This window comes from Amycolatopsis dongchuanensis, assembly GCF_039542405.1.
In the GTDB taxonomy this organism is placed as follows: domain Bacteria; phylum Actinomycetota; class Actinomycetes; order Mycobacteriales; family Pseudonocardiaceae; genus Amycolatopsis_E; species Amycolatopsis_E sacchari.
On the sequence record NZ_BAABIB010000085.1, the window covers coordinates 1 to 41,768 of the forward strand.

Annotated in this window: 46 protein-coding genes; 16 read left to right on the forward strand and 30 right to left on the reverse strand. The window is 71.3% G+C overall.

Features of this window, described 5'->3' with window-relative positions; translation table 11 throughout:
* Window positions 1–3: 3 nt before the first annotated feature.
* The 5 genes from ABFX51_RS22860 to ABFX51_RS22880 form a co-directional block, all read right to left on the reverse strand.
* Complete coding sequence (locus tag ABFX51_RS22860; protein ID WP_346054864.1) at window positions 4–879, reverse strand: amidase; 876 nt, start codon at window positions 877–879, stop codon at window positions 4–6.
* Window positions 876–1,403: an MFS transporter gene (locus ABFX51_RS22865; RefSeq protein WP_091514167.1), complete on the reverse strand. Its 528-nt coding sequence runs from the start codon at window positions 1,401–1,403 to the stop codon at window positions 876–878. The genes ABFX51_RS22860 and ABFX51_RS22865 overlap by 4 nt, the downstream gene beginning before the upstream one ends.
* Window positions 1,404–1,688: 285 nt before the next feature.
* Complete coding sequence (locus ABFX51_RS22870; RefSeq protein WP_346054865.1) at window positions 1,689–2,096, reverse strand: hypothetical protein; 408 nt, start codon at window positions 2,094–2,096, stop codon at window positions 1,689–1,691.
* Between the two features lie 197 nt (window positions 2,097–2,293).
* On the reverse strand, window positions 2,294–3,676 hold the full coding sequence (locus ABFX51_RS22875) for an MmgE/PrpD family protein (protein ID WP_091514165.1): 1,383 nt from the start codon (window positions 3,674–3,676) through the stop codon (window positions 2,294–2,296).
* An 86-nt stretch (window positions 3,677–3,762) separates the two neighbouring features.
* On the reverse strand, window positions 3,763–4,527 hold the full coding sequence (locus tag ABFX51_RS22880) for a FadR/GntR family transcriptional regulator (protein WP_030534550.1): 765 nt from the start codon (window positions 4,525–4,527) through the stop codon (window positions 3,763–3,765).
* Window positions 4,528–4,735: 208 nt separating this feature from the next.
* On the opposite strand from ABFX51_RS22880, the gene ABFX51_RS22885 reads away from it, so the two are divergent.
* The 7 genes from ABFX51_RS22885 to ABFX51_RS22915 all read left to right on the forward strand — a co-directional run bounded on the left by ABFX51_RS22885 (window position 4,736) and on the right by ABFX51_RS22915 (window position 13,814).
* Window positions 4,736–5,278 carry a MaoC family dehydratase gene (locus ABFX51_RS22885; protein WP_030534551.1) on the forward strand — a complete coding sequence of 181 codons (543 nt, stop codon included), beginning with the start codon at window positions 4,736–4,738 and terminating at the stop codon, window positions 5,276–5,278.
* Window positions 5,271–6,482, forward strand: a complete 1,212-nt coding sequence (locus tag ABFX51_RS22890; RefSeq protein ID WP_030534552.1) for a CaiB/BaiF CoA transferase family protein — start codon at window positions 5,271–5,273, stop codon at window positions 6,480–6,482. Before ABFX51_RS22885 ends, ABFX51_RS22890 begins: the two co-directional genes overlap by 8 nt.
* A gap of 5 nt (window positions 6,483–6,487) precedes the next feature.
* On the forward strand, window positions 6,488–7,654 hold the full coding sequence (locus tag ABFX51_RS22895) for an acyl-CoA dehydrogenase family protein (protein ID WP_091514161.1): 1,167 nt from the start codon (window positions 6,488–6,490) through the stop codon (window positions 7,652–7,654).
* Entirely contained in the window at window positions 7,651–8,487 is an 837-nt protein-coding gene (locus tag ABFX51_RS22900; protein ID WP_177228922.1) for an HpcH/HpaI aldolase/citrate lyase family protein, read from the forward strand. The genes ABFX51_RS22895 and ABFX51_RS22900 overlap by 4 nt, the downstream gene beginning before the upstream one ends.
* A 25-nt stretch (window positions 8,488–8,512) precedes the next feature.
* On the forward strand, window positions 8,513–10,609 hold the full coding sequence (locus tag ABFX51_RS22905) for a hydantoinase/oxoprolinase family protein (protein WP_091514158.1): 2,097 nt from the start codon (window positions 8,513–8,515) through the stop codon (window positions 10,607–10,609).
* Entirely contained in the window at window positions 10,606–12,420 is a 1,815-nt protein-coding gene (locus ABFX51_RS22910) for a hydantoinase B/oxoprolinase family protein (protein WP_091514156.1), read from the forward strand. The genes ABFX51_RS22905 and ABFX51_RS22910 overlap by 4 nt, the downstream gene beginning before the upstream one ends.
* A 74-nt stretch (window positions 12,421–12,494) precedes the next feature.
* Window positions 12,495–13,814, forward strand: a complete 1,320-nt coding sequence (locus ABFX51_RS22915) for an amidase (protein ID WP_346054866.1) — start codon at window positions 12,495–12,497, stop codon at window positions 13,812–13,814.
* On the opposite strand, the gene ABFX51_RS22920 is transcribed toward ABFX51_RS22915, so the two are convergent.
* The 6 genes from ABFX51_RS22920 to ABFX51_RS22945 all read right to left on the reverse strand — a co-directional run bounded on the left by ABFX51_RS22920 (window position 13,806) and on the right by ABFX51_RS22945 (window position 18,099).
* Window positions 13,806–14,324 carry a hypothetical protein gene (locus ABFX51_RS22920; RefSeq protein WP_218153569.1) on the reverse strand — a complete coding sequence of 173 codons (519 nt, stop codon included), beginning with the start codon at window positions 14,322–14,324 and terminating at the stop codon, window positions 13,806–13,808. The two genes, ABFX51_RS22915 and ABFX51_RS22920, sit on opposite strands and share 9 nt — an antisense overlap.
* 666 nt (window positions 14,325–14,990) lie before the next feature.
* Window positions 14,991–15,359: a hypothetical protein gene (locus tag ABFX51_RS22925; protein ID WP_168213846.1), complete on the reverse strand. Its 369-nt coding sequence runs from the start codon at window positions 15,357–15,359 to the stop codon at window positions 14,991–14,993.
* A 105-nt stretch (window positions 15,360–15,464) separates the two neighbouring features.
* A complete protein-coding gene (locus tag ABFX51_RS22930; RefSeq protein WP_091514150.1) occupies window positions 15,465–15,995 on the reverse strand; it encodes a class IV adenylate cyclase in 531 nt (176 codons plus the stop codon).
* 35 nt (window positions 15,996–16,030) lie between these two features.
* Window positions 16,031–17,113, reverse strand: a complete 1,083-nt coding sequence (locus ABFX51_RS22935) for a radical SAM protein (protein ID WP_091514147.1) — start codon at window positions 17,111–17,113, stop codon at window positions 16,031–16,033.
* Window positions 17,114–17,301: 188 nt separating this feature from the next.
* The gene (locus ABFX51_RS22940; protein WP_143249976.1) at window positions 17,302–17,529 is read right to left on the reverse strand and encodes a hypothetical protein; all 228 of its coding nucleotides are present in this window, start codon (window positions 17,527–17,529) and stop codon (window positions 17,302–17,304) included.
* 69 nt (window positions 17,530–17,598) lie between these two features.
* Window positions 17,599–18,099, reverse strand: a complete 501-nt coding sequence (locus tag ABFX51_RS22945) for a hypothetical protein (RefSeq protein WP_091514143.1) — start codon at window positions 18,097–18,099, stop codon at window positions 17,599–17,601.
* A gap of 221 nt (window positions 18,100–18,320) precedes the next feature.
* On the opposite strand from ABFX51_RS22945, the gene ABFX51_RS22950 reads away from it, so the two are divergent.
* From ABFX51_RS22950 to ABFX51_RS22970, 5 genes are all read left to right on the forward strand, one after another.
* The gene (locus tag ABFX51_RS22950) at window positions 18,321–19,499 is read left to right on the forward strand and encodes an NsdA family TPR-like regulatory protein (RefSeq protein WP_346054867.1); all 1,179 of its coding nucleotides are present in this window, start codon (window positions 18,321–18,323) and stop codon (window positions 19,497–19,499) included.
* A gap of 21 nt (window positions 19,500–19,520) precedes the next feature.
* Complete coding sequence (locus ABFX51_RS22955) at window positions 19,521–19,769, forward strand: hypothetical protein (RefSeq protein WP_346054868.1); 249 nt, start codon at window positions 19,521–19,523, stop codon at window positions 19,767–19,769.
* Window positions 19,769–20,761: an o-succinylbenzoate synthase gene (locus ABFX51_RS22960; RefSeq protein WP_091514139.1), complete on the forward strand. Its 993-nt coding sequence runs from the start codon at window positions 19,769–19,771 to the stop codon at window positions 20,759–20,761. The genes ABFX51_RS22955 and ABFX51_RS22960 overlap by 1 nt, the downstream gene beginning before the upstream one ends.
* A gap of 167 nt (window positions 20,762–20,928) precedes the next feature.
* A complete protein-coding gene (locus tag ABFX51_RS22965) occupies window positions 20,929–21,486 on the forward strand; it encodes a DUF5994 family protein (RefSeq protein WP_177228920.1) in 558 nt (185 codons plus the stop codon).
* A 99-nt stretch (window positions 21,487–21,585) separates the two neighbouring features.
* Window positions 21,586–21,963 carry a lipopolysaccharide assembly protein LapA domain-containing protein gene (locus ABFX51_RS22970; protein WP_091514137.1) on the forward strand — a complete coding sequence of 126 codons (378 nt, stop codon included), beginning with the start codon at window positions 21,586–21,588 and terminating at the stop codon, window positions 21,961–21,963.
* Here the strand turns inward: ABFX51_RS22970 and ABFX51_RS22975 are convergent.
* Both ABFX51_RS22975 and ABFX51_RS22980 read right to left on the reverse strand, forming a co-directional pair.
* On the reverse strand, window positions 21,928–22,689 hold the full coding sequence (locus tag ABFX51_RS22975; RefSeq protein ID WP_091514135.1) for a DUF2637 domain-containing protein: 762 nt from the start codon (window positions 22,687–22,689) through the stop codon (window positions 21,928–21,930). The genes ABFX51_RS22970 and ABFX51_RS22975 overlap by 36 nt on opposite strands.
* Before the next feature lie 228 nt (window positions 22,690–22,917).
* Window positions 22,918–23,187 (reverse strand): winged helix-turn-helix domain-containing protein, encoded by a 270-nt coding sequence (locus tag ABFX51_RS22980; RefSeq protein WP_091514132.1) that lies wholly within the window; start codon window positions 23,185–23,187, stop codon window positions 22,918–22,920.
* A 274-nt stretch (window positions 23,188–23,461) separates the two neighbouring features.
* On the opposite strand from ABFX51_RS22980, the gene ABFX51_RS22985 reads away from it, so the two are divergent.
* Window positions 23,462–24,319, forward strand: a complete 858-nt coding sequence (locus tag ABFX51_RS22985; protein ID WP_143249975.1) for a helix-turn-helix domain-containing protein — start codon at window positions 23,462–23,464, stop codon at window positions 24,317–24,319.
* Between the two features lie 12 nt (window positions 24,320–24,331).
* On the opposite strand, the gene ABFX51_RS22990 is transcribed toward ABFX51_RS22985, so the two are convergent.
* The 4 genes from ABFX51_RS22990 to ABFX51_RS23005 are packed head-to-tail and all read right to left on the reverse strand — an operon-like array spanning window position 24,332 to window position 26,358.
* Complete coding sequence (locus ABFX51_RS22990) at window positions 24,332–24,643, reverse strand: hypothetical protein (RefSeq protein ID WP_091514128.1); 312 nt, start codon at window positions 24,641–24,643, stop codon at window positions 24,332–24,334.
* 11 nt (window positions 24,644–24,654) lie between these two features.
* Window positions 24,655–24,972, reverse strand: coding sequence for a hypothetical protein (locus ABFX51_RS22995; protein ID WP_143249974.1), 318 nt, complete (start codon window positions 24,970–24,972; stop codon window positions 24,655–24,657).
* Window positions 24,947–25,891, reverse strand: a complete 945-nt coding sequence (locus ABFX51_RS23000) for a phosphotransferase (protein WP_091514125.1) — start codon at window positions 25,889–25,891, stop codon at window positions 24,947–24,949. Before ABFX51_RS23000 ends, ABFX51_RS22995 begins: the two co-directional genes overlap by 26 nt.
* Before the next feature lie 14 nt (window positions 25,892–25,905).
* Window positions 25,906–26,358, reverse strand: coding sequence for a glycine-rich domain-containing protein (locus ABFX51_RS23005; RefSeq protein ID WP_346054870.1), 453 nt, complete (start codon window positions 26,356–26,358; stop codon window positions 25,906–25,908).
* 190 nt (window positions 26,359–26,548) lie between these two features.
* Here ABFX51_RS23005 and ABFX51_RS23010 point away from each other — a divergent pair, with 190 nt between their 5' ends.
* Both ABFX51_RS23010 and ABFX51_RS23015 read left to right on the forward strand, forming a co-directional pair.
* Complete coding sequence (locus ABFX51_RS23010) at window positions 26,549–27,613, forward strand: helix-turn-helix domain-containing protein (protein ID WP_346054871.1); 1,065 nt, start codon at window positions 26,549–26,551, stop codon at window positions 27,611–27,613.
* An 11-nt stretch (window positions 27,614–27,624) separates the two neighbouring features.
* Window positions 27,625–28,182 carry an HD domain-containing protein gene (locus tag ABFX51_RS23015; RefSeq protein WP_346054872.1) on the forward strand — a complete coding sequence of 186 codons (558 nt, stop codon included), beginning with the start codon at window positions 27,625–27,627 and terminating at the stop codon, window positions 28,180–28,182.
* Window positions 28,183–28,294: 112 nt separating this feature from the next.
* Here ABFX51_RS23015 and ABFX51_RS23020 read toward each other — a convergent pair whose 3' ends face one another.
* Complete coding sequence (locus ABFX51_RS23020) at window positions 28,295–28,906, reverse strand: prepilin peptidase (protein WP_346054873.1); 612 nt, start codon at window positions 28,904–28,906, stop codon at window positions 28,295–28,297.
* A 78-nt stretch (window positions 28,907–28,984) separates the two neighbouring features.
* Here ABFX51_RS23020 and ABFX51_RS23025 point away from each other — a divergent pair, with 78 nt between their 5' ends.
* A complete protein-coding gene (locus tag ABFX51_RS23025) occupies window positions 28,985–29,299 on the forward strand; it encodes a hypothetical protein (protein ID WP_346054874.1) in 315 nt (104 codons plus the stop codon).
* Window positions 29,300–29,354: 55 nt separating this feature from the next.
* Here ABFX51_RS23025 and ABFX51_RS23030 read toward each other — a convergent pair whose 3' ends face one another.
* The 12 genes from ABFX51_RS23030 to ABFX51_RS23085 all read right to left on the reverse strand — a co-directional run.
* The gene (locus ABFX51_RS23030) at window positions 29,355–30,170 is read right to left on the reverse strand and encodes a nitroreductase family protein (RefSeq protein ID WP_346054875.1); all 816 of its coding nucleotides are present in this window, start codon (window positions 30,168–30,170) and stop codon (window positions 29,355–29,357) included.
* On the reverse strand, window positions 30,167–31,234 hold the full coding sequence (locus tag ABFX51_RS23035) for an LLM class flavin-dependent oxidoreductase (protein WP_346054876.1): 1,068 nt from the start codon (window positions 31,232–31,234) through the stop codon (window positions 30,167–30,169). Before ABFX51_RS23035 ends, ABFX51_RS23030 begins: the two co-directional genes overlap by 4 nt.
* Complete coding sequence (locus tag ABFX51_RS23040) at window positions 31,231–32,547, reverse strand: NtaA/DmoA family FMN-dependent monooxygenase (RefSeq protein ID WP_346054877.1); 1,317 nt, start codon at window positions 32,545–32,547, stop codon at window positions 31,231–31,233. The genes ABFX51_RS23035 and ABFX51_RS23040 overlap by 4 nt, the downstream gene beginning before the upstream one ends.
* A complete protein-coding gene (locus tag ABFX51_RS23045) occupies window positions 32,544–33,593 on the reverse strand; it encodes an LLM class flavin-dependent oxidoreductase (RefSeq protein WP_346054878.1) in 1,050 nt (349 codons plus the stop codon). Before ABFX51_RS23045 ends, ABFX51_RS23040 begins: the two co-directional genes overlap by 4 nt.
* Window positions 33,590–34,603: an aldo/keto reductase gene (locus ABFX51_RS23050; RefSeq protein ID WP_346054879.1), complete on the reverse strand. Its 1,014-nt coding sequence runs from the start codon at window positions 34,601–34,603 to the stop codon at window positions 33,590–33,592. Before ABFX51_RS23050 ends, ABFX51_RS23045 begins: the two co-directional genes overlap by 4 nt.
* Window positions 34,600–35,619, reverse strand: coding sequence for an aldo/keto reductase (locus ABFX51_RS23055; RefSeq protein WP_346054880.1), 1,020 nt, complete (start codon window positions 35,617–35,619; stop codon window positions 34,600–34,602). The genes ABFX51_RS23050 and ABFX51_RS23055 overlap by 4 nt, the downstream gene beginning before the upstream one ends.
* 10 nt (window positions 35,620–35,629) lie before the next feature.
* Window positions 35,630–36,823: an acyl-CoA dehydrogenase family protein gene (locus ABFX51_RS23060; protein WP_346054881.1), complete on the reverse strand. Its 1,194-nt coding sequence runs from the start codon at window positions 36,821–36,823 to the stop codon at window positions 35,630–35,632.
* Window positions 36,820–37,701 (reverse strand): LLM class oxidoreductase, encoded by an 882-nt coding sequence (locus ABFX51_RS23065; protein ID WP_346054882.1) that lies wholly within the window; start codon window positions 37,699–37,701, stop codon window positions 36,820–36,822. The genes ABFX51_RS23060 and ABFX51_RS23065 overlap by 4 nt, the downstream gene beginning before the upstream one ends.
* Complete coding sequence (locus tag ABFX51_RS23070) at window positions 37,701–38,906, reverse strand: LLM class flavin-dependent oxidoreductase (RefSeq protein WP_346054883.1); 1,206 nt, start codon at window positions 38,904–38,906, stop codon at window positions 37,701–37,703. The genes ABFX51_RS23065 and ABFX51_RS23070 overlap by 1 nt, the downstream gene beginning before the upstream one ends.
* A 10-nt stretch (window positions 38,907–38,916) precedes the next feature.
* A complete protein-coding gene (locus tag ABFX51_RS23075) occupies window positions 38,917–40,554 on the reverse strand; it encodes a dipeptide ABC transporter ATP-binding protein (RefSeq protein WP_346054884.1) in 1,638 nt (545 codons plus the stop codon).
* Complete coding sequence (locus ABFX51_RS23080; protein ID WP_346054885.1) at window positions 40,551–41,402, reverse strand: ABC transporter permease; 852 nt, start codon at window positions 41,400–41,402, stop codon at window positions 40,551–40,553. The genes ABFX51_RS23075 and ABFX51_RS23080 overlap by 4 nt, the downstream gene beginning before the upstream one ends.
* Window positions 41,399–41,768 (reverse strand): ABC transporter permease subunit (locus ABFX51_RS23085; RefSeq protein WP_346054886.1); only part of this gene is annotated, 370 nt, incomplete at its 5' end. The genes ABFX51_RS23085 and ABFX51_RS23080, both read right to left, overlap by 4 nt.

A 41,768-nucleotide genomic window follows, 5' to 3' on the forward strand; every position in this document is an offset into this window, starting at 1 on the left:
CCATCACGCCACGATCTTGCCCACACCTCCCTCAAGATCCAAGTGAGACACGCTCTTAGTGTCCAATGCCCGCAGGCACGCGGCGCCGACCGCCGGTTGCACGTCGTCGAAGTAGAACGCGTCCGGGACCCCGATCCGGTAGCCGTCGAGCCGTTCCCGCGCCGCCGTGTCCCGTGGGGTGGTCCGGCCCGCCAGGACGGCGAACAACGCCGCGCAGTCCCGAACGGTGCGGGTCAGCAGCCCGACGCAGTCGAGAGTGGGCCCGAGCGGCACCACTCCCCCGGTGCCGACCGCGCCCCGGGTCGGCTTGAGCCCGACGACGCCGCACAGTGCCGCGGGCACCCGGACCGACCCACCGGTGTCGGTACCCAAGGCCGCGGCGCACAGCCCGGCCGCGACCGCGGCCGCCGATCCGCCGCTCGAGCCGCCCGCCATCCTGGCCGGATCGTGCGGGTTGCGCACCGGCCCGAACGCCGACACGTCACCGGTGGCGCCGTAGGCGAGCTGGTGCAGGTTGGTCTTGCCCAGCACGACGGCTCCGGCCCGTTCCAGCAGGCGGACCGCCTCCGCGCTGCGCACCGGTTCCGCCACGGCGGGCGGGTACACCCCCAGGGATGTGGGCGCACCGGCCACGTGCAGGTTGTCCTTCACCGCGACCGGCAGTCCCGGCAACGGTCGCGGCGTCGTGCCCGTGGTCCGGCCGATCGCGTGCGCCCGGGCGAGTGCACGTCCGCGAAGCAGAGTGGTGTAGGAGTTCAGGACGGGGTCGATCCGCTCGACCCGCTCGAGGACCGCCTCGACGAGCTCGACCGGCGAGATCGTCCCGGCCGTCACGGCGGCCGCGGTGGCCACGGCGTCCGGCAGCGGGGCGGTGCTCACGCCGGATCGCCCGCCCGGGCCGCGTCGGCCGAGGCAGACGACCCCCCGGCATCCAGGGTGCGGTTCTTGCCGGTCTCGCGCGCCAGGTACACGCACACGAGACTGATCACCGCCAGGGCCGCCAGCCAGGCCGGGGCCGGCCAGTAGCTGTCGGCCTGGGCGACCAGTCCGGTCACGATCAGCGGTGTCGTCCCGCCGACGGCCGCGGCCGAGACCTGCTGCCCGATCGAGGCACCGGTGTAGCGCACCCGGGCGTCGAACATCTCCGCGGTCAGCGCGCCCATCAAGCCGTACAGCGTGCCGTTCGCGACACCTCCGAGCCCCTGGGCCAGCCAGATGATCGGCGCCGACCGGATGTCCACCAGCCAGAAGAGCGGAAACGCGTACAGCGCGGTGAAAGCGGCTGCCACGATGAACACGGGTCGCCTGCCGACGCGGTCGGACAGCGCCGAGAAGCCGAGGGAGCCGAGCAGCCCGCCCACGGAGAAGACGATGCCGCCGATGAGCATCGTGGTGGCCGGCATCCTCAGGTGGACCTGGCGGCGCTGATGACGGGCGCGCACGCCGCCGGCTGACCGGCGCCCCGGCCGGTGGCACCGCGGCGCCAGGACGACAGCCGTCCACCGCGACCAGGAGCAGCGCCCCGGCCCCGGAACACCACGTCCCGGTACCGCGGGTGCCTGCCACGACGTGATCCGGTCGCACGGCGCGGGTCCGGCCGCTGCGCCGCCGGCGCGGCTCCGGGGCGGCCACGGCGTCGAGCGGCCGGGCGAGCGTCGGGGCGAGCTCCACGTCCTCGGGTGCGTCGGTCATCCGCGTGATCGAGGCGGCCGGCCGGTCCGGCTCCGGGCCCGCTCGCGCGGCGTCGAGCGCCCGGCCCACTCCGCGGCGACCCGGCCGGGGCATGTGCGGCAGGCGGGATCCAGCGTCCCGCTCGACCCGGACGATCCCACCTCCGGCGGCACCGCCAGGCCGCGCCCGGAGGCGAGGCGGGCGATGCGCGCCCGATGCCGCTCGCGTTGCCGGCTCTGCGCGCGCAGCCGAGCCGGCGGAACCCCGGCTCCGGCGAGCGTCTCGATCCGGATGAGCTCGACCACCGCACCGGCGTCGTACCTGCGGTAGCCGGAGTGGTCCTGTGTGTCCGGCCGCGCGGCGGCCCGAACCAGCCCGGCCACATCGAGCGCGTGGGTGACGAGGAGCCGGTGGTCGGCGTCCACCAGGACACGTCGGCGTGCGGGTGCGCACGGACCAGCCGACGCCGGCCCGCCAGTCCGGCCATCACGGCACCGAGACCGCCGAGGGACGCCTCGAATATGTAGCGGCTCGCGCGGGAGGACAGGTCGTGACCGCGAGCTCGAAGGTGACCACGTCGACGTCGAGGCCGGCCGCTCGACGCGCGCGGACGGTACGGCGCTCAGCCCGCGGTGGCGCAGGCCTCGGCGAAGTCGCGCGCGCCGCGGTCGGACCCCAGATCCGCCACGGCCGCCCGGACGCGCTCGATCGTCGGCTCGTCGGCGACCTGCCGCATGTTCGCCAGGTACTTCCGCTCGATGTCCGACGGGGTCAGCGGCCGCTCGTGGTGGCCGCGGTTGACGTCCTCGCGGTGGGTCAGCACGCGACCGTCCCGGAGGGTCACCTCGATCTCGGCCGAATAGGCCTCCGGGAACCGGCTGTCCGGGTCGTCGGTGATGCGCACCCGGTCGGCGATCGCGTGGATCGCCGTGTCGGTCAGGGACTCGTCGGTGAACTCCGCCAGCGTCAGCCGTCCGCGCTGCAGGCACGCGCCCACCACGTAGGGCAGGCTGAACTTCGCGTCGTACAGGTCGCGCGGGCGGCGCTTGCCCTCCAGCGGCTCGCACACCGCGGCCGCGGCCGTCGGGTGGATGCGGCACAGGATGTCGGTGACCTGGTCGGGTTCGAGACCTTCGTGCTCGCGCACCGCGAGCACGGCATCGGCGAAGCTGTGTGTGAAGTGGCAGCTCGGGTACGGCTTGACACCGGTGCCGAGCATCTCCCACCGCTGCCCGAGATCGGCCACGATGGTCTCGGTGTCGCACTCCTGCCCGGGCAGGTGCGTCGCGAACAGCCCGTAGCGCCCCTCGTACACCGCGCGCGGCCCCGGCCAGTCCGCGGCCGCGAAACCGGCCGCGGTGAGCGCCGATGCCGCCGCCCATCCCGGGTGCAGGCGCTTGGTCCACGCACCGTCCTCCAGGAACTCGAGGATGCCGGACGCCATCGAACCGACGATCTGCTGCGCGCCCGCGATCCCGGCGGCGTCCGAACCGGACACCGTGGCGGCCGCCACCGCCGCGCCGAACGCGCCGGCCAGTCCGGTGGGGTGGAAACCGGCGCGGTGGAAACCCCCGTGCGCGGCCAGACCGACCCGGGCGCTGATCTCGAGACCGAGGATGTAGCCCAGCATGAGCTCGCGCGTCGTGCGGTCATGTTCGACGGCCGCGGCGAGCGCGGCCGGCAGCGCCGAGGCGGACACGTGCACGATCGAGCCGATGTGCGTGTCGTCGAAGTCGTGCCCGTGGACCAGGATCCCGTTGAGCAGTGCGGCGTCGCGCGCCGACAGCCGGTCCGGCGACCCCAGCACGGGGTGATCACCTCGCCCGAACCGGGACACCGCCCGGCGGGCGCGCTCGGCGAACGGTTCTCCCGCGGCGCAGAACGCGACCCCCACCGAGTCCAGCGCCAGGTTGCGGGCGTGGTCGACCACGGCCCGCGGCAGGTCCTCGAAGGTCGCTGCGGCGGCGAACTCCCCGATGCGCTCGGCGATGCTGGACGATCCCATGCGATTCCCTTCCCTGCGGCGTGGGCAGGAGTGTGCCAGCCCGTCGAGCACCGCCGCAAGAAAACATCGGACTTTTCCTGGCGGAATCAGTCCGACGGAGGACGCGGCGGCGCGGGCTGCCGCACCTCCATCTGCTCGTAGAGCGGTCGCAGGCTGTGCAGGTGCTCGCGGGTGAGCCGCTCGGCGGCCTCGGCGTCCCCGCTGGTCACCGCTTCGTAGATGTCCACGTGATCGCGGTCGACCCGCTCCCACTCCGCGCGGCTGATCCGGTCCCGGTCCAGCCTGCTGTGCAGCACCTCGTTGATCGGGCGGCACATCAGCTGCAGCAGCGGGTTGCCGGTGGCCGACACGAGCGTGGTGTGGAAGTCCCAGTGCACGACGAAGCCGCGGTCCGGCTCCAGCGTCGAGGTGCTGGCCGCGGTGGCCCGCAGCATGTCCAGCGCCTCGGCGTCGGCCCGCTCGGTGGCCAGCCGGGCCGCCGACGGTTCCAGGATCAGCCGGGCCTCGAGCAGGTCTGACACCGTCATCGACCTGGTGTTCACCAGCAGCCCGAGGGTGCCACCCAGGTTGTCGGCGATGCTGTCGGCGTCCGGGTTCGACACGAAACTCCCGCCGGTGACACCGCGGGTGGTGTCGATCAGGTGCTGGCTGGCCAGCAGCCGCAGCGCCTCCCGTACGGTGCTGCGGCTGACCCCGAACAGGCCGGTGAGTTCCGCCTCGCTGGGCAGCCGGGTGCCCGAGGGCAGCGTGCCGGTCAGGATCTGCTCCCTGAGCTGGTCGGCGACCTGCCGGTAGGCGGCGCGCACGCGGCGGACGCGGAGTCCGGAGCCGGGAGCTGGGGCGTCGGTCATGTCGGCGGTGTCCTGTTCATCGATGTCGGGCGTCGTGCGCAACGGAACGCAACCGAAGCACACCGGAGTCTAGCCGCACGAGCGAGGTGCACGCGGAAAACGTCTGAGGTATTGCGCGCTGCGGTCTGCGTCACGCATACTGCCCGCCAAGCCCGGACCCGAGCCGGTCCGGGGAACCCCCCAACGCAACACGACAGGAGGTCGCCGCGTGGCTGTGCACGACGGCTGGCAAGGGCGCTACTACGAGGACTTCGTGGTCGGGGACGTCTACCGCCACCCCCTGGGCCGGACGATCAGCGAGGCCGACAACACCTGGTTCACGTTGCTCACGATGAACACCCACCCGGCGCACTTCGACGCGAACTACGCCGGACGGACCCCGTTCGGGCGCGTCCTGGTCAACTCCGGGCTCACGATCGCCATGCTGATCGGGCAGAGCGTCACCGACATCAGCCAGCGCGCGATCGCGAACCTGTCGCTGACCGACGTGCAGCTGACGCACCCCGTCTTCGTCGGCGACACGGTGTACGCCGAGTCGATCTGCACGAACAAGCGGGAATCGGCGTCGCGGCCGTACGCGGGCCTGGTCAGCGTCCGCTCGCGGATGCTCAACGCCGACGGCGACGAGTGCGTGTCGTTCGACCGCACGGTGCTGATCTACAAGCGCGCCCACGCCACGGTGATCGACTCCTTCCCGGAGGCGAAGAACGGCCCGATGACGCTGCCCGCGGAACAGGGAACCCATGACTGAGCGGCTGCCCCTTTCCGACGTCCGGGTGCTCGCGGTGGAGCAGTACGGTGCCGGCCCGTTCGGCACCCTGCACCTCGCCGACCTGGGCGCGGAGATCATCAAGATCGAGGACCCGCGCTTCGGCGGCGACGTCGGCAGGCACACCCCGCCCTACGCGCAGGACGGCGACTCGCTGTTCTTCGAGGCGTTCAACCGCAACAAGCGCTCCATCGTCCTCGACCTGTCCAGTGAGTCCGGGCGCCGCACGTTCGAGCGGCTGGTGTCGGTGAGCGACGCGGTGTACTCGAACCTGCGCGGCGACGTCCCGGCGAAGATGCGCATCCGGTACGACGACCTCAAGCACCTCAACCGCGCGATCGTGTGCTGCTCGCTGTCCGGCTACGGCATGACCGGTCCGCGGCAGGACCGGCCCGGCTACGACTACATGTTGCAGGGCCTCGCGGGCTGGATGTCGGTGACCGGCGAGCCGGACGGGCCGCCCACCAAGTCCGGTCTGTCCATGGTGGACTACTCCGGCGGCATCGTGGCCGCGACGTCGCTGCTGGCGGGCATCCACGCCGCGCGGCGGGACGGCGTCGGCATGGACTGCGACGTCAGCCTCTACGACACCGCCATCGGCATGCTGACCTACCTGGCGACGTGGCATCTGAACGAGGGGTTCGAGCCCCGGCGCACGCACCACTCCGCCCACCCGAGCCTGGTGCCGTTCCAGAACTTCCCCACGAAGGACTCCTGGATCGTCATCGGCTGCGCCAAGCAGAAGTTCTGGGAACGGCTCGTGGACGCGCTCGGCTCGCCGGAGTGGGCGCGCAGCGAACGGTTCGCCACTCCCGCCGCCCGCTACGAGAACTCCGCGGAGTGCGTGCGGCTGCTGGAGGTGGAGCTGGCCGAGCGGACCACGGCGGAGTGGCTGGACTGCCTGGAAGCCGCCGGGGTGCCGTGCGCGCCGATCAACTCGGTGCCCGAGGCGCTGGCCGACGAGCACGCCGCCGCGCGCGGGCTGCTGATCAGCACCGAGCACCCGCGGTTCGGCACCGTGCGCCAGGTGGCCTCCGCCGCCCGCGCCGGTGCGCCGCGCAGCGACCACCGGCGCGCCCCGTCGCTGGGTGAGCACACCCGTGAGGTGCTCGAGCAGCTCCTGGACATGGACGCAGGCGAGATCGACGCGCTGGCACGGGCCGGCGCGTTCGGAGAGCGGGAGTAGACGCGGTGGACTTCACACTGAGCGGCGACCAGGAACAGTTCCGGTCGATGCTGCGCGACTTCGTCGACGGCGAGATCGTTCCGGTCGCGCGGGAATGGGAACACAGCGGCCGGTACCCGACCGAGATCGTCGACCAGATGAAACAGCTGGGTCTGTTCGGCCTGATGATCCCGGAGGAGTACGGGGGAGCGGCGGCGGACTTCGTGTCGTTCACCCTGATGTTCGAGGAGATCGCGCGCGGCTGGATGGGCATCGCGGGCATCCTCGGCAGCCACTCGCTGTCCTGCTGGATGCTCGCGCGGCACGGCACCGAGGAGCAGAAGCGCCGGTACCTGCCCGACCTCGCCACCGGGGCCCGGCGCACCGGGATCGCGCTGACCGAGCCGGACGCGGGCACCGATCTGCAGGGCATCCGCACCACCGCGACCCGCGACGGCGACCACTACGTCGTCAACGGCACGAAGATGTGGATCACCAACGCCCGGTACGCCGACCCGTTGCCCGTGCTGGTCAAGACCGACCGCAGCGCCACCCCCGCGCACAAGGGGATGAGCGTGCTGCTGATCGAGGCAGGCACACCGGGCTTCACCGTCACCAAGGACATCCCCAAGCTGGGCTACAAGGGCACCGAGTCCTGCGAGGTGGTCTTCGACGACGTCCGCGTTCCCGCGGCGAACCTCCTCGGCGGCGTCGAGGGTCGCGGAATGCAGCAGGTGCTGTCGGCGCTGGAGGTGGGCAGGCTCAACATCGCAGGCCGCAGCCTCGGCATCGCGCAGCGCGCCTACGACGAGGCACTGCAGTACGCGCGCGACCGGCGCGCCTTCGGCAAGCCGATCGCCGAGTTCCAGGCGATCCAGATCCGCCTCGCCGAAATGGCCACGCAGCTGCAGGCGGCGCGGCTGCTCACCTACTGGTCGGCCGATGCGCTGGACCGGGGCAAGCGCTCGGACCTGCAGACGGGGATGGCCAAGTTGTTCGCCTCCGAGGTGGCGCTGCAGGCGGCGCAGGACTCGATGCGGGTGCACGGCGGGTACAGCTACTCGGCGGAGTTCGAGATCGAACGCCTCTACCGCGATTCGATCCTGATGACGATCGGCGAGGGCACGAGCGACGTCATGCGGACGGTGATCGCCCGGTCGCTCATCGGGGACAAGGGCAGGGTCGGCTGGTGATCGCGCGCAGCTGGCTGTTCTGCCCGGCCGACCGCCCGGACCGCCTCACCCGGGCGGTGGACGTGGCCGACGTCGCGGTGGCCGATCTGGAGGACGCGGTGGCCACCGACGCCAAGGCGCGCGCACGCGCGACCGTCGCGGAGTGGCTCGCGGCGGACCCGGCACGGGCGCGCCGGGTCTGGGTGCGGGTGAACAACGAGCAGGATCTCGTGGACGCCGATCTGGACGCGATCGCCGGGCTCGGGATCGCGGGCGTGGTGCTCCCGAAAGCCGACCTCGTCACGGTGACGGCGCTGGCCGGGCGGTTGCGCGTCCCCGTGCTGCCGCTCGTGGAGACCGCCGCGGCCCTGTGGCGGCTGCCCGAAATCGCCGCCGTGCCGGGTGTGGCGACGGTCACGCTCGGCGAGTACGACCTGGCCGCCGACCTCGGGGTGAGCGGCTTCGAGGACGACCCGCAGCCGCTCGCCTGGGCGCGCTCGGGAGCGGTGGCGGCCGCGGCGGGGTGCGGCCTGGTGCCGCCGCCCGCCCCGGTCACGGCGGCGTTCGACGACCGGGAGGCGTTCACGGCGTCGACGCGGGCGCTGCAGCGGATGGGTTTCGCCGGACGGATGTGCATCCATCCGCGCCAGGTGGAGTGGACGCACGACGCAGTGCGGCCGGGTGCGGACGACGTGGAGCGGGCGCGCGCGGTGCTGGCCGCGGCGCAGGACGCGGAGCGGAAGGGAAGCGGTGTGGCGGTCGTGTCCGGGCGCATGGTCGACGCCGCGGTGGTGCGGCGTGCGCGCCGCGTGCTGGCGCTGGCCGCTCCGGACGCCGGATCAGTGATGGACTAGCAGGGTCACTTGGAGGACCAACCAGATGAAACGCATCGGAGTCGATGTCGGTGGCACGTTCACCGACCTCATGTACTGGGACGAGGACGGCACCATCGCGGTGCACAAGATCCCGTCCACACCGCAGGACCCGTCCGTGGCCACCGTCGCGGGCGTCGGAGAGCTGGCCGAGCGCGTCGGCGTGTCCGTCGAGGCCCTCGACCAGTTCCTGCACGGCACGACCGTCGCGACCAACATCGTCCTGGAGCACAACGGCTCCGACGTCGGCTTGATCACCACCGAGGGCTTCCGCGACATCCTCCACATCGCCCGCAAGAAGCGCCCCCTGAACTACTCGTCGTACCAGGACCTGCCGTGGCAGAAGTGGCAGCTGGTGCGGCGCCGCAACCGGCGGGTGGTGCGGGAGCGGATCAACGCGGCCGGCGAGATCCTGACGCCGCTGGACGAGGACGGCGTGCGCGAGCAGGTCCGCGTGCTCAAGGCCAACGGGGTGCGGGCGATCGCGGTGTGCTTCCTGCACGCCTACCGCAACCCGGTGCACGAGCAGGCGGTCAAGCGCATCGTCGAGGAGGAGTACCCCGGTGTCTTCATCTCGCTGTCCAGTGAGGTCGCCCCGCAGTACCGCGAGTACGAGCGGTTCTCCACCACGGCGCTGAACGCGTTCGTCGGGCCGAAGGTGTCCGGCTACGTCACCAACCTCGTCGACACCGCCCGCGAGTCGGGTGTGCGCGGCGACGTGCGGCTCATGACGTCGGCGGGCGGGCTGATCACTTCGCGCCGCGCAGTGGAGCACCCGGTGTCGCTGCTGACCAGCGGGGTGGTGGCGGGCCTGCTCGGCGGGTGCGCGATCGGCAAGGCCTCCGGGTACGAAAGCGTCATCACCCTCGACGTCGGCGGCACCTCGGCCGACATCGGCGTGGCGGCCGACGGCAAGCTGCGGATGAAACACCTGCTCGACACCCGCATCGGCGATTACCACGCGATGGTGCCGATGGCGGAGGTCGACACGATCGGCGCGGGCGGCGGTTCCATCGCCTTCATCGACGAGGGCGGGATGTTCCGCGTCGGTCCGCGCAGCGCGGGCGCGGTGCCCGGACCGGCCTGCTACGCGCGCGGCGGCACCGAACCCACCAGCACCGACGCCATGGTGGCCATGGGGTGGCTGCGCGAGGACAGTTTCCTGTCCGGCGCGATGCGGGTGGAGACCGACCTGGCGATCAAGGCGATCGAGGAACACGTGGCCGCCAAGCTGGGCACCAGCGTCCAGCACGCCGCGATCGGGATCTTCCAGATCCTGGCGCACGCGATGACCGAAGCCATCAGCCTGCACTCGGTGCGCAAGGGCTACGACCCGCGCGATTTCTCGCTCGTCGCCGAGGGCGGCGCGGGGCCGCTGTACGCGTGGCACATCGCGCAGCAGCTCAACGTCCCCCGCGTCATCGTGCCCGCGCACCCCGGCATCGCCTCGGCGATGGGGTTGCTGTCCACCGACATCCGCGTCGAGGTGCCCGCGACGGTGTGGACCTCCTCCGCCGATCCGGACACCGACCGGATCGCCGCCGAGATCGACCGGTTGTCCGCGCAGGTGGTCGAGCAGGTCACCGCGGACGGACTCTCGCCCGACGACGTCGTCATCGAACGCAGCCTCGACTGCCGCTACATCGGCCAGGGCTACGAGCTGCGCGTGCCCGCGCCCGACGGCCCGGTGGACGCCGACTGGGTGGCGCGCGCCGCCGAGTCGTTCCACCAGGTGCACGAACGCACCTACCTGCAGCGCTTCGACGACAAGCCGGTGCACTTCGTGAACGTGCGGGTGGCCGCGGTCGGCAAGGTGGGGCACGTGCCGCTCGCCGAGGTCGAAGCGGGCGGGCCGGACCCGTCGGGCGCGCTGAAGGCGACGACGCAGACGTTGTTCTGGGATGAGGGCAACCAGCCCGCGGAGTTCACCACGAACGTCTACGACCGGGACCGCCTGAAGGCGGGCAACGTGATCGACGGTCCCGCGATCGTCGAGCAGTTCGACTCGACCACCATCATCGGGCCGGGGCAGCGCGCGACCGTCGACCGCGTCGGCCACATCATCATCGAGACCAGTGACAACAGCCAGGGAGGTCAGCGGTGACGGCATTGAACCCGGCGGGCGAGACCCTCGCGGGCGTCGCCCCGGACGACTTCGTCCGCGTCGACGTCGACCCCATCACGCTGCGGGTGATCGGCGGTGCGCTCGACTCCATCGCCAAGGAGATGGCGCAGATCCTCTACCGGATGGCGTACTCCAGCCTGATCCGGGAGTCCGAGGACCTCGGTGCGGGCATCTTCGACGTCAACGGCCGTGAGTTGTGCGAATCGGACTCGACGCCGATGCACTGCGGATCCATCCCGGCCTACATCCGTGGCATCGACCGCAGGCTGTCCGGCACCTACCAGCCGGGCGACGTCATCCTGCACAACCACCCCTACCACGGTGCCGCCCACTCCCCGGATTACGGCATCGTGATCCCGATCTTCTTCGGCGGGCGCCACGTCGGGTTCGCGGGCTGCACCGGCCACGTGTCCGACATCGGCGGCAACTTCCCCGGTCTGTGCATGGACGTCGTGGACGTCTGGGCCGAGGGCAAGCTGATGGACGCGGCGAAGATCTACGACGCCGGCGTGCGCAACGACGCGCTGATCCAGCACATCCTGGACAACGTGCGCACCCCCGAGCAGAACGCGGGAGACCTCGAGGCGCTGATCGCGTGCGCGCGGCTGGGCGAGCGGCGGTTCGTCGAGCTGCTGGAGCGCTACGGCGTCGACGTGGTGATGTCGGCCGCCGAGAAGTGGATGGACTACTCCGAGGAGATGTTGCGCCGCCGGGTGCGCGAGATCCCGGACGGCGAGTACGAGGCGCCGCTGTCCTACCTGGACGACGACGGCAAGAACCGCGAGGTCCCGCTGGCGGTCGCGGTGAAGGTCAAGGTGACCGGCGACGACGTCGTCGTCGACCTCACCGGCTCGCACGGGCAGGTGCCGACGGCGTTCAACGTGCCGTTCGAGGGTTCGGTGCTGCCCACGGTGGCCTCCGCGGTGCGCACGTTGCTGCTCGACGAGGCGCTGACCGAGGAGTACGTGCCGCAGAACGACGGCTGCTTCCGCCCCGCCAAGGCCTACGCCCCGGAAGGCACGCTGTTCAACCCGGATTTCCCGGCGTCGTGCTTCGCGCGGTTCTCGCAGATCAACCGGATGTTCGACTCGATCAACATCGCGCTGGCCGATGTTCTGCCCGACCGTGCGGTGGCGGGGTCCTCGGCCGCGCTGTGCGCCATCGCCTACTCGGGTCTCGCCGAGGACGGCCAGTCGTACTGGGTGTACATCGAGATCAACGAGGGTTCCTACGGGGCGCGCAACGGCAAGGACGGCCTGGACTGCGTCGACACCCTGATGGCCAACACCCGCAACAACCCGATCGAGGAGCTCGAGCTCAACCGCTCGATGATCGCCGAACGCTACGAACTGCGCGACGAACCGCCCGCACCCGGCCAGTACCGGGGTGGTATCGGCAGCGTCCGCACGTGGCGGATGCTCACCGACACCTTCATCGGGTCCGAGGCGGACAACCGCAACGACCCGCCGAAGGGGCTCGCGGGCGGACACGACGGTCTGCCCGGTGCGTTCACCCGCAACGTGGGTACCGAGCGGGAGGAAACGCTGTACTCGAAGGTCACGCAGGAGCGTTGCGCGGCAGGCGACACGCTGGAGATCCGGATGCCCTCCGGTGGCGGGTACGGCGATCCGCTGCTGCGGGAACCCGCGCTCGTGCTGGAGGACGTGCTCGACGACTTCGTCACCGTCGCCGATGCCGAGCGCCACTACGGCGTGGTGATCGACGAATCGACGATGACCGTGGACGAGGACGCGACCGCCAGGGCGCGCGCGTCGCGGCAGGCGGCGTGATCGCGGGTCCGCCGGGGCGGCCGGTACCCCGGCGTCCCGGCGGACCCGGTTTTTCGGCAGGGAAAGGAGACCAGGTGGGTCCGGTCCGGGAACGAGTCGAGCGGTACCTGGCGCGCACGCGGGAACGCGATCGGGATCTGCGCGCGTTCATCGCGGTGCTCGCCGACCGCGCGCGGTGGCAGGCCGACGAACGGGACGCGACGCCACCCGCGCGGCGGGGGAGCCTGCACGGTCTGACCGTGTCGCTCAAGGACAACATCGACGTGGCCGGTGTCCGCAGCACCGCGGGCTCGGCGCACCACGGTGGCGTCCCGGCCGCGCGGGACGCCACGGTCACCCGGCTGCTCGACGACGCCGGTGCCGTCGTGTTGGGCAAGAACAACATGGCGGAGTTCGCCATGGGCGCCACCGGACGCAACGCGGTGTTCGGCGACTGCCGCAACGCGCGGGACGGGCACCGGATCGCGGGCGGGTCCAGCAGCGGTTCGGGGGTCGCGGTGGCGGCGGAGCTGGTCGAGGCCGCGCTCGGCACGGACACCGGCGGATCGGGCCGGATCCCCGCCTCGGTCAACGGGGTCGTCGGGTTGCGCCCGACAGTGGGGCGGGTGTCCAACCGCGGGGTGTTTCCGGTGAGCCCGTCGTTCGACACGGTCACGCCGATCGCGGGCGACGTCCGGACGGTCGCGCGGGTCCTTGCCGCGCTGGACCGGTTTGATCCCGACGACCCCACCGCGGTGCCCGGTGAGCGGACACCGGTCGACGCGCTGCTCGGCGCCGGGCTCGACGGCCTGCGGGTGGGGGTCGCCGGGGGATTCCTCGCGGACGGCGTCGAACCGGGTGTGCGGCGGGTGGTCGCGACCGCGACGGAGCTGATGGCCCGGCACGGTGCCACGGCGACGCCGGTCACGGTCGCGGGTGCGGAGTCGGCGCAGGAGCGGATGCTCGAGATCATGTACCCGGAGGCGGCGGGCGTGCACGCGGAGCGCATGCGGGCCGATCCGTGCTCGATCGACGCGGACGTGTTGCGCCGGCTGCGGATCGGCGCCGGCACGCCGGAGGACGTCACCCAGCGCGCCCGCCGCTGGCGGCGGGATTTCCAGGCGCGCGCGAGCGAGGTGTTCAGCCGCGTCGACGTCGTCGTGTGCCCGACCATCCCGGTCGACGTGCCCCGCGCGGACGCCGTCGACCTGGCGGCGTCCACTCGCGACCTCGCCCGGTTCACCTACGTGTGGGCGATGTACGGCGGCCCGTCGATGAGCGTCCCGTGTGGACGACATCCGGAGTCCGGGATGCCGGTGGGGCTGCACCTGGCGGCGGCCCCGTGGCGGGAGGACGTGTTGCTGCGTGCGGCGGCCGGGTTCGAAGCCGCCCTCGGCGGGCCGGTCTCAGGCTGACGCCGTGGTCTCGGTGGCGGGGAAGCGCACGCCGGTGAGCTCCTCGGTGACCGTCCACAGTCGACGCGCGTCCTCGGCGTCGCGCAGTCGGGAGTAGAGCTTCTGCTCGGCCGGTGGGCCGGCGAAGTGCCCGACGCCGCTCGGGCCGTACAGGCGGACAGGGCGCGGATGAGACGGGCGCGCGGGGTGGGGCGGTCGCGACCGAGGTCGGGCCGGGCGCCGAGAAGGTTCGTGGGAGCCACGCCCGGGTGGGACAGGTTGCTGGTGGAACGGGCGGTCGCGGTGCAGCACGCCCCGCGCGTGCAGCGCGGCCAGCCGATGCTGTGCGGTGATCACCGAGCCGAACCCGGCGAGCAGGGCGAGCTGTGAGGTGGTGAAGGTGAAGTGTTCGTCCAGCAGGGCCAGGATGCGGCGATCCCGGTCGGTCAGACGGCCGCCCGCAGCGGCCACGGCCGCCGCCGTCACGCGCCGCCGCAGCCCCGAGGATGTGTCATGAGGACAGTTGTCCATCGAGTCTGGCACCGTAGCCGCGCCTACTACGACGCGCTGACCTGCAACAACACGGCCGGAACCCGGCAGGTCGGGTCGGCAACTCTGAGAGGACTCCCCAACGGAATCCCCAACGGAATCCCCATGTGAACCCCCACGTGCACCCACCAACCAGCCGTCTCGGCCGGGCGCGGAACCCGCGCCACGCTCGCGCACCATGATCACCACCACCGAGGGGAGACACCGACAACACCGACCGGCCCGCACGATCACGGTGGACGCGGTAAACACTTGGCTCGGCGTCACAACGACGCCGACGACACCAAGGCGCGTCACGGTGCGGGACACGTTCTGCCGATCCTCGGCGAGGCCTCGACCATCTGCCTGCGCAGACCCGAGCCGACAGCGGATCAGCCAATTAGGCTAGCATCCGTCCTCGGCAGCCGTCAACAGTCGATGTTGCCGTAGCCGCCCGGCGTGTTCCGGTCGTTGTGTGGATGTGTGTACGCCGCACCACGGGTGGCCATATAAGGCCAATCGGGCACCCGCGTAGCACGACCGCACGACTGAAACCGCAGGTCAACCGCTACTAACGCCAGATGTGTACCCCGGCAGCTCTGGGTTGCCTAGGAAATGGTCGATGAGTTGCCCAGTGAGTTGCCGGGTGAATGGCTGGCGGCTCGTTTCTCAGTTGATCTCGTCGGGGTCGGGCTCGCTCGGCGGCCACGATCTGGCGGGCGGGGCGTAGGGTCGGGGCAGTCGCCCACCTGTGGTGTCGGCGCTGTTCAGTAGCCAGTTCAGGGCGTTGGTGGCGTGGCCGAACCGGTGTTCGACCACCGCGCCGTGTTCGGCGGGGCGGCGATAGTCGAACCGGGCCTCGGCGCGGACGGCGTGCGCGAGTCCGCTGGGGCGCAGCGCGAGGTATTCGACGTATCCGGCTCGGACGCGCCAGAGCCGGGTGCCGATCAACCCGCCGTCGTCATCGACGTCGGGCAGCGGGCGGAAGCCTGCGGTGTGGAGGCGTCGGCCCAGCTCTTGGGCTGCTTGCGCGGGCATGGCGCTCACGGTTGGCGGGCTCCTGGTGGGCGTGCGGGGGCCGCACGCCCGCAGGGCCGATCGGCAGTGCGCGGGCGTGCGGACGCGGTGGACGGGTGGCGATGGTCAGAAGCGCAGTTCGGGGATTGTGTTCAGGTCGATGCCGTAGCGGGCGTAGATCGTGATGGTGTTTTCGCCGGTCAGGTCGGCTTCGGTGTGGCCGAGCAGTCCGGCGACCCTGACCACCTCGTCCTTGGACCCGGCTTCGATCTCCAAGTACGGGGGGATCTGGGGCCAGGTGTCGATCTCGACCTGTGCGCCGTCGAGGATGAAGCTGGTGCGCTTGGTCTCCTGGTAGGACTTCGCGGTGAAGCCGAGCACGTTCAGCAGTGCGTTGGTGGCGGCGAAGTCGTCGACGCCCACTTCGATCTCGTGGGTGCCGTCGATGGCGTCGCTGGTGATCTGCTTGACGGTCAGCGTGGTCTCGTCGCCGGTGTCGCGGAGCCTGATCCACTTGGACTGGTCGCCAGGGGTGATGTCGTAGACGTAGCGGCGCATGAACCGCTCGCCGAGCTTCTGGCCGCCCTTGTCCAGGATCAGCTGTTCCATGGCGTCGGGGTCGATGTCGAGGATCTTGGCTTCGTGCTCGATGGGCACTGCGGGCTCCTTCCGATGGTGATCAGTGGTGGACGTTATCCGGCGAGGCGGGTGGTGAGCCGCTGGTACTCGGCTTCGCGCAGGGCGAGGATCTCGGCGCGCTTCGGGCTGGTCACGAACTCGTCCAGCGGCATGCACAGGTCCATGCGCTGGATGCACACGCCGACCTGGTAGCGGCCGGTGCGGTCGTAGTAGAGCCGCACGCCGTAGAAGCCTTCCTGGCAGTCGGTGTCGTTGTTGAACCGGCACCCGGCGCACGTGTCGGGCAGCCGCACGGGCCGGATCTGCTTGAAGAACACCCGCCGTCCGTCCGGCAGCCGGTAGGCGGTGCGTGCGCCGGACACACCAGCGGTGATGTAGTGGGCCTCGGCGACCGCGCCACGCTCGGCGAGGATGCGTTCGATGGCTTCGATCGAGACCGGGCCGTGGTCCAGCGAGTTGAGCAGCCGCACCGACAGGTACGGGGAGTATTCGTCCAGCAGGCGGTGCACGCGCGGGGCGTGGCTGTGGTCGAGCACCACGATGTTGGCGCCGGCCTTGATCCCGTGCGCCTCACATTCGGCGATGGAGCGTTTCAGGGCGTCGATCTTGCGCTGTGCGCGGTCGGGGTCGCGGTAGCGGGCGTGCTGGACCTCGGCGAGTTCGGCGGCCGTGGTGCCGAAGACGGAGAAGTTCACCCGGTCCAGCCCAGCGGCGGCGCAGTCGGCGAGTACCCGGTCACCGCGCTCACCGTTGGAGGTCATCCCGACCTGGAACCCGGCGTCCACCGCGATCTTCGTCAGCCGCGCCACGGCGGGATGCAACGTCGGTTCACCACCGGTCAGATGCACCTCGCTGAGGTCCAGGGCGTCGCCCAACACGGTCAGCGCCTCGCCGAACTGCTCGTTGTCGGGGACTGCGGCGGGCAGGAATGCCGCGCCGTTGGTGGCGGCGTAGATCGACACGCGCCCACTGGGGCCGGCGGTGGTGAAGTCGCCGAGCGGCCGGCGGCGGTTGTCCACCACGACCGGGGTGCCTTCGTTGTGACAGAAGTCGCAGGTCAGCCCGCAGGGATCGTGGATCTTCACGCGCGCCGTCTTGTCCTTCTCGACGTGGACAGGGATGCCGGTGGGGAACATCGGAGGTGGCCCTTCCGTGGTTGCGGTGGGATCGGGAGACCGGCACCCGGCGCGCGGGGGATCACGCCGGGTGCCGGGTGCGGCACGTCGAGCCCGGTCGGGGTACGGGCTGGCGACGTGCCGCGTGGGGTGCTCCGGCAGCGCAGGGGCCAGGTGCGGGAGGGGCCGCGCCTGCGCCGCCGGAGCGGTCAGGTGGTCTTGCGGGACGACGACGGGTAGTAGGGCAGCGTCTCGGCGTCGTGGCGGGCACGCAGGGACTTCACGGGTTCGCCCGTGCGGTGTCGCGCCGTGGGGCTGTGCTTGGCGGGTGTGCCGTCCACCTGCCGGTGCCGGAACGCCCGCAGGTCGGCCGCGCTGCGGCGGCGACCCTCGATCTCGCCGTATCCGAGGATCAAGAGTTGGAGCAGCACCGTCACGGCGACGAGTTGCCAACCGCAGACGCACATCGGCTCGCCCATCCGCTCATGCGCGGCGATGCGCGGCGGTCACGCCAGTCCCACCGTTTCGGTCACCGCGCGGACTGCTGCGACCACGGCGGTGAACGGCGGCAACGACGGGCCGTCCAGCGACGGAGGCACCTGCCAGGTCACGACGCCGGATTCCAGGCGGCTCGGCGGCAGCGGTACCAAGGTCCCGCAGCGGTGCGTCAGCGCGCCACGGGCACGCAGCCGGACGAGGTTGACCGGGGCGGACTCGTCCGCGGACTCGGTGAGCAACAGCCAACGGCGCGGTACGCCGGGCAGGGCGACCACCGGTCCGGCGAGCATCCGCACCGTGAGGTAGTGCTGTACCTCGGCGCCGATCGCGGCGGGCAGCTCGACCGCGCTGACCCGTTCGTTGGTGGTCAGCAGCAGCCGATCATCGGCTCGCAGGACCAGCCATTCCCACCCTGCGTAGTGGGCAGCGGTCGCGGTCAGCCCGGACAGGGGCTGCTCTTGGTGGGGCCCGTTGCCGCCCTGTGCGGCTGTGATCGTCGGCGTGGCCATTGTCTAGCCTCCTTGGCAACGGTCGGTCAGTGATCCGTCACCACCAGACAAACGCCCAGCTCAGCTAGACGGCAGTCAGGGTTGCGTGGCACTGCGTCCGCTTGCTGTTCAGGGGTCCCACTTCGGTCCCACTTCGCACGCGGGGCTTCACAGGACATCGGCCGGTGCGCCACGATCGACTACGGCCAGCAATGGGACGAGTACGCCAGGATGTGACCGGGATGGGCCGCGACGGCCGAGCGGGCGACAGCAACACCGCGCTGCGTGCGCTGCTGGACGAGGCCGGAATGAGCAACGCCGCGCTCGCGCGCGCCGTGGTGACGGCGGGCGCGGAGGAAGGCGTGCACGTCGGAACCAACACCACCTCGGTGAAGCGGATGCTGGACGGTTCCCAGCCACGTTGGCCGGTGCCCCGGCTCGTCGCCAAGGTGCTGTCCCGCCACCTGCACCGCGAGATCAGCGTCACCGAGTGCGGGTTTGCCGATCGCACTCCGGCATCCGATGATCGGTACGACGGGCTCCAGTGTTCAGGCACACTGGACGGCACGGTTCGCACGGTTGTCGAGTTGTCGGGACGGGACATGGATCGGCGCAAGTTCCTGCTGGGCTCCGCCTTCACGGCGGCGGCCTTCTCGGAGCCCGCGCTGTTCGCGCTCACCGTGCCGCCCACCGAGAACACCGCGCGGGTCGCGGGCAAACGCATCGGGATGCCCGATGTCGAGATCATCACCGAGAACATCGCCCACCTACGCCGCCTCGATCACCGGTACGGCTCGGGCCGCGTCCGTGAGCAGATCGTGCAGTTGCTGCACCGCGAGGCCAGCACGGTCATGCACGGCAGCTACTCGGAGAAGACCGGCAAAGCGCTGCTCGGCGCGGTCGCCCAAGCCTCCTGGCTGGCCGGTTCGATGGCCGCCGACGTGGGCCGCCACTCGCTGGCCCAGCGCTACTACATCCAGACGCTCAACCTCGCCATGAGCGCAGGTGACCGGCTCTACGCCGCCAACGTGCTGTCCCACATGAGCCGCCTCACCGTGCAGATCGGCCACGGCGCGATCACCGACCACGACCGGCTGCGCCACGCCCGCCAAGCCATCGCGCTCGCGCGCGCCGGTCACAGCGTCACTGACGGCAAGGCCACCCCCGTGCTGTCCGCCCTGCTACACGCCGTCGAGGCACGCGGGCACGCCCTGCTCGGCGAAGCCAACGCCACCCGCACCGCCGTGCTGCAAGCCGAGCGCTGCTACGAGCGCGCCCGTGCCGACGACGAACCCACCTGGCTGGCCTTCTACACCGAAGCCGAACTCGCCGCCGACCTCGGCCGCTGCCTGCGAGACGTGGGCGAGCCCGAGCAGGGCACCCGGTTGATCAGCCAAGCGATGGACACCTACGAACCGTGACGCGTCCGCAGCCGCTGCTTCGTGCAAACCGACCTCGCCACCGCCCACCTCGTCGGCCGCGACTACGAACACGCCGCAGCGCTCGGACGCGACGCGGTGCGCACCGCCGCACAGGTCAGCTCCACCCGCACGCTCGACCGGCTGCGCACGCTGCAACGACAGGTCCGACCGTTGCGCGCCAGCTCACGGCACCTCGGCGAACTGGACGAGCGCATCACCGACCTGCTGACCCGCAACCGCGCTCGCCGAGACGAGGACTCCACCACCTGATGACCATCGACTTCGACGCCGCCCACGTCTACGCCATCCCCATGCGCGCCCGGTTCCGAGGCATCACCGTGCGCGAGGGGATGCTGATCCAAGGCCCTGCCGGGTGGGGCGAGTTCTGCCCGTTCGCCGACTACGACGACGCCGTGTCCGCCTCCTGGCTGGCCACCACCATCGAGCAGTGCACCGTGGGCTGGCCCGAGCCCGTACGTGACCGCATCCCGATCAACTGCACCGTCCCCGCGGTCGGCCCGGAACGCGCTCACGAGATCACCGCCCGCTCGGGCTGCCGCACCGCCAAGGTCAAGGTCGCCGACCACCCCGAATCGCTGCCCGAAGACCTCGCCCGCGTGGAAGCCGTCCGCGACGCGCTCGGCCCGGACGGGGCGATCCGCGTAGACGCCAACGGCGTCTGGGACGTGGACCACGCGGTCACCGCCATCCGAGCGCTCGACAAGGCAGCGGGCGGACTGGAGTACGTCGAGCAACCCTGCCGCACCATCGAGGAACTGGCCGCCGTCCGCCGCCAGGTCGACGTGCGCATCGCCGCCGACGAGTCCATCCGCCGCGCCGAAGATCCGATGCGGGTAGCGGTCGCGGGCGCGGCGGACGTAGCCGTGATCAAGTGCACGCCGCTGGGCGGCGTGCGGCGTTCGCTGCAAGTCGCCGAAGCCGCCGGGCTGCCCTGCGTGGTTTCCTCCGCGCTGGAAACCAGCGTCGGACTCGCGGCGCAACTCGCCCTCGCCGGGGCGCTGCCCGAACTCGACTTCGCCTGCGGTCTCGGCACGCTCTCGCTGCTGGAAGGCGATGTCGTGGCCGGTGCCGACTCGCTGCGCCCGGCAGGCGGCTACCTCCCAGTACCCCGCACACCGCCCACGCCCGACCCCGCCCTACTTGACACCTACGCGCTGACCGACACCGAACAGGCGGCGTGGTGGCGCGACCGGCTGGCCCGCGTCCGCGCCGAACTCGACCACGCCGCCGGTTCCGACTGAGCACCACGCCCGCCCCTCCGTGGTGAGAGATCGCCGGGGTGTGAGCAGGTGTTCGGCGTAGGCTGGAAGGTACCGGAGGCGACCACGTATCCACGGGCAGTGGGTGCCGCCTCGGGCGCAGTAGCTATCCCCGATCCGCTTGGCGGGTCGGAGGCAGGAGCGCCGAGATGATCTCGGCTCAGAATCGCTCCCACGCAGCCCCAGTCGATCAGATCGGTGTGGTCGTGCGGTTGCAGATGAAACCGGCCGGTGCGGCGCGCGGGTTTGTCGATGGCGGTTGGTGGCCGCACTCCAATGATCCGGCCGCCGAGTTTCCCGCTCTGGTCGTCGCGCTCGGGGCGTCGGTCGGGCCGGTCAGCCGGATGTCCTACCACCTCGACACATGGGACGCGGTGGCGCGGAAGATGCCGGTTCAGGGACGGGTGGTGCGGTTCGGAGGCTTCCGGTCAATGGACACGCACACCGTCGAGGTGATCGGTTCGGACGGTCGCCGAGTCAGCTTGTTGGTGGTCCCTCCGGGTACACCCGGCGGGACGGCGCGCGCGGTGTTGCGCTCGGCCGCAGCCAGCGACTCGACCGCCAGCGTGGCGGACATTCTCGCCAGCAACGGCGTCACCCCGTCGACCGGCGACAGCAGCCCGCTGGGCACGACGTCCAGGACGGCCGAGCCAGCACCGGAACAGCGCTGGGAGACCGAGGGCGGCCACCTCCACGCCCCCGCCTGAGCCGGTGCATTCTCGTTCGAACGATGCGGCGTGTGTGGACGCGCGCAGATCGGCGTAGGGTGGGACAGGTAGCCCCTCACCTAAGAGAGGGGGCATCTCATGACCGATACGTCGGCCACCAGGCTCGTACAGTCCCACCCCACGCCCGCCGACTCGACCCCGCCGCCGCAAGCGCCGGTCGCCGAGACTGCCCCACTAGCAGCAGGCCCGGTCGGTCGCAGCCCGTTGCGGCGCACCCGCACCAGCGCCACCTGGATCGGCGTCATCGTGTTCACCGCCGTGCTCGTGTTGCTGCTGATCTTCATCTTGCAGAACACGCAGTCGGTGCAGATCTCCTACTTCGGCGCGACCGGACACGTCTCCCTGGCAGTGGCGATGCTGCTGGCCGCCGTGGCAGGTGTGCTGCTGACCGCGATCGCCGGATCGCTGCGAATCTGGCAGCTACGCCGACGCCTGCGCGGAGTCACGCGCCGGTAGGCCGTCCACACCGAGGCGACGAGGCGCTGCGGCGGCCACGCGCGTGGCACTGGTCCCTGCTGGGCCGCCCACTGTGCGCCAGCGGCGCAACACTCGGCGGCCGTAGTTGTTCGTGCCCGCGATCCGGTCCAGTTCCGCGCCGGTCGGCGTGCGGCCCTTCGATCGCTCGGTGACGTAGTACGCCCACATCCGCTGTTCGGCGGTCGGCTCCGCCGGGCGAGAGTCGTCCGGGATCGCCGCGAGACGCACCACGGACGTCATCTTGTCGCCGGTCTCGCTCGTCTCGGCGGTCTCGTCGCTGGTCTCGCTAGTGGTCTCGGCGCGGTGCCGCTTCAGCGCACGATTGAGCAACTCCACCGCCAGCAGCAGCGCCAGCGGCGGGCACGCCGCCACCGCCACGGCGAACACGCTCAACTCCGGAGCCGCCGCCACGTTCGCGCACAGCGACAGCACGATGCCGAACACGAACGCCAACCACGCCGCCCACCGACCACCCGCACGGCGGCCCTGTCCGGACTTCCACAGCTCGACCGTGGCCGTGGTCAACAACCCGTCCACGATCAACGGCCAGATAGCCGCCGTGGCCTCGTCCGCGCCGAACCGCAACGCGAACTCGCGCCCGTGCCGATACGAGGCGTACGCCGCGCCCAAGGCGACCAGTGCCGTACAGGCGCACTGGACCCACAGAGCGCGGTCCCGCCGAGCCGGGGCAGCCGCCGCGCTCATCGGGAACCACCCGCCATCTGTCGGCGCGTACCCACCGGGCGGATCATGATCTCAGGGCCTTCGACCAGCACTTCGCGGTTCGTATGCTGAAGCGTTAGGTCCGTTCGTGACAGGCGAGATCCTGCACGTCGACGGCGGGCAGAGCGCCGGTCACTGACAACGACACCTCTGCGGCCGCGAGTCATCCACTCGCGGCCGCACAGGCGGAGCGGCGAGACTTCGCATTTATCAAGATCGCGCCCCGGCACCCTCGGCGGACTTCAGCCGCGTGTCGCGGATGAAGGTCCCCTTCGACGGCACCGTGACGACGAGTCCCTCCTCCCGTAAGAGCTGAGTCGCGTGGCGAAGGGTGCCCAGCGCGACGCCGAGTTCCGCTGCCAGACGCCGTTCGGCCGGAAGCGGCGTGTTGGGCGCCAGTTCGCCGGATTCGATACGGGCTTTGAACTGCTCGAAAACCGTCCGGTAGAGATATTGCGGGGTTCGCTGATCCTCCGTCATCGCCGACTCCGGCGAACGCGTCCCCAGCCGTTTTCTTCGTTGAGCGCCACCTTCACACGTTCAGGCATCGCGTGGCGAGGACGATGCTGCGATCGACCGTTCCTAGTCGCAGAAGGCACACCGCCGCAAATACGCGAAATCCATCGCCACATATCTTCCCTCCAAGTTTGGTGCGAAAACTTACGCACCAAACAACGGTGCATGGCGGCAGCGAGAAGGGGCAATAGCCCATCCGGGTCGTTCTGACAAAGGTCTTTCTCGGTACTCTTGGCCCATGCCGAGGCACCCCGATACGGCGAAGCAGCTCGACGGCCAGCCGCTCGCACGTCTTCTGCGCTCGCACTGGTTAGCTTGCTCACCTCGGCCCACCACGCGAGACATCGGTCGCCAGCTCGGCGTCTCGCATACCACCGTGAGCCGGTGGCTCGACGGCACACTTGTCCCGACCGGCGAGCAGACGAAAGCGCTCGCCGACACCCTGGGAATCACGGGTAAAGCACGCGCAGACCTGCTCCAGGTCGCGGCGTGGGTCACTCCGAAACGGGCAACCCCGAACCGTGGCACCCCCGGCCTTTTCGGCATTTCACATCAAACCGCCAAGGCGATGGAGCTCGAAAAGCAAGCCACCTCGATCACAGAGTGGTCACCTCTGCGCATCCCCGATCTCTTGCAGAGTGACGATTACGCCCGTCACGTTACATCCGATATGAGCGACTTGCCCTCCAAATCCGAACGCCAGGCCGCAGTGGTCGAGCACCGACGAACCAAGTATGAAGTTTTCCTCGGCCGACCGGCACTCACCTGGCGCGTCGGCGGGGTGACCGTCATGGCGAAGCAGGTTCAGCGGTTGATCGAGGTCCTCGACCAGCGATGGGCCGCGGTGCGTCTCGTACTCGAGGGTCCGGATTGGCATGACGGGCAGCTTGGCCCTTTTGCGCTCTACGACCGGGACGATGGCGAGGACGCCGTCGTCATCCAGCACCTCGGGGCGGTCACCCTCCTGACCGATCGCGAAATCGTCGGACGCTACCGACAGCTTCGTGCCACGCTCGCGCGATTAGCCCTGACGCCGGCGGAAACTCGTCGGCACCTCGAGGATGTTCTCCGGGAGTTGAGAACCCCGTCACCATGAGACAGACCGCGGTCAGTCGTCGCGGCGACGTAGGGCGTAGGCCGGGACGAGCTGGTCGACGACCTCGAGCTTGTTCCGCCGCGCGTCCGCATACGGGATGTCGAAGTCGACGACGCCGAGCCAGTCCCCCTTCGCGGTGGAGAACCAGCCCGTCAGGCGACCGGGCACCTCACCGGTCATGTCCAGTCCAGTGACGACGGTGTGCACGGGCGCGCCCGGCACTCGCAGGTAGATGGCGTCGAGCCGAACCCAGACCGGTGTGATGACGGGGGCCCGCCCGTGGTCGTCGTCGCCCCTGAACCGGGTGTACGGGCTGTGCAGCATCCGCAGACCCCCTACCTCCGGCCCGGGCGCGCAGCGTCCGACCGAGTCCATCGATCGAGGTACGGCTGGTCATCGAACTCGGCCCGCGCGGCGAGTGGCCCGGCCGTGCCGAAGTGCCACGCTGCCGGAGAAACGCCTTCGGCCCGGCACGCCTGGCACTCGACAGCGACGCCAGCACTGTCGGCAACGGCGCGGTATCCCGCCACGACAAGGGAATGTCGGCCCGCCCTGCAGATCGCGGGCAGGACGACGACCCGCTCACCGTGGGGATCGACGCGGTAGTTGACGAGCCCGTCGTAGTGCTCACCGGTCAGGCCCTCCACGTTCATGTCCCGAGGCTAACACGTCATCGAACTGGTGTTCGACGCCCGTGTTGTCGCCCAGGCGGTGCGTGGCCCAGGCGCGGGCGGCCGGGACGAGGATGCGCCACAGGTCGCGGTGCTGCTGCGCGGCCTGGTACTGCCAGATGCCCCAGATCTCGACCGCCAGCGCGGTGCGCGCGGCCGGTGGAGTTCGTTGCCACACCGGGAGCGCCTCGGCCCAATCCTCGGCAGCAGGCGGGGTGTGGCCGGCGGCGATCAGCCGGGCGATGAGGAACGCCACGTCGACCGCCGCAGATCCGGTGCGCGACCACGCCCAGTCGATGATCGTGGCTTGCCGCCCGGCGACCAGGATGTTGAGCGAGTGCAGGTCGGTGTGCACCAGGTCGTGCCCGTCGGCGGCCTCGACCGCTCGCGCCTCCCACGCTATGAGCTGCTCAGGTACCGACATCCCGGGTGGCGGGTTCTTGGCGAGCCGTCGCCAGGGTGCGAGTCGTGCCCACTGATCGGCCAGCCGGGGTGCGGGTGCTGGGCAGTCGGCGAGGTCGCGCCCCAGCGCTGCCATGGCGTCGGCCACCACGGGCAGGTCCGGTGAGCCGGGTGTGAGGTCGGCGTGGGCGCCTGTGACGCGGTCGAAGCCGAGTAGCAGCCAGCCGTCGGCCTCGATGCGCCAGCGCAGTCGCGGCGCGAGGGCCGAGGGCAACCACGGGTTGATGTCCGCCTCGTGGCGGTGCACCGCGCCGCGTTTGCCCTCGGCATCGGCGATGCCCTTGCAGAACACGACTCCGCCGGAGTGCAGGTGCAACGTGGCCGAGAAGTCCGAGTTGCGTCCCGCCGAGGGGATCTCGGCGCGCGCGACCAGCCCGGCCTTGCGTTCGATCGCGGCTTGCACCGTGGCGGGGAGCTCGTCCCAGGTGCTGCGAGGCATCGTGAAACTCCCTGTCAGTCGCGGGCCGGCGGCGGGTCGTCGTGGCAGCCATTGTGGCAACCGGTGCACCCGGCCGCCTGCGGCCACAGCTCGGAGTCGAGCGTGAAGCCCGCGGCCTCGATCGCCGCCACCGTCCCGCGGGCGGTATCCTCGCTGGCGGCCGGGTCGTGGTCCGCAGTAGGCACGTGGTGCAGGAACCGGCCGGCGATCCGCTCGCAGAAAGCCGCGTAGTCGCGGGTGTGCAGGACGAAGGTGTGCCAGCCGATGTCCACCAGCTCACTGGGCGCGAGCGGGTCACCGGTGTTGCGGGCGCACGCGGCCAGGAAGGCCAGCGCCTGGTCCACGATGCGTTCGGCCAGGCCCCGCGCGAGGTCGTGCTCGGCGACAATCCGGTTCACCAACCGCTCGAACAAAGCCGGCTCGACCAGAGACTGGCCAGTCATCGGGGTGCTCAGTACTGCTGTCAACGTGTCCTCCTTCAGCATGTGCGATCACTCGCCGTAATCGCTTGGGAACACGTTACGATCGGGGCGACCGCGGCAGAACGGGCTGCCAGTACGGGTTGCGGTCGCGACGGAGGCTCGACCTGGGGGCGAACGCATGGCGAGGGCGTCACGAACACCGACCGGCAGTCAGGGATCACGCTGCCTGGGCGTCGTGGCGGGGTTCGTGCTCAAGCTCGCCCGCCAATCCGCGGGCGCGACGCAAGACCAGTTCGCCGAGGCCGCGGGCGTCGACGTCACGACGGTGCAGGGCTGGGAATCCGGCCGCAGGCCCCTCGCCGCGATGCAGACCCGGGACTTCCTCCGACTCCGGTCCACCCTGACCCGGCTCGGCGCGCCGGCGTCCGTGGGCCGGCATCTGCACGAGGCCATCGAAGCCGACGTCGTCCTCGCCGCGGCGGTGGACGCCGGTCCGGCCTGGCTGGACCCGGCGCAGCATCCCCTAGCCGCCAACGTGCATCGCCGGTCACTGACGAACCTGATCACGTGGCCGATCACCGGAATCCTGCCCGAGCAACTCCGCCCACTGGCAGTACCCGCTCGCCGACGGGGACCAACGGCGTCGCAACCCGTGCTCTACCCCGATGAGCGAGCACGATTCTTCGACCACCTGCTCACCCTCGCCGACCGCGCCTGCGGCCCCGACCAAGCCCTGCTGCGCCGCCAAGCGGTCTACCTGCTCAGCTTCGACCAGCGGCCCGCCAGCGTCGACTGGCTCCGCGGCGAGTGGGCACGCGCCAGCCGCCAGACCATCCACACCGACAACGTCAACCGGCTGCTGGAAACCCGCTCGGCCTCGGTCGCGCTGGCCGGCCGCGGCGACGGCGACGTGCTGCGCGACTTCACCGCCGCCATGGCCACGGGCTCGACTCCGGACGTGGCGAACCTGAACTACTGGGCCTACTGGATCGGCGAACTGCGCGAGGACCACGTCGACGACGCCTTCATGCTGCACGCCGACCCCCGCTCCTGGGGCGGGGTGCACCTGCTGGAACACCTCACCCGCCGCGTCGCGCCGTCCTCGCCCCACCTACCGCTCAACCTGCACACCCTGTTCACGTTGATAGCCTCACGCCCGTCACTGCTGACCGACTGGCCCCACCTGCGCCCGCCGCTCGAGGAGGCCGTCGAGGTGGGCCTGTCCACCGACGAACTCACCCGCGCCGAGCGGGACCAGTTCGCCGGCCTGCACTACGCCCTCCGCATCGCCGACCGATAGGAGAACCACGCGTGTCAGACGCCAGCGCCATCGCCTGCTTCGGCTACGAGCTCGGCATCCTCAAACGGATCCGGCGCTCGGGCTGGTGGCACGCCGGCGTTCGCGACCCCGAATCGGTGGCCGAGCACTCCCTGCGCGTCGCCCAGCTGGCCGGACTGCTGGCCGCCGAGGAAGGCGCCGATCCGGCCCGCGCCGCCTACCTCGCCCTCTGGCACGACACCCAGGAAACCCGCACCGGCGACCTGCCCCACACCGTCAAGCCCTACCTCACCAAACCCGACCCCAAGCAAATCACCGCCGACCAAACCGCCAGGCTGCCCGACGCCGCACGCGCCACCGTCCGCGACGCCGTCAACGAGTACGAAACAGCGACGACCACCGAAGCCCGCTGCGCCCGTGATGCGGACAAGCTCGAGATGCTCCTCCAAGCCGTCGAATACCGCGACATCGGCGTCCACCGCGTCCAAGGGTGGATCGACAGCGCCCTCAAAGGCCTATCGACCACCACCGCACAGCAGGTCGCCGAGGCTGCCGTAGCGCTCTCCCCACTTGCCTGGCGCGACCGCTAGCGCAAATAATCTAGAACCCTAAACATCGCCTACCCAGATTATTCTAGCGATTTCGGCGGCTCAGCTACAAACAATCGCCCATCTATGCGCCGGTGGATTATTCCGAGCCTACTCAATGCGCGAGGCCGCCGAGGATGGTCACCAACGCGCCAAGCGCTAGGTACGGCCCAAGGGGCATCGGCGCATCGCGTGACATTCGACCCATCGCTCGTAACACAAGGCGCGCCACGGCAGCGAGCAGCCACCCCGCGACCGTGCCGACCATGACGACCGTCCAGCTCTGCCAGCCCAGCGCGAGCCCGAGCAGTCCGGCGAGCTTCACGTCTCCAGCGCCGAGGCCACCCGCAGCGAGCGCGAGCACGAGGTAAGCAAGGCCAAGAACGACCATCCCCGCCACGGCTCGGAGGAAGTCCGCGTAGCCAGCCGTGAGCACCGCCCCCAGGCCGAAGATCGTCCCGAGCGCGAGGAGACCCGCGAGGATCAGCGCGCTGGGCAGGCGTCGCTCGAGGAAGTCGATCACCGCAAGAGGCGCCACCACCAGCGAAAACGTGCTGTACGCGACGAGGTCGATCCCCCACCCGAACCGCCAGCCCACGGCGGCAAAAAGCGCAGCCGTCAGCACGGCGGAGGCCACCAACTCTCTCGCACCGAGCGTCCATGCGGGCGGCAGCACTCGTAGCCCGAGGGCCAGCCCGGCGCCGGCCGCGGCCCAGCCGGTCAGCACCAATGGATTCAAGGGCCACGTCCATCGCAGACCGTCGCGGACAGGGCGAAACAGGACGCGCTGGCGGCCTATCTGGGGATGTGGCAGGACTTCGCCGAAGCCGGGAGCACGTCCGACTGGCAATCGTCCAAGCTCGCGCAGCACGCGACCGGCCTGGCGCTGACGAACCTGTCGCGAGGCCTTTACGCCGATCACTACAACGGATTGGTGACGAAGGGCGAGGCGACCCACGACGCCAGAGTCATGTCCGCCGAACCGGCGAACGAGCCGACCAGGGTCATCGTCACGGATTGCAGCGATTCCACCAATGCCCTCAAGTACCGAGCCGACAACGAGTCCTATGCGGACTGGAGCGGCGGCGGCGAGGCGGGCACCCCATCGCGTCCCGGGTGATGGGTTCGCTGCCCGGCGGAAGCGCATCACCCGGGTGGAGATGCACAAGCTAGCGTCAGCGCAGCTGGAAACCCTGTCGCCGGAACGCTTCGCGCAGCCTGTCGCGGCCGCGCAGTCCCTCGACGCTGCCGAAGCGGTCCGCCACCCGCCGCAGCCAGCTGGGCTCCAGGCCCGCCTCGGTGTAGAAGTCGGCCAGGAGTTTCTCGTAGTCGCGGATCCCGTCGGCCTGCGCGGAGTCGTCGTAGCGCTCGTGGTGCAGCACCACGCGTTGCGCCAGCCGCGGCTTGACCCCGGTGGGCCGCGCCGGGTCCGGGTGCCCCACCACGAGCCCGGAAACCGGGAACACGTGTGCGGGCAGCCCCAGCTCGCGCGACACCGCGAGCGGGTCGTTGCGCAACGCGCCGGCGAACACCGTGCCCAGCCCGAGGGATTCCGCGGCCAGCGCGGCGTTCTGGGCCGCCAGCGCGGCATCGATGACGGCCACCAGAGCGCTTTCCAGGTAGTCCGCCCCCTCGCCGGAGGCGCCCGCCTCCGCCGCGATCCGCCGGGCGCGGGCGAGGTCGGCGAGCCACACCAGCAGCAGTGGCGCCTCCACGATGTGCCGCTGACCGCCGGCGACCTCGGCCAGCCGGGCGCGCCGCCGCGGATCACGGACGGCGACCACGCTCCACAACTGCAGGTTGCTCGACGACGGCGCGGACTGGGCCGCCGCGATCAGCGTGGTCAGCGTCGCGTCGGAGACCGGATCCGGCAGGTAGGCGCGCACCGAGCGGTGGGCCAGCTGCGCGGCCACCAGGTCGCTCCACAGATCGGGGAGGTCCGTCTGCGCGCCGGGACCGTACCGGGCGCGGTAGGGGTCCTCGACCGTCATCGGCTGTCCTCCCTCAGCAGCGGCAGCAGCTGATCGCCCTGGCGTTTGATCTCCGGCAGGTACGGGGTGTCGGACAGGACGAAGTGCGTGATGCCCAGCGACTGGTAGCGGCGCAGCGACTTCGCCACGTCCTCGGCCGAGCCGACGAGCCACGTGGTCCCGGCGCCGCCACCGCCGTAGCGGCCGGGCGCGGTGTAGAGGTTGTCGTCGAGCACGTCGCCTCGGGTGGCCAGCTCCAGGAGCCGTTGCTGGCCGGTGGCGACGAACCGGTTGGGGTCGCGGCTGATCGCGCCCTTCGCCATCGCCTCGACCTTCGCCTCCGCGTCGGCCCACGCCTGCTCCGTCGTGTCCCGCACCAGCGTCGTCACGCGCAGCCCGTACTCCAGCGGCGCGTGCCCCCGGCCGAGTTTCTCGCTCAGCCGCTCCAGCCGGTCGATCCGCTCGGCGACCCCGTCCAGCGGCTCGCCCCAGAACAACTGCACGTCGGCCTCGGTGGCGGCGACCTCCTCGGCCGCCGCGGACGCGCCGCCGAAGTACAGGCGCGGATGACGGCGCTCGCCTCGCACCACCGGGCGCGGCGCCACCGTCGCGTCGGTGACGCTGAAGTGCTCGCCGTGGAATGTGACGTTCTCCTCGGTCCACAACCTGCGCACGATCCGCAGGAACTCCTTGGTGCGCGCGTACCGCTGGGCCTGGTCGCCTTCGCTGTCGCCGTAGGCGGCGAGGTTGTCCTTTCCGGACACGATGTTGACCAGCACCCGCCCCTGCGTGAGGTGGTCCAGTGTCGCGGCGGCGGAGGCGAAGTTCGCCGGCCGCCAGTAGCCGGGCCGCACCGCGATCAACGGCTGGAACGTCGTCGTGCGCGCGGCCAGTGCGGTGGCGACCGTGAAGGTGTCCGGCCGTCCCCAGCCGGTGCCGATCAGCGCGCCGCCCCAGCCGTGCTCCTCCAGGGCTTTCGCCTGTGCGGTGAGGGTGTCCAGGCTGTTGTGGTCGGCGGTGACGGCGTCGCCGCGGTGGCCGGGCTCGGCCTGGTTCGGGATGTACCACAGGAATTCGGCACTCACGACAATGCTCCCTCGGTCAGGCGCGCCAGGAGACGGCCGCGCAGGGTCGGGTGGCGGTACCCGGTCTGGAACAGGCCGCGCTCCTGCAGGATCGGCACGACCAGCCGGGCGAAGTTCTCGAAGTCGACGGCGATGTCGGCGGGCATCACCGTGAACCCGTCGGCGGCGCCGGCCTCGTACCACGCCTGCAGGTCGTCGGCGACCTGCTCGGCCGAACCGACCAGCAGCCGGTGCCCCGATCCCCCGGCGCCCCGCTGCACGAGCTCCCGCGGCGTGCGCGGCCCGTCGGCGATCAGGGCGCGGGTGGAGGCGCTGAACCCGGCGGAGAAGGCGCTCTCCGGCACCCGGTCCGGCAGGTCGGCGACCGTGATCGGATCATCCGGCCCGAACCTGTCCGGCGGCAGCCCGAGGTTCGCCACGAGCGCGGCGGACAACCGCTCGATCGGCAGTGTCGCGTACAGCTCCTGTTCCCGGCGCCGGGCCTGTGCCTCGGTCTCCGCGACGAGCACGACCACGCCGAGCGAGACCTTCACGTCGTCGGGGTGGCGCCCGGCTCCGGCCGCCCGCACGCGGATGTCGTCGCGGAAGGCCACGGCCTTGGCCTGGGTCTGGGCCACCGTGAACACCACGTCGGCGAACCGCCCTGCCAGCGCGAGCCCCTCCGCGGACCCGCCGGCCTGCACGATCACCGGCCGCCCCTGCGGTCCCGCGGTGACCGGCAGCGGGCCTGCCACCGAGAAGAACTCGCCCACGTGGTCGATGCGGTGGATGAGGTCCGGGTCGGCGTAGCGGCCGCCCCGCTTGTCGGCGACGATCGCGTCCTGGTCCCAGCTGTCCCACAGCCGCGTGACGACCTCGAGGAATTCGTGCGCCCGCCGGTACCGCTCCCCCTTCGGCGGGTGCTCGGCGAGACCGAAGTTCGCCGCCGCCGCGGGACTGCCGGTGGTGACGACGTTGACCGCGGCCCGGCCTCGCGTCACGTGGTCCAGCGATTGGAAACGCCGGGCGAGGTTGTAGGGCGAGTTGTAGGTGGTCGAGCTGGTGGCGATCACCCCGAGGTGCGTGGTGATCGCCGCCAGGTGCCCCAGCAGCACGAGCGGGTCGAGACCGGTGCCCGGCGCGTCCTCGATCTCGCCGCGCAGCGCCGGGCTGTCGCCGAGGAACACCGCGTCGATCTTCGCGTCCTCGGCGATCCGCGCGAGCCGCCGGTAGTGGTCGATGTCCACATAGGCCAGTGGGTCGGCGTGCGGGAGCCGCCACGCGGTGCGGAAGTGCCCGGGCGTCATCAACGACAGGTTCAGGTGGAAGGTCACGACGCCGGGCTCCATCCCAGCAACGGCGCGAGTTCCGTCGCCGTGTCCGTCAGCAGCCGCACGTGCTCGTCGAAGCCGGGCACCCCGGGCACGAAACTGACCAGCAGGTCGGTCGCCTGTCGCAGGGCCGGGTCGGCGGCGAGCTCTCCCGCCAGCTCCGCGGCCGGGCCGAGCAGCGCGTGGTCGGCCGCCAGGTACTCCGCCACACCGAGCCCCGCGGCGGCCCGCCGGTGCGACTGCCAGCTCTGCCACCGCCGCACCCCGGGCGTCACCAGCCGCACCGCCGCCGCCCGGTCCGGGTGCGGGTAGACCGCCCGCGACACCTGCACCCGCGGCGCGCGACCAGGCTCGGTCCACGCCGCCCGGTAGGCCTGGATCCACTCCGCCTGCGCCTGCTGCGCCTCGCGCACCGAACCGCCGCTCCACGCGGTGGCGCGGGACAGTTGCAGCCCGTCCCCGGCGCGGCCGGCCGCCGCCGCGGACGCCACGGCCCGGCCGGGAGCGCTGGTCGTGGCCTGCCACAGCCGCTGCCGCACCCCGGCGCCGGGTGGGTGCAGCACCTCGCCGAGGCTGTTGAGCGCCTTGCCGTCGAGCACCTCGTGCAGCCGCGCCACCGCGGCGTCGAACTCGTCGTGCCGCCGGTCCAGGTCCCGCCCGAACGCCTCCCACGCGCCGGGGAACGGCCCCGATCCGACCCCGAGTTCCAGGCGCCCGCCGGACAGCTCGTCCAGGGTCGCCGCGTCCTCGGCCACCTTGAGCGGGTCCTCCAGCGGCAGCACCAGCACACCGGTGCCCAGCCCGATGCGGCTGGTGTGCTCGGCGATCGCGGCGAGCACGACCAGCGGCGCGGACACGTGTTCCTTGCCCTGCCGGAAGTGCCGCTGGATCACCCAGCCCGAGTCGTAGCCCAGCTCCTCGGCGATGCGGAACAGCTCGATCCCCTGCCGGTAGGCCCGCGCCGGCGCCAGGTCGTCGTCGAGGTGCAGCAGGAAGTTCAGCCGGAACGGCCGCCCGTCCTCCACACCCGCACCGATCGGGGCGTTCACAGCGCCAGCCCGGTGCCGTGCACGCCATGCTCGTCGATCGCCGCCAGCTCCGCCTCGGTCAGCGGCGGGAAATCCAGCGCCCGCACGTTGTGGTCCAGCTGCGCGACCGAACTGGCGCCGATCAACGCCGAGGTGACCTCCGGGCGGCGCAGCACCCACTGCAGCGCCAGCTGCGCCAGCGACTGGCCACGGTCGGCCGCGATCTTGTTCAACGCCGCGGCCCGCTGCCGGTAGGTGTCGTCGATGACCTCCGGCGACAGGAAAGCGCTGTCCCGCGCCCGCGCGCCGTCGGGGATGTCCACCAGGTACTTGTCGGTCAGCAACCCCTGCGCCAGCGGCGAGTACACGACCAGGCCGAACCCCTCGGCGGCGGCCAGCTCCAGCAGGCCGTTGCGCTCCGGCCGCCGGTCGAAGATCGAATACCGCGGCTGGTGGACCAGCAGCGGGACACCGGCCCGCCGCAGCAGCCCGGCGATCTCACGCGCCCGGTCCGGCTGGTAGTTGGAGATGCCGACGTAGAGCGCCTTGCCCTGCTGCACCGCGCTGACCAGGGCGCCAACCGTCTCCTCCAGCGGGGTGCTCTCGTCCGGGCTGTGGCTGTAGAAGATGTCGACGTAGTCGGTGCCCAGGTCGCGCAGGCTGTGGTCGAGCGAGGCCAGCAGCGACTTGCGCGAGGCGCCCTTGAGGTAGGGGCTCTTGCCGATCGGGTTGCCTGCCTTGGTGGACAGGATCAGCTCGTCCCGGTACGGCTTGAGGTCGCGGGCGAGCACTTGGCCGAAGAACTCCTGCGCGGCGCGGTGCGGCGGCCCGTAGCGGTCGGCGTTGTCGAAGTGGGCGATGCCCAGGTCGAAGGCGCGCAGCACGATCTCGCGCCGGGTGTCGTAGGAGTAGCCGGGGCCGAACTTCTGCCACAGCCCGAAGGAGAACGCGGGCAGGTCGAGACCGGAGTGGCCGGCGCGGCGGAACTCGGCGGCGTCGTAGCGGTCGTCGGCGGGCATGTAGGTGCTCATGGGGCCTTCCTGTTGTCGCGGACGGGGAATTCCCGGCCGGTGTCGCGTTCGAGGAACTGCGTGCCGGGGCTGACGATCTCGTCGATGCGGTCGAGGGTGTCCTCGTCCAGCTCGACGGTGGCGGCCTTGAGGTAGGCGGCCAGGTGCTCGCTGGTGCGCGGGCCGATGATCACGCTGCTCACCGCCGGGTGGGTGAGCGCGAACCCGACGGCGAGGTCGACCAGGGACCGCCCGGTGTCCTCGGCGAGCCGGGCGAGCGCGTCGGCGGCGGCGAGCTTGCGCTGGTTGCGTTCCAGCGAGACGTCGAACCGGCCGGGCACGAGATCGGCGCGCGCCGACTCCGGTTGCCCGCCACCGATCCGGTACTTCCCGGACAGCCAGCCGGCGGCGAGCGGCCCGTAGCCGAGCACGCCGACGCCGTACTTGCGTGTCACGGGGAAGACCTCGCGTTCGGCGCCGCGCACGAGCAGCGAATAGGGCAGCTGCTCGGTGTGCGGGGCGATGAGGCCGTGTTTTTCGGCCAGCCAGTGCGCCTCGACGAGCTGGTGCGCCGGGAACACCGACGTGCCGTAGTAGCGGATCTTGCCCTGGCGCACCAGGTCGCTGAGCGTCTGCAGGGTTTCCAGCAGGCTCGTGCGCGGGTCGGGCCGGTGCGCCTGGTAGAGGTCGAGGTGGTCGGTGCCCAGCCGCCGCAGGCTGTCCTCCACGGCGCGCACGATCCAGCGGCGGGACGTGCCCGCGTGCCGCGGGTCGTCGCCGACGCGGCCGGAGAACTTGGTGGCGAGGAAGATGTCGTCGCGTCTGCCCCGGATGGCCTTGCCGACGATCTCCTCGGAGCGGCCCTGGCCGTAGACGTCGGCGGTGTCGATCGCGGTGATCCCGGCGTCCAGCGCGGCGTGGATGATGCCGACGCCGGCGTCCTCGTCCTGCCGGCTGCCGAAGTTCATGGCGCCGAGGGTGAGCGGGGTGAGCAGGACGCCGGTGCGTCCCAGCACCCGGGTGGGTTCGAGGGTCAACGTGGTCCTCCTAGAAGAGCCCGGTCGTCGGCGGTTCCTCGCCGGTGAGGTGGTAGGCGCCGGCGACCGCGGCCTTCCAGCGCCGTGGGTTGTGGTTGGCGACCACGCGGGCGTTGCGCCAGTGCCGGTCGAAGCCGAGGTCGCGGTCGGTGATGGAGCCGCCCGCGACGTCGAAGAGCAGTTCGGCGGCGCGCAGCGCGGACTCGATCGCCACCACACCGGCCTGCGCCACCGTGACCGCGGCCTCCGCCCCCACCGTGCGCGCCTGCGCGCCGCTCAGTCCGCGCACCCGCTCCAGCACCTCGGCGGCCAGCAGCACCGCGGACCGCGCGGCGTGCGCCCGTGCCGCGATCTCCCCCACGGTCTCCCGCACGTACGGGTCCTCGACCGACCTCGACGCCGAGCTGTGCTTGATCGGCCGGGCCTTCTCTCGGCCGAACGCGGCGGCGTCGTCGAGGGCGGCCGCGGCGATGCCCGCCTCAATCGCCGCCAGGTACAGCTGGGCGAACGATCCCAGCCACGGGTTGTCCAGCAGGTGGTTGTCGCGCGGCGCGATCTCCTCGGCTGTGACGCGGACGTTCACCAGCCGCGTGGTGCCGCTGGCGGTCAGTCGCTGGCCGACGGCGTCGAAGTCGTCCAGCCGGTGCACCCCCGCGCGGTCCACCGGCACCGTGAAGAACACGACGTCGCCGTTGTCGTCCAGGGCCGAGCCGGAGAACCACGACGCGTAGAGCCCGCCGGTCGAGTAGTACTTCTCGCCGTTGAGCAGGTAACCGTCGCCGTCGCGGCGCAACGTCGTGCTCACCGAACCGCTGGCGCCGCCGGTGCGCTCGTTGCTGGTTCCGGCGAACAGGTCCCCGGCCCGCAACCGCCGGAGCGTCACCTCCCGGTGCGGCAGATCGGGCCGCGTCGCGACCCGGTTCGCGGTGAGGAAGCTGCTGCGCAACGCCTGGGCCACGTTCGAATCGGCGCGGGCGATCGCCACCACCAGGTCGGCCACGTCGCGCACCGAGCCGCCCGCCCCGCCGTCCCGCACGGCGATCCCGGTCAGCGTGATCCGCTGCTCGGCGAGCGCCCGGACGTCGGCGAAGGCGTAGTCCCGAGCGCGTTCCCGGACAGCGGCGGTCGCCCGCAAACGCGCGAGGATCGGGGCGACCGCGGCGCGGATGCCCTCGACGGTCGGGGCGGGAGCCACCGCGGTCATGCCGCCACCTCCGCCCGCAGGCCGAGCGCGGCCCGCAGCGTCGGCGGCGGGGCGGCCTCGGTCGCCCACGCCCGCAGCACCGCCGCCACCTCGCCGGCGCCGCCCGCGGGCACCAGCTCGACACCGTCCAGCCGGTGCTCGTGCACCCACGCCAGGACATCCGCGGGCGAACCCACCGGGACCCGGCCCAGCAACGTCACCTCCCGGCGGTCGCGGCCCACCGCGTGCAGCGCTTCGGTGAGGGCGTCGTCGGCCCCGGCCGCGTGCTCGACCACGACGACATCCGCGGACTCCGCCACCGCGGCCGGGTCGAGGACGCCGAGGTCGGCGACCACCACGGGGCGGCCCTGCGCCGACGACGGCCCGTCCAGCGGACCCGCCACCCGGTAGTACACCCCGTCGTGACCGACCGGCCGGATCAGCTCCTCCTGCACGACCAGAGCCGCCTCCTGGTCGCCGATCAGCGCCTGGGACGGGAACGACTCCCACAGCCGGGTCAGGACACCGGCGTACTCGCTCCACCGCCGCGCCGGATCCACCGCGGCGGGATCCGGGGCGGTCGCGTCGCTGACCTCGTCCCCGTCCCCGGCGAGCAGGGCGATGCCCGCCCGGCCACCGGTGGCGCGGTCCAGCGACGACACCCGGCGCGCGGTGTTGTAGGGCGCGTGGTGCGTGGTCGGCACCTCGGTGACGAAGCCGATTCCACTGTGGACTCCGGCGAGGTGGGACGCGGTCACCGTCGGGTCGAGGGTGTGCGGGGTGTCGGCCAGGCGGATCGCCGCCACCCCGGACTCCCGGGCCAGCGCGGTCAGCGCGCTCGCCTCGCTCAGCGAGACGCGGTCGCCGACCGCGAGGGCCAGCTGCACGATCGTGCTCATCAGGCGGCTCCTTCCAGAGCGGGCAGGCCGAGGCCGAGGTGGGCGCGCAGCGTGGTGCCGTCGTAGTCGGTGCGGAACAGCCCGCGCCTGCGCAGTTCGGGGACGACGTGGTCGGCGAAGTCGTCGAAACCGGAGGGCAGCACATCGGGCATCACGTTGAACCCGTCCGCCGCGCCGGCGCGGTACCAGGTCTCGATGTCGTCGGCGATCTGCTCCGGGGTGCCGGTGACGATGCGGTGCCCGCCACCGCCGGACAACCGCTTGAGCAACGTGCCCAGTGTCGGGTTCTCCCGGTCGATGATCTCCTTGACGACCCGGTAGAACGTCTGCGATCCGCCCGCCTCGTCGGGTTCGACGAGCAAGCCGGCCGGGATCGGTTCGTCGTCGCGCAGACCGTCCAGCGAGATCCCCAGCTGGGCCGCGAGCCGGCCGCGGCCGTAGGCGTCCGGGAGCAGCTCGTCCAGCAACTCGCGGCGCCGCTTCGCCTCCGCCTCGGTGCTGCCGACGACGGTGGACAGCCCCGGCAGCACCACGATCTCCGCCGGGTCGCGTCCGAACTGGACGGCACCGGCGCGGATCTCCGCCCGGAAGGCGCGCGCGTGCTCCAGGTCCTGGTCGGCCGAGAACACCACCTCGGCGACCCGGGATGCGAGCCGGCGCCCGTCGCTGGACCCGCCGGCCTGCACCACCACCGGACGGCCCTGCGGCGAGGGGAACCGGGTGCGCGACGCCCACGCCGCCACCACCCGCTGGGTGAACCACGCGGCGCGCTGGTACCGCACCGTGTGGTCGATCTCGCCGTCGCGGCCGAAGTTGCGGGCGGCCACCGGTCCCGCGGTGGTGACCACGTTCCAGCCGAACCGGCCACCGCTGACGTGGTCGAGGTCGCCGAGGCGGCGGGCCAGTTCGACCGGGTCGTTGTAGGAGGAGGACAGGGTGCCGATCAGCCCGATCCGCTCCGTCCGGGCCGCGATCCGCGCGAGCACCGTGGTGGGCTCGAAGTTGTTGCCGGTGCGGTGCTTGATGCCGGGGTCCAGCGCCGGGCCGTCGGCCAGGAACACGGCGTCGAGCTTGGCCTCCTCGGCTTTCTTCGCGATCGAGGTGTAGTGCTCGATCGTGTAGCTGGCGGTGCCGTCGGTGCCCGGGTACCGCCAGGACCCGCCGAACACGCCCGCGTTGAGGATGTTGACGTTGAGGTGCAGCACTCTTCGCTCCTTACCGCGCGCCGGCCGCGGCCAGGCGCGTGCCGGGGATCGCGTCCAGCAGTTCTCGGGTGTAGGGGTGCTCCGGGGCGCCGAAGATCCGCTCCACCGGGCCGGTCTCGACCACCGCGCCGTCCTTCATCACGGACACGTCGTGCGCGATCAGCCGGACCACGCCCAGGTCGTGGGTGACGAACACGTAGCTCAGCCCGAACTCGGCCTGCAGGTCGACGAGCAACTGCAGGATCTGCGCCTGCGCCACGACGTCGAGCGCGCTGACCGCCTCGTCGAGCACCAGCACCTGCGGGGTGAGCGCCAGCGCGCGGGCGATCGCGACCCGCTGCCGCTGACCACCGGAGAGCTGGCCGGGCAGGCGGTGCAGGTGGCTCTCGTCCAGCGCCACCGCCGTCAGCAGCTCGACCACCCGCCCGGTCCGCTCACGCCGGGTGCCACCGAGCCCGAACGCGCGCAACGGCTCGGCCACCAGCTTGGCGACCGTCCACCGCGGGTCGAGCGAGGTGAACGGGTTCTGGAACACGAACTGCAGGTCCCGGCGCACCGCGCGCAACTCGGCTCCGCGCAGCCCGGTGAGCGAACGCTCGCCCAGGTGGACCGTGCCCGCCTCGGCGGTCGTGAAACCGGCCAGGATGCTCGCCAGCGTCGACTTCCCCGCCCCGGACTCCCCCACGATCGCGTGCGTGGTTCCCTTGCGCACCACCAGATCCGCGGCATCCAGGGCACGCAGCTCACCGCGGCCCCGCAGCTGGTAGGTCTTGCTCAGGCCGTTCGCCCGCAACACCACCTCGCCCGGGACCACCCGGGTGCCGGACGCCGGTTCCAGCCGCCCGGCGTGACGCGCCGGATTGGCGTCGAGCAACTGTCGCGTGTAGTCGTCGGCGGTGGCGTCCAGCACCTCCCGCACCGGACCGGATTCGACGATCCGCCCGCCCCGCATGACCAGGATCCGGTCCGACCGGTCCAGCGCCACCCCGAGATCGTGGGTGACCAGCAGGATGCCGATGCCCAGCTCCTCGCGCAGCCGCTCCAGGTGGTCCAGGATGACCTTCTGGAATGTCACGTCCAGCGCGCTGGTGGGCTCGTCGGCGACGATGATCTTCGGCTTGCCCGCCAGTGCGATCGCGATGAGCGCGCGTTGTTTCATGCCCCCGGACAACTCGTGCGGGTACTGCCCGAACACGCGCTCCGCGTCGGCCAGGCCCGCGGTGCGCAGGCTCTCCAGCGCGGCCGCCCGGTGCTCGGCCGCGGTCCGCTTGCCCGGTTCGTTGAAGCGGACCGCCTCGACCACCTGCTGCCCGATCCGCTTGACCGGGTTGAGCGAGGTGTTCGGGTCCTGCGGCACGAAACCCACGTGGTTGCCGCGCACCAGCGCCATCCGCTGGTCGTTCCACCCGGTCACGTCCACACCGGAGAACTCGATCGTGCCCGACCGGATCCGCGCCGAGTCCGGCAGCAGGCCCAGCGCACCCTGGATCACGGTGGTCTTGCCCGATCCGGACTCGCCGACCAGCGACACGAACTCGCCGGGTTCGACGTGCAGGCTGACGTCGTGGACCGCAGTGGTCCAGGCACGACGGCCGGTGCGGTAGTCGACCGCCAGGCCGGTGATCCGCAGCAGCGGGTCCTCGCTCATCCGTGGTCCTTTCTCAACGACGTGCTGATCCGGTGGGTGGCGAGCACGACCGCGGCCAGCGCCACGCCCGGCAGCAGCGAAATCCACGGGTGCACGGCCACGAAGTCGCGGCCCTCGGCCACCAGCAGCCCCCACTCCGGCTCCGGCGGCGGGGCGCCGTAACCGAGGAACCCGAGCCCGGCGACCGACAGGATCGCCGAGCCGATCTCCAGCGCCGCCAGTGCGAGCACCGAGCTCAGTGAGTTCGGCACGATGTGCCGCACCACGACGCCGAATCTGCGCACCCCCAGCCCGTAGGCCGCGCGTACGTAGTCTCGTGAGGCGACGGAGAGCACCTCGGCCCGCATCACCCGGGCGAACGACGCGATCGAGGAGATCCCCACGGCGAGGGCGATGTTGTCGGTGGCGTAACCCAGCACCGACACGATCACCATGGCCAGCAACAGGTTCGGGATCGCCAGGAACACGTCGACCACTCGCATGATCGCGGTGTCGGCCCAGCCGCGGGCGAACCCGGCGACCAGCCCCAGCAGCGAGCCGGCGCCGAACCCGATCAACACCGCGAACAGGGTCGCGGTCAGCGTGGTGCCGGCCCCGTGCACGGTGCGGGCGAACAGGTCCCGCCCCAGCCGGTCGGTGCCGAACCAGTGCTCGGCGCCGGGCGGGGCGAAGCTGGCGTCCGGGTCGCCGGCGTAGGGGCTGTAGGAGGTGAACAGCGACGGGAACAGCGCCCACCCCAGCGCCACCAGCACGATCACCCACGCCAGCACCAGCCCGGGCCGGCGCGCCGCCTCCCCGAGGCGCCGCAGCGCGCCGGACCGGGTGGGCGCCAGGACGGTCGCCGTCATCGGGTCCCCCTTCCCCCGGCGACCGCGAGCGTGGCGCGCAGACGCGGGTCCAGCAGCGGGTACACCAGGTCCACGACCAGGTTGATCAGCGCGAACGCGGCGGCGACGAACACCACGATGCCCTGCACCAACGGCAGGTCGAGGGTGTTGATCGCGGTCTGGGTCATCCGGCCGAGGCCCTTGCGGGCGAACACGGTCTCCACGATGACCGCGTTGACCATGAGGCTGCCGAACGTCACCGCCGCGATCGTCAACGCGGGCAGGCTCGCGTTGCGGAACACGTCGCCGACGATGATCCGCCCGCGCGTGGAAGCTTCTATGTCAAGTGGTGGTGGTCGGTGTGGAGTGCGTGGTAGAGGACGTCGG

Coding starts and splice junctions, on each gene's coding strand:
- ABFX51_RS22865 (WP_091514167.1), bottom strand. CDS start 1,403: ATGCCGGCCACCACGATGCTCATCGGCGGCATCGTCTTCTCCGTGGGC.
- ABFX51_RS22875 (WP_091514165.1), bottom strand. CDS start 3,676: ATGGGATCGTCCAGCATCGCCGAGCGCATCGGGGAGTTCGCCGCCGCA.
- ABFX51_RS22880 (WP_030534550.1), bottom strand. CDS start 4,527: ATGACCGACGCCCCAGCTCCCGGCTCCGGACTCCGCGTCCGCCGCGTG.
- ABFX51_RS22890 (WP_030534552.1), top strand. CDS start 5,271: ATGACTGAGCGGCTGCCCCTTTCCGACGTCCGGGTGCTCGCGGTGGAG.
- ABFX51_RS22905 (WP_091514158.1), top strand. CDS start 8,513: ATGAAACGCATCGGAGTCGATGTCGGTGGCACGTTCACCGACCTCATG.
- ABFX51_RS22920 (WP_218153569.1), bottom strand. CDS start 14,324: ATGGACAACTGTCCTCATGACACATCCTCGGGGCTGCGGCGGCGCGTG.
- ABFX51_RS22925 (WP_168213846.1), bottom strand. CDS start 15,359: ATGCCCGCGCAAGCAGCCCAAGAGCTGGGCCGACGCCTCCACACCGCA.
- ABFX51_RS22935 (WP_091514147.1), bottom strand. CDS start 17,113: ATGTTCCCCACCGGCATCCCTGTCCACGTCGAGAAGGACAAGACGGCG.
- ABFX51_RS22945 (WP_091514143.1), bottom strand. CDS start 18,099: ATGGCCACGCCGACGATCACAGCCGCACAGGGCGGCAACGGGCCCCAC.
- ABFX51_RS22950 (WP_346054867.1), top strand. CDS start 18,321: ATGGGCCGCGACGGCCGAGCGGGCGACAGCAACACCGCGCTGCGTGCG.
- ABFX51_RS22960 (WP_091514139.1), top strand. CDS start 19,769: ATGACCATCGACTTCGACGCCGCCCACGTCTACGCCATCCCCATGCGC.
- ABFX51_RS22965 (WP_177228920.1), top strand. CDS start 20,929: ATGATCTCGGCTCAGAATCGCTCCCACGCAGCCCCAGTCGATCAGATC.
- ABFX51_RS22970 (WP_091514137.1), top strand. CDS start 21,586: ATGACCGATACGTCGGCCACCAGGCTCGTACAGTCCCACCCCACGCCC.
- ABFX51_RS22975 (WP_091514135.1), bottom strand. CDS start 22,689: ATGAGCGCGGCGGCTGCCCCGGCTCGGCGGGACCGCGCTCTGTGGGTC.
- ABFX51_RS22980 (WP_091514132.1), bottom strand. CDS start 23,187: ATGACGGAGGATCAGCGAACCCCGCAATATCTCTACCGGACGGTTTTC.
- ABFX51_RS22985 (WP_143249975.1), top strand. CDS start 23,462: ATGCCGAGGCACCCCGATACGGCGAAGCAGCTCGACGGCCAGCCGCTC.
- ABFX51_RS22990 (WP_091514128.1), bottom strand. CDS start 24,643: ATGCTGCACAGCCCGTACACCCGGTTCAGGGGCGACGACGACCACGGG.
- ABFX51_RS22995 (WP_143249974.1), bottom strand. CDS start 24,972: ATGAACGTGGAGGGCCTGACCGGTGAGCACTACGACGGGCTCGTCAAC.
- ABFX51_RS23000 (WP_091514125.1), bottom strand. CDS start 25,891: ATGCCTCGCAGCACCTGGGACGAGCTCCCCGCCACGGTGCAAGCCGCG.
- ABFX51_RS23025 (WP_346054874.1), top strand. CDS start 28,985: ATGTGGCAGGACTTCGCCGAAGCCGGGAGCACGTCCGACTGGCAATCG.
- ABFX51_RS23030 (WP_346054875.1), bottom strand. CDS start 30,170: ATGACGGTCGAGGACCCCTACCGCGCCCGGTACGGTCCCGGCGCGCAG.
- ABFX51_RS23050 (WP_346054879.1), bottom strand. CDS start 34,603: ATGAGCACCTACATGCCCGCCGACGACCGCTACGACGCCGCCGAGTTC.
- ABFX51_RS23060 (WP_346054881.1), bottom strand. CDS start 36,823: ATGACCGCGGTGGCTCCCGCCCCGACCGTCGAGGGCATCCGCGCCGCG.
- ABFX51_RS23065 (WP_346054882.1), bottom strand. CDS start 37,701: ATGAGCACGATCGTGCAGCTGGCCCTCGCGGTCGGCGACCGCGTCTCG.
- ABFX51_RS23075 (WP_346054884.1), bottom strand. CDS start 40,554: ATGAGCGAGGACCCGCTGCTGCGGATCACCGGCCTGGCGGTCGACTAC.
- ABFX51_RS23080 (WP_346054885.1), bottom strand. CDS start 41,402: ATGACGGCGACCGTCCTGGCGCCCACCCGGTCCGGCGCGCTGCGGCGC.